We start from the raw sequence: 57,671 nt of genomic DNA on the forward strand, positions 1-57,671 counted from the left end.
AAAAATGGCCTGCGATTTGTAATAGAATGGAGGTAACCGTTACGGGTAGAGGGATACAAACATTCTGTTAAATTTATATACATCGGCCATAGGCAGTCAATATTTATTTGGAGAATAATAAAACTTGTTTTAATCTTGTATTTATAATCTGTCTGATTAAGTTCCAATTTACCACCTTCATCAGCAGTCCTTAACTCAAAGTGATCCCTATCAATTTAATGATCAAAGCTTTATTATTGACTCAAAACAATTATTTATTAATTGGTGTATGTTGGTATGCAGTGGTACCCACCTTACGACACTTCTAAAATTTGACAAACGCAGATGATGTACGACATCTTACAACTGAACGACATGCTCGTTCCTGAACTGCTTGATATTGCAGAAAAGCTGGAAATTTCGAATCCAAAGAAACTTGACAAGCAATCACTGATCTACAAAATACTCGATAAACAGGCGATAATAGCATCAGAAGAGCAGCAGGGAGGCGACGAAAAGAAAACACGAAAACGAAAACCGGCGGCAAAAAAAGAAGAGAGCACAACCCCAGCCGCAAAAGAAGAACAACCAGCATCCGAAGAAAAACCTGCCGCAAAAAAAGGACGCAAACCCGCCACCAGCAAAACATCCAAGCAAGAAGAAGAAGAAAAAGAAAAACCGAAGCCAGCACCGGCAGCCGCTGCAGCTCCGCAGAAACGCAAGCTGGATATTGACCTGGACATTCCTTCACTGACCTTTGACGATGACGACGATATTGTATTACCGGCATTATCCGATGAAGAAGAAGAAGAGGAAGCTGCATTGCCGGAAGAAGAGCTGGCGGAAGAGGATGATTTTGTGACCGTGCAGGAACCTGTGCCGGCGCCCGCAAAACAACAGCAGGGCGGGCATAAATACCCGAAAAAAGAACCCGTGTTCAATATAGAGTTCGATGGTGTGATCCTCAGCGAAGGCGTACTGGAAATGATGCCGGACGGCTATGGCTTCCTCCGCTCTTCCGATTACAACTATCTCAGCTCTCCCGATGATATTTATGTATCTCCTTCACAGATCAAGCTGTTCGGCCTGAAAACCGGCGATACCGTGCGCGGTTCCGTGCGCCCGCCGAAAGAAGGGGAAAAATATTTTGCGCTGCTGAAAGTGGAAACCATCAACGGCAAGTCCCCCGAAGAAGTGCGCGACCGCGTACCTTTCGATTACCTGACGCCGCTGTTCCCTTTCGAAAAGCTGACGCTGACCACTACTTCCAACAACTACTCCACCCGCATCATGGACATGTTCACCCCGATCGGTAAAGGCCAGCGTGGCCTGATCGTGGCGCAGCCTAAAGTGGGTAAAACGATGTTGCTGAAAGAAGTAGCCAACGCTATCGCCACCAACCACCCGGAGATCTACCTGATGGTGGTGCTGATCGACGAGCGCCCGGAAGAGGTGACCGATATGGAACGCAGCGTAAAAGCGGAAGTGATCGCTTCCACGTTTGACGAGCCCGCGGAAAAACACGTGAAGGTGTCCGCCATCGCGCTGCAAAAGGCCAAACGCCTGGTGGAATGCGGACATGACGTGGTGATCCTGCTGGATTCCATTACCCGTCTCGCACGCGCCCACAACACCGTAGCACCCGCTTCCGGCAAGGTATTGAGCGGTGGTGTGGAAGCCAACGCCATGCAAAAACCCAAACAGTTCTTCGGCGCCGCCCGTAAAATAGAAAACGGCGGCTCACTCACCATCCTCGCTACCGCACTGATAGACACCGGTTCTAAAATGGACGAGGTGATCTTCGAAGAATTCAAGGGTACCGGTAACATGGAACTGGCGTTGGACCGCAGGCTGGCCAACCGCCGCATCTTCCCCGCGATCGACGTTACCGCGTCCTCTACCCGCCGCGACGATCTGCTACTGGAAAAAGAAATGCTGCAACGCATCTACATCCTGCGCAATCACCTGGCGGACATGAATACGGAAGAAACCATGAACTTCATGTTACAGCACATGAGAGGCACACGCAACAACGAAGAATTCCTGATCACGATGAACAGGTAGTTTATATAGTATTAATAAGAACGGCCCCGGCATTGAATTGCCGGGGCCGTTTTGTTTTCAGCTGATGCCGCTCGAGGTTATTGAAGGATATTTTTTCAACCCGCTATCATGAAAGAAGCCCCGGTCAATGACCGGGGCTTCTTTACTTCACATGGCTAAAAAATGCACCTCTACCTTCAATCTTTATTTATGTGGGTATGCTATGGTCATTTCAGTGATGGTCTGCTGTTGTTCCATGGCATTCGGTCCGTGTGGCGGACGCGGAGGCTTGGGTGGTTTCGGAGGCCGCGGCGGCAGTCGTGGCGCGGCGCAGCTGGCGCCGATGATCAACATGGCACTAACGATGGCAGATGCGCTCCAGATCCTTTTCATACACAAATCTTTTAATGATGTTTCTTTTGCTGGCCCGGCGCAAATGGCTTGGCGGATTTGGTGCCGTATATTTTCTTCGCCTGGCCCGGAGGTATCCGGTTGCCCTGCGAATCATGGTAAACGGTGCAACTGCCAAGCAAAACAGCTGTCGCCAGCAAACACGATAATATAATCCTGTTGTTTTTCATCGATAGGTTGTTTTACAGGGATAGTATTGCCAAAACTCTGCCAAAGTCAACAAAAACAAAAAAAGCATTGCCGCTCATGCAGCAATGCTTTTGAAAAAAATCTAATAGTTAGATTAGAACAGGAAGCTTACGCCTAACGTAAACTGATCTGTAAAGGACAGACCGAATTCGCTTGTTTTGAATTTGGCACCTGAAGGCTCTGCTTTATTAACGGTGTTTGCATACATAATACCGCCAAAGGTACCTTCCAGAACGAAGCTTTTTGTCACGAAATACGCGATCCCCGGTAATACGTTAGCATTAATAGTATTGAAGGAACTGGTCTTTGTGCCGTCTGTTTTTTGCTGGCCAAATTCGTAAGAAACATTCGCCTCACCAAAGAATGCAAATTTGGAGCTGCCCAGGTTGTGGTAATTCCGAACAAAGATACCGGGAGCAATAGAGGTAGTTTGATCTTTAGTTTCTACTCCGGCAACTTCTTCTTTGTGAGTACCGAAAGACGTGGTCGCAAAAACACCTACCATCCATTTGTCGCTAATTGCATAACCAACTTTGGGGCTGATGCCAAATGCAGTAGTTGTTTCTTTGTCATCAGAGCCGTCCGGCTTGTCGGTTCTGTTATAAACACCAACGTTACCACCCACCAAAAAATCACCCTTAGCAACCTGTGCTTTTGCAAACTGAGTTCCAAACAGGCCCATTACGGCCAAAACGATCATTTTTTTCATCTGTCGTACAATTTAATTTTTGTGATTATTTCAATAATTGATTCTGCTGTTTATGTTTCTACATACAAGCAAAGCAAATTGGGGAAGAAGAAATTGGCTGAATGATGGTTTACCGTAAGCCGTTAAAAAATATGGTCAGTACCATTCTTTCACGGTTCATAAATTCTTTTATATTTTCTGTATGATGAAGTTCAAAACCTGTAGCCTGCCATTTGCACCAGATCACCCACAAACCAAACAACACATGCACCAGCATCTCGGCCGTCTTTTCCGGATCATGCTTCGCTGCTATCTCCCCGTTCGCAATCCCCTTGCGTATCCAGGCAGATAAAAAACAGATCTCCGCACGCTGTACCAGCTCTCCCACCTGACGCATCAGGTTCCCCGGCTTTTCCCGCACCCATTCGTGAATGCCGAAGAGAAAATGATAATCCTGCAGGATCTTTTCCTTCAGCGCCAGGTACCGGTCCATCACCTGCTGCACCGTTACCGGCCCTTCCAGGTAGTCGCTGACATCCGCAAAACACTGTGCAACGATCTTTTCGATCACCGCCACATAAATGCGGTCCTTATCCGGAAAATAGTAATACAAAGAGCCCTTCGACAAGTCAAGGTCCTTCGCGATCTCCCCCATGGTGGTCTTGGCAAGACCATAGCGCGAAAAACGTTTCAGCGCAACCTCCAGTATCACTTCCCTTTTTTGATCCTGTTCAGCCATGAAGAACTATAAAAAATGCTTTGACTTTTTGACTTTGCGGGTCAAATGTACGAAGTGTTTTGAAACTGCCAAAAGAAATTATAGCGGAATTTGAAAGAACTTAAAAATATGACATGCATAATCTTACTGAAAAGCAAATATAAACAAATATTTTAATTACCAATATATAATTTGGCAAAGAATTGTTAAAACAGGCATGGGAGAATGTTTGGGGTTGATTAAAGGGGTTGTAATGTTTACAAGTCAAAAAAAGAAGCTGGCCGGAGCCAGCTTCCGGAAATGAATTACCAGCCCAGCAGGTAAGCGAAGATCAGCGGCGCAACAATGGTTGCATCTGACTCTACGATGAACTTGGGCGTATTGATGTCCAGCTTGCCCCAGGTGATCTTCTCATTGGGAACAGCGCCGGAATAGGAACCGTAAGAGGTGGTGGAATCGGAGATCTGGCAGAAGTAGCTCCAGAAAGGAACATCATGCCATTCCAGGTCCTGGTACATCATGGGCACCACGCAAATGGGGAAATCACCGGCAATACCGCCGCCGATCTGGAAAAAGCCCACGCCCTTGCCGGAAGAATTCTTCCGGTACCAGTCGCTCAGCTCCACCATGTATTCGATGCCGCTCTTCATGGTAGCGGCCTTCAGCTCGCCCTTGATGCAGTAGGAAGCAAAGATGTTACCCATGGTGCTGTCTTCCCAGCCTGGTACTACAATGGGAATATTCCTTTCCGCCGCGGCGATCATCCAGCTGTTCTTCGGATCGATCTCGTAATGCTCTTTCATCACGCCGCTCAGCAGCAGCTTGTACATATATTCATGCGGGAAGTAGCGTTCGCCCTTGCTCTCCGCATCTTTCCATATCTTGAAAATATGCTGCTGTATGCGGCGGAAAGCTTCTTCCTCGGGGATGCAGGTATCTGTTACACGGTTAAAGCCGCCTTCCAGCAGTTCCCATTCGTCCTGGGGGCTCAGATCGCGGTAGTGCGGCACGCGCTTGTAATGCGTATGCGCCACCAGGTTCATGATGTCTTCCTCCAGGTTGGCGCCGGTGCAGGAGATGATGTCCACTTTCCCCTGACGGATCATTTCCGCGAAGGAAATACCCAGCTCAGCCGTACTCATGGCCCCCGCGAGCGTAACCATCATTTTACCGCCTTCCAGCAGGTGCGTTTCATACCCCTTTGCAGCATCCACCAGGGCGGCCGCGTTAAAGTGACGGTAATGGTGCTGGATAAACTGTGAGATCGGTCCTTTATTCATAACAGTACAATATTTTGCTTGCGTTTAAGCCGCAAAGGTAAGATAAAGACATAAAAAAACCGTTCCGTGATAAACGGAACGGTTATGACTGATTAAACTAAAACTAAAACCGATTTGGGTGACTGTGAGCTACGCTTTTTGCAATTTCTTGAGGGTGGTAACATAACCGGAGGGTTGTGCTTTCAGCACGGTCCAGTGTGTTTCACTTTCCAGGGTGATCACGTAAGTGGTATTATCGTTTGCATCGTATTCCACTACGTTATGGATCTTCTGGTCAGGGAACTTCTTCATTAACTTGGTGATCACGCTCAGCGGCAGTTCGCTGTCTGTGATATAACGGGAAGTTGCGAGCAGGTTTCCTTCACCATCGAAGTGAGCGGTTACCTTGGATGCCTTTATGGTAAACTTGGCAACATATTTATCCTTGGTGCTGTACCAGGATACGTCTTCTGCTCCTGCAAATTCCTTGTTAAATGCGTCCATCACTTTTTTGTTGCTGACAGACTTGTCTCTGGCGAAAGCGGCGCTGCTGGCAAATACAGCAACGAGGGTAAGAATGGCGATAATTTTTTTCATGGCGGAAAAGTTTTATCTGGTTTTGTGTTTAAAAAAATTGTTTGTGATTACGATGTAAAAGTACTCCGGTGCGGAACGGTTGACAAGCGAATCTTTAAGAGTGGTCTGGCAAGATTAATTCAATGTTATGCATGTTATCACGTATATATAACAATGCATTTCGCGCACCCCTGAAATGCCGTACAGCAAAGGAGTTGAGCGGAAAGAGCAAATGTTGCACGAGCGAAGGTTAAGACTTTGTTAAAGTGGAATGCTGGTGACAACTGGTAGGATGAAAAACACGTTTTTCAAAAGCGGACACTTATTCCCAATAGCGGACATCATCGCAGATAAGTCTTATCTTGGAGAAGCTGAAAGCCCCTGTTTATCGGGTTTTTACCATTCATAACCTGTCTTTTACCGTTCAACAGCCGATGAATTACCTCGCACACGCTTATTTATCTTTTCATGATCCTGCTATAACAGTCGGACAAATGATCGCGGATTTCGTGAAAGGAAAACAGATATATAGTTATGATGAAAGGATACAGCAAGGTATCCGTTTGCACCGGGCGCTGGATGAGTTTACGGACGGACATCCGGCCACACGCCAGGCTAAAGCCGTATTTCAGCCGGACTGCGGGCCTTACGGGCCCGTGTTTATGGACGTGGTGTACGACCATTTCCTGGCCAACGACCCCGAACACTTCTCCCTGCCATCCCTTGCCTCCTTTTCCGCATCTACCTATAATATATTAGCCGCGCATCAGGAACAGCTGCCGCCGGATTTTCAGCGGTTCTTCGCCTACATGCGCAGCGAGAACTGGCTATACAATTACCACAAGCGGGACGCCATCTTCCAGTCCTTTTCCGGCATTGTGCGCCGGGCGAAATATTTTTCCAAACCGGCAACGGTACCGTTCGGGGTGTTCGAAACGCATTATGAAACGCTGGCGCTGTGCTACCGGCAGTTCTTCCCCGATGCGCTGGATTATATGAAAAGCCGGTATGAAGGGGATCTTCCGTAAAAGCGTCTTATCTGCAAGTGCTTCGAAAGCGCGCTTTTGAGGATTTTCTGAAAATCGCCTAGTTTTGGACATAAATTGATAATAACACAAAGAATACGCAGGTTATGAGCAAGATCAAAACATTACTGGCCATTGTATGCCTGGCCACGTTGCAACCGGCTTTTGCGCAGGAAAAGAAAATGCCCCCCGTAGACCCCAGCCCGATGGACATGGCTTACTTTCCCGTCATGTACCCTTATGTATGCAAGGTAAAAGGAGAACCGGGCTCGCTGGTGGCCCGCGTGGTATTCAGCCGCCCGCAGAAAAAAGGCCGTCCCATTTTCGGCAACCTGGTGGAATATGGCAAAGTATGGCGCCTGGGAGCCAATGAAGCCACGGAAGTGGAGTTCTACCGCCCGGTGGTGATCGGTGGCAGGCAGGTACCCAAAGGCCGCTACACCCTTTACGCCATCCCGTCTGAAAACAAATGGACCGTCATCGTCAATAAACAAACCGATATCTGGGGCGCTTATAAATATGAACAAAGCCTTGATCTCGTGCGTACAGACGTGCCTGTGAGTACATCAGACGAAGAGCTGGAAGCCTTCAGCATGGTGTTCGAAAAAGCATCTTACGGCGCTAACCTGCTGATGGGCTGGGACAAAACACAGGTAAGCCTCCCCATCCGCTGGAGCGACGCTACCGCATCCACCGGCAAGAAAAGGAAATAAAATACTGGTATTCAACAGTTATAATAAAAGGCAGCGAAACCCGCTGCCTTTATTCATATATAGGTATAGAGAAAAAGAGGAATAAAAAAAGCGGTAAGAATACCGCCTTCAGAAATTTTTAACCATATCCTATGAAAAACCTGCCGTAAAAGTATACGATAAACGGATAAGGTAAAAACCGTTTCTGGTGAACGCATCAAAATTCCTCGTGACCGTCATATATCACAAGGTATGCATAGGTCTTTACCGGCATACATACGGGAAATTCACGTGAAAGTGCGTAGTAATAAGCATTTCACAGCTTGCGTAATACTACGTAAGTGTTATAGTATAACTACGTATATCCGTTATATATTCTGTTTTGAAGCGCCTGAAAGTCCCCATTCCCAAAATCCTTACCTTTGGAGTTCTCATAAAATATAGCAAACCATGAAGTTAGGTACCAGGCTTATTCACGCAGGCGTAGAGCCGGACCCCTCCACAGGGGCCATTATGACGCCCATCTTCCAGACTTCCACCTATGTGCAGAACGCTCCGGGTGATCACAAGGGCTATGAATACGCCCGTACCCAGAACCCCACGCGCCACGCCCTACAGAACGCGCTGGCTGCCATAGAGAACGGAAAACATGGTCTTTGCTTCAGCAGCGGCATGGCCGCCACCGACGCAGTGATGAAGCTGCTTTCTCCCGGTGATGAAGTGATCGCCTCCAGCGACCTTTACGGCGGCAGCTACCGCATCTTCACAAAGGTCTACGCCCGCTACGGCGTTAAATTCCATTTCGTGAACATGCACGACGCGCAGCAGATCGCGCCTTTCATCAACGCACAAACGAAAATGATCTGGATCGAAACGCCGACCAATCCCTTGCTGAATATCATCGACATAGCCGCCTGCGCGGCCATTGCCCAGGAACATAAAGTGCTGCTGGCGGTGGACAATACTTTTGCCTCGCCCTACCTGCAGAACCCGCTTGATCTTGGTGCGGATATTGTAGTACATTCCGCCACAAAATACCTTGGTGGCCACAGCGATGTGGTGCATGGCGCGGTGATCGTGAAAGACGATGCGCTCGCGGAGCAGCTGGCCTTCGTTCAGAACAGCTGCGGAGCCGTACCGGGGCCGCAGGACTGCTTCCTGATACTGCGCGGATTGAAAACCCTGCACGTACGCATGCAAAGGCATTGCGAGAACGGAGAGGCCGTTGCGCGCTTCCTGCGGGAACATCCGAAAGTTGGAAAAGTATTGTGGTGCGGATTTGAAGATCATCCCAATCATGCGATCGCTAAAAAACAGATGCGCGGCTTCGGCGGCATGATCTCCTTCACGCTGAAAGATGACAGCCAGCCGGCGGCGCTCAAGGTATTGAGCGGTACAAAACTCTTCTCCCTGGCCGAATCACTCGGCGGCGTGGAGTCGCTCATCGGGCATCCCGCCACGATGACGCATGCGTCCATCCCGAGAGAAGAAAGAATAAAGAACGGGCTGACGGACTCGCTGATGCGGCTGAGTGTAGGCATCGAAGACGCCGCCGACCTGGTGGAAGACCTGAAACAGGCGATAGGCTAGTTTCAGCGCCGGATTAGAAAAACCGGGAGAAACACCTTACTTTTAGCCGATACACCTACGTCCCCGCTGCATTGCAGCGGGAGTCCATATACCATAACCATATGAAGTCCCAACAACTGAGAGATTTTTTAGACGCCAAAGCGGCATATTACAATCAGCCGGCGTTTGTAGCCGGGGACCCGATCAGCATCCCCCACCGCTACAGCCTGCTGCAGGACATCGAGATAGCCGGACTATTTGCCGCCATACTGGCCTGGGGCAACCGTACTACTATTATCAACAAGTGTACGGAGCTGATGGAGCTCTTTGATAACGCACCTTACGATTTCATCCTGAACCACCAGGCGCAGGACCGGATGCGCCTTATGGGCTTCAAACACCGGACCTTCAACGGGCTGGACCTGATGTATTTCGTAGAGTTCCTCCAGCACTATTATTCCAATGTGACCTCCCTGGAATTCGCTTTCAGCGGGCACATGGACGATACGGACAAAGACACGGAGAAAGCGCTCACCGGCTTTCACAACATGTTCTTTACCCTGGAGCACCCGGAACGCACGCGCAAGCATGTTTCCAGCCCCGAAGGCAATTCCGCCTGCAAACGGCTCAACATGTTCCTGCGCTGGATGGTGCGGAGCGATGAAAATGGCGTGGATTTTGGTTTATGGAAATATATTTCGCCTTCGCAGCTCGTATGCCCGATGGACGTTCACGTCAGCCGCGTGGCGGCAAGGCTCGGGCTCATTGAAAAAGCGGAAGCCAACTGGAAAACAGCACAGGAGCTGACAGCCATGCTCCGGACGCTCGATCCCGAAGATCCGGTCAAATATGATTTTGCGCTGTTTGGCCTGGGGGTGATAGAAAAATATGTTTAAGATAAAAAGTTACGAATGAAACCGAAAGGTTCCATGAGGCCAATAAAAAGACAAACAATTACGAATGAAAAAGATTACCGGATTGGCAGCACTGCTCTGCAGCTTTGCTATTTCGCTCTCCGCGCAGGAATATGTGGAGCTTGATTACAAATTTAAAACGGGGGATGAGTTTGCATTGCAGCAGGAAAGCCGCAGTGAAACCTACATGACGGTAAGTGAAGTGGTGCAGCGCACTACCCGCGACTACAATACCCAGATGACCATCAAGGTTACCGAATCAGGCCCCGGCCGCGTACTGCTGGCCTGGATGTACACCGACCTGAAGTTTAACTTCAACGCCAAGAACGTTAATATATTCGTAGACGCGAAAACCACCAGCGAAGAACCCCTGCAGGGCGCGCTCAAACTGATGCTGGACCAGCCTTTCACCGTAGAGATACAAACCAACGGCATCATCAACAAGGTAGATGGCCTGGATGCGCTGATGGACAAAGCTTCCGCCGCCTTCTCCTCACTCAAGTCAGATGAACAGGAAGCCTATAAAAAGCTCCTGAAAGATCAGTTCGGCACCGACGCTTTCCGCTCCTGGCTGGAACAATTGCTGGTAATATACCCGGTGCACGGCATCAAGAACGGCACCCAGTGGGAAGAAACCGTTCCGCTGAGAACAGGGCTCAAAGGCAGGGTAGACCTTTACTGGAACCTGCTTTACTGGGACAGCAACTCGGCCAAGATCAACGGCACCGGCAACGTGAAAACTGATAAAACAGAAACTTTCACCGTGGAAGACGGCATACAGGCCACCGCTTCCATCCAGGGCACACAGACCAGCAATTACGTGATCAACCGCGAAAGCGGCTTCCCGAGCCTTTGCGTGCAGCATACCGAGATGAACGGCGAATACGTTTATCTTGCCAACCGCAAAAAACAGCTGAGAAAAGACCTGACCGTGCCCGTGCGCATTACCACCAACGCATCTTACAAGATCAAGCAAATGAAATAATGTCCGGACGTTACCTACAGGAAACCGGCGAATGGCTGCAGGAAAATGCGGGCATTCGTGTACCCGCCGCCGTAAGCATGGAAGACCTGCGGAAACGGCTGGCAGAAAGGCTTGAAGTATTGGTGGAGCGGGACTTCCAGCAGTTCGTGCTGCTGCTCTACCAGGTAGATGTATCGGAGCGGAAGGTAAAAGAGATCCTGGCGGCCGAAAGCTACCCGGACGTATTCAATTCTCTCGCGCAGCTGATCATCGACCGGCAAATGGAAAAGATCCGGAGCCGGGAGATATACCGCCAGCCTCCGGAAAGTCTTACAGACGACGAAGAAAAATGGTAGAAAAGATCACTTCTTCTCGAACATCAGCGCCTTCACTTTCTCCTTGTCTTCCCGCTCTTTTTCCAGATCAAAGAAGGTACCGAACACGTGGTCCCAGAAAGCGGTGCTCACGCCAAATCCCTTGTCATCATTCTTATAATGATGCAGGTGATGATTGCGCCACAGCGGTTTCAGGAACTTGAACGGCGGGTTCCAGGCGTGGATGGCATAGTGCATGCTTCCATACAGCAGGTAGCCGAGTATAAAACCCGGGAAGAACATGAACGCCGCCTTGCCTATTAACAGGTATTGTATGGAGAACAATATCGACGAGATGATGATGCTCGGCACCGGCGGCATGAACAAGCGCTGTTTGTCACGCGGATATTCATGATGGTTGCCGTGCAGTACGTAAACGAACCGCCTCATCCGGGGATTTTCCGTTGCGAAATGGAAAAGGAAACGGTGCATGACGTATTCAAACAACGTCCATACAGCCAAACCGCTGACAAATACCGCGGCGATCCGTCCAATACCGAACCCTAACGACGCATTGCTGTAGTAAAGCATATAGCCGATAATAGGCAGATACATACCCCAGATGATCAGGGGATGTGTTTTAGTGAGTACTTCCAGATATTGACTCTCGAATAATCTTGCCTGTCCTTTGTTCTTAATTTTGTCAAACTTCATGACTCCTAAATTTTAAAAATCAAATTAATTTGCCTTTTCGGTAACAGGAGTAGGGAAACAATCTTTTCAAGTTACAGCCGGGGGACTTCCGCTACATCTCAAAGGTCTTCCGACAGCAACCGGGGTATGGTAACCAATTCATATTGATTACGCTGCAAATATCGTATCAATTTATCCAATTGAAAATAAAATTTATCTATACGCCGTGGGTCTGTACCAATATGCAGCAGCAGGATAAACCCGTTAAGCCCCGCTGGCCGCTGATTTTCAAAGTGTAAGATAGATTGGAGGATGGTCTCGCTGTCCCGGTAACTTTTCCCCATTTCAGGGTAAGTGTAGTCCGCCGTGCTGCGCGTTCCGGGGCTGAAATTCACCAGTTGCAGGCCCAGACCGGAAGTCCACTGCACAATGGAATCATTGTACCATTCATACGGCGGCAGGAAATAGTGCGGCGCCGGAAGGCCGTGCTTTTCCATGGCCCGGTAGTTCAGCGCCAGATCGTCCTCAAACTGCCGGCGGGTCACCAGCAGGCTGTCCCGCTTCGCCCAGTCGCAATACAGCAAATGCCGCCCGGAATGCGGCCCCAGGTAGTGCCCGTCTTTCTTCAGCCGCCGGATCAGGGGGGCGAAAGCTTCCGTTTCATAAAAGGTGCCTGTCAGAAAGAACGAGGCCGGCGCCTTGCGTTTCTTCAGCACGTCCGCAATATGCCGCCCGCCATCCGCGAATTCATGCCCGGTAAATACGATGGCTATACGCTTTTTGGTGGTATCGCCCCGTGTGATGGCGGCGGGTGGCTGCCCCAGTCCGGCCGTAGCCTCTTCAAAAAGTGAAAGGTCCGGTTCGTGCGGGCGGTTGCGTTGCAGCTCGTGCTGATAGATGATGTCCCCTACTTCTTTAAAAAAAGGATACCCGATTTCCTCGTATTCGTATTTGTTATCGTTCAGCACGCCGTCCCGGTTCACATAGATATTCCCGCTGATCATGAACTCCACTTTGTTTTTGAAGTCCGCGAAATAAGCCACATCCGTCAGGAAGCCGTAAGACCAGCCGGTCTTATTGAACACCCGGATGTAAGGTGGTATTTTGCCTTTGCCGGCCTTGAACCGGAAAAACTTCGTGTAGCTGTCAAAAAATTCCGTGGTGTCGTAAGCGGGATGGCGGGATTCAAAAGGCAGGGCCGCCATGTACCGGTATAAAAAACGGTAATCGTCCGCCGCCAGGTTGAACCGTTTTGACGCCGGCACCGAAGCGGGGAACAACACGGATTGCAGCTGCTGCTGAAGGTCTTCCAGCGGGGCATTGTTGTGCCGCGTGAAATCCATCGGCGTGTTTACAAGCTGCTCGTTTCGGTCGTAGTGCGCTTTCCCGATGAATACCGGTTTGCTGAAATCATACGTCAGGGTGCTGACGGCGGCGGGCTGATCGTATATGAGCTTCCCGTCCCGCTCAAAGCGCACGGGGTTCGTATGCCGGTTCTCTTCTTCATTCATCGATACAAAACGGCGTACGATACGCATCCGCGGATATCCTTTCGCCCACAGCTTTTCATGGATCGTTTGCTGCCCGATGAATTCATACAAGCGGTTGTACGCATCGTTGTCGCTGACGAGGAACACTTTTTTGATGTATTGCGCAATGGACGGCAGGCCGTTTTCCGTCGAAGTGTCCCGGTATACGCGCGACTGCCCGCTGAAAGCGCTGTCCGTGAACATCGGCGTGTATTTGTCAAGCCCCTGCATGTTCAGCTCGTTCAGTTTTTCCAGCGCGAGAAAGGCCAGTGGCATTTTTACGGTGGATGCGGGATTGAAATACTGATTTGCGTCCAGATGATAATAGTAATGCCTGAATACCGGCCTGTTCTTCGCATCGCGGTTAATTTGGGTGTAGATGAGCTGGCAGTGAAAGGAATCGGGATGCTGCAGTACATGCCGCAGCGCGGGCGAAGCATGTTTGAGCAGCAGCTCCTCCAGGAACCGGTCCGTTTTCGGCTGGGCCATGGCAGTGAGGGCGCAAAGCAGCAGGATGATGGTTGACGATAAGCGAGGCATACCTTAAAGCTATAAAAATTTCGTTCTCCAAAAGGGCTATATTTGAAGCCGTAAAAACACCAAAACGCAACGGACAGGCCTGGGAGAAGACAGATGGAGCGTGGCTGCCGCATTATCCACCTGACATGCTTCCGGGCCTGACACAGACCATTAAAAAATCAAACCAGACCAATGAAACCGAGCATGGTACATTTATCGCACAAGGCTATGTTAATGCGAGGTTCCATCTGGCCAGTAAAAAATCAATTTTAACAGATGAAACTTGTTACGTATTTAAGAGAGGAAGTAGATCAGCTGGCGATGCTGGTGAACGGGCAACTGTACAACCTGCAGGAGCTGCACCCGGACCTGCCCACCACCATGCACATGTTCCTGCAGATGTGGGAAGAAGTGATCGACCTCGCCAAAAGCATCGATGCGCAGCTCAAGGCCGGCAAAATGCCAAGGGCCAACACCTGGGGCGTGCCGTATGACAACGCTACCCTGCTGGCGCCGGTGCCTTTCCCCACTTCCTGCCGTGATGGCTATGCTTTCCGCCAGCATGTGGCGGCGGCGCGCCGTAACCGCAAAGTGGACATGATCCCCGAATTCGATCAATACCCGATCTTCTATTTCACCAATCATAACGCCATCCAGGGCCCCGGCGACATTTACTGCATGCCGGACCACTTCAGGAACCTGGACTTCGAGCTGGAAGCCGCCATCGTGATCTGCAAGCGCGGCCGCAATATCACTGCGGAAGAAGCGGATGAATACATCGGCGGATATATGATCATGAACGATATGAGCGCGCGCCTGCTGCAAATGGAAGAGATGAAGCTGAACCTCGGCCCCGCCAAGGGGAAGGACTTCTCCACCGTTATCGGCCCGATGCTCGTAACAGCGGATGAGCTGGAACCTTACCGCATCCCCGCGAAAGAAGGGCATACCGGCAACGCCTTCAATCTCTCCATGCGCTGCTGGGTAAACGGCCAGCAGGTGAGCGAAGGCAATATGGGCGATATGGACTGGACCTTTGCGGAGATCGTGGAGCGCTGCGCTTATGGCGCGGACATCCTGCCCGGCGATGTGATCGGCAGCGGAACAGTGGGCACCGGTTGCTTTCTTGAACTGAACGGCACCGGCAAGCTCAATGACCCTAACTACACGCCGCAATGGCTGCAACCCGGCGATGTGGTGGAAATGGAGATCGAAGGGCTTGGCAGGCTGAAGAATACCATCGTTGCGGAAGACTCGGAATTTTCCATACTGGCCCGGAAAAAGAACGTACAATGAAAATAATTCCCGGAGAGATCAAGACCAACCAGCTGCACGCCTACCTGCTGGGCGCCGTAGCGCCCCGCCCCATCTGCTTTGCCAGCACGGTAGACGCGGAGGGCCAGCCTAACCTGTCGCCTTTCAGCTTCTTCAATATTTTCGGTTCCAATCCGCCCACGCTCATTTTTTCCCCTTCCCGCAGAGTGCGAGATAATACGGTAAAGCATACACTGGAAAATATTCTGGCTACCCGCGAAGTGGTGATCAATGTAGTCACGCATGCGATGGTACAACAGGCGTCTTTGTCCAGCTGCGAATACCCGAAAGGCATCAGTGAATTTGAAAAGGCCGGCTTTACGCCGCTGGCGTCTGACCGCGTGAAACCCTTCCGGGTAAAGGAAAGCCCGGTGCAGATGGAATGCGTGGTGCGGCAGGTGGTGGAAACCGGCACAGAAGGCGGCGCGGGCAACCTCGTGATCTGCGAGCCGGTGTTGCTGCACATAGATGAAGACATACTGGACGCAAATGGCCGGATCGATCCGCAGAAGATCGACCTCGTAGCGCGCATGGGTGGCGATTATTATTGCCGTGCGTCGGGGAATGCGGTGTTTGAAGTGGCGAAGCCCAACCTGCAACTGGGCATCGGCGTGGATGCATTGCCCTGGGGCATCCGCAACAGCAGCATCCTTACCGGCAACAATCTCGGGCAACTCGGCAATGTGCATGAGCTGCCGGTGATAGACGCCGCTTTCCATGACGAGCATCTAAAGAACATCATTCAATATTACAGCGTGAACCCCGATGAAATGGAAAAGGAGCTGCATACCTACGCGAAGCAGCTGCTTGCGGAAAACAAGGTGCCGGAAGCCTGGCAGGTGCTGCTGGCGGGGAGTTGACGGAAGCTTAGCTATTGCCCCCGAAAACTTTCTTTAGCAACTCGGAGGTCCTGGCCGCGGGGTTTTCACGGATAGACAGCTCTTCTTTCGCGATCTGGTCGAACAGCGCTTTCACCGCTTTTTCCGTTACATATCCTTTCAGGTCAGGATTGAGCTTGTTGAAAGTGGTAGGCAGGCTGTTGTATTTTGTGACGATATCACCGTAGTATTTCGTGGCGCTGGTCGTGTTCAGCGCACTGTCGATCACCGGTGAAAATGCCGCCGTCAGCTGCGCGGTCGTCTTGTTCTGGAAGAAATCCGTTGCGGAACGTTTGTTGCCGCTGGTGAGCAGTGCAAGCGCATCGTTGATGGTCATTTGTTTGATGGCATTTACAAAGATCGGTTTGGCAAAACCCACGGCCTCTTCCGCCGCGCGGTTGATCTGCAGGATGGCTTTATCCACCTGGCTGCCGAGGCCGATGCTGCGCAGGGCTCTCTCGGCCTTCAGCGCGTCCGGCGGTAATAACACCTTGTAGAGTTCATTCCCGAAAAAGCCATTCTCTTTGTTGAGCAATGAAATGCCGGCGCTGACGCCTTTTTCCAGCGCTTCTTTGATACCCATTCCCGCTTCATTCTCGGAAACATTCGCGGTGGAACCGCCTGTAGAGGCGGATTTCAGAATACCGGAAGCTTTTTTCAGTATCTGCGCTTCGGTAACAGTGTGCAGGCATAATACACCCGCCATCAGTAAAACAGTTCTTTTTAGCATAGTTCTCATCACAGGGATTTTATTCATGAATAGATAGTAACGGGATGTGTGTATTGAAAGCGATCCTCGAAGTGGTGCTGCGTTTGAAAATGCTGTCGAACAGCCCGTGTTTTTTCGGGATGATGAGCAGCAGGTCGGCAGCCTCCTTTTCGGCAAACGCTGTAATGCCTTCCACCGTATTCGGATGGTCTACAAAATGATATTGCGGATTGTAGTTGTGCAGCATGTTGTCCAGCTCCTGGTTTTCTTCCGGGTGGATGTGCTCGCGGCCTTCCTTCTGGATGTTCAGTACATGCAGCTCCGGTTTGAAGATATCGAGCACCATATGCAGCACGTCTTTGCGGGTGGTCTTGGCCACTTTGCGGAGATCGCAGGCGAATACTACTTTCCGGATTGGCCGGAAGCTTGCCTGGGTGGGCACTACGATCACCGGGAAATTGGAGTTCTTCACCACGTCCACCGTATTGGAGCCTACCAGTATCTCTTCCAGCTGGCTGCCGCCGGTGATGCCCATAATGATCAGGTCCGCCTGTTCGTCTTTGCAGACCTGGTCGATATTGGCGGCCAGCAGATGGTTGTCCGCCCGGAAATCCAGCGTTACGCTTGCCGGAAGGGCCGGGGAAAGAAGCGATTTCATTTTCTCCAGACCTTCAATGCTGGCGGCCTTCAGGTCGTCCATATTCACCATGGGCACGGCGGTAGGGAGGTCTGGTATAGGCACGATCAGCTCATACGCATGGTAAAGTATGATGCGGGAAGCGCCCGTCTGCTCCGCGAGGCCAATGGCATAGCGGGCAGCGTTATAGGCTGTTTCCGAGAAATCTGTTGGGACAATGATGGTTTTCATGCCGGGTGGTTTTAACTACAATTTAAGCAATAACCGAACCAATTACAGTGACTAAAGGAACAAAAAAAGTTGATATCCGTCATCTGCCGCAAGGCAATTTGGATATTTTTTAACAGGATGGTCATGCTGAAATAGCATGTTTCCATGCAGGGAAAACCACTGAAATCAACTATTTTTGCACTCCGTTGCACGGCCCTGGCGCCGCATGACGGTCAAAACCAGTATTACAAACAAAAATGAGCGTAACTACCCAACAACAGCTATCTGAGCAGGAGATCATCCGCCGTGAGAAGCTCCAGGAGCTTACAAACCTGGGCATCGACCCGTACCCGGCGCCCGAATATCCCGTGAATGCATATTCCGTGGATGTCAAGGCCGGCTACTCCGAAGAAACCAAAGATCAATACCAGGACCTCTGCCTCGCGGGCCGCATCATGAGCACCCGCGACATGGGCAAGGCGAACTTTGCGGTGCTCCAGGACAGCAAGGGACGCATCCAGCTATATATAAAACGGGACGAGATCTGTCCCGGTGAAGATAAAACCCTGTACGACCAGGTATGGAAAAAGCTGACGGACATCGGTGATTTCATCGGCGTGAAAGGTTATGCTTTTGTGACCAAAACCGGCGAAACTTCCATTCACGTCAAGGAACTGACCGTTCTCGCCAAATCGCTCCGTCCTTTACCCGTCGTGAAGGAAAAAGAAGGAGAGACCTTTGATGCGGTGACCGATCCGGAATTCAAATACCGTCAGCGGTATGCGGACCTCGTGATCAATCCGCAGCTCCGGGAAACCTTCATCAAGCGCACCCGCCTGATGCAAACGATCCGGGATTTTTATAACGGGCTGGGATACCTCGAGGTAGAAACGCCCATCCTGCAAGCGATCCCCGGCGGAGCGGCTGCCCGCCCTTTTATCACGCATCACAATGCGCTGGACATGCCGCTGTACCTCCGCATTGCCAACGAACTGTACCTGAAAAGGCTGATCGTAGGCGGCTTTGAAGGGGTGTACGAGTTTGCGAAAGACTTCCGGAATGAAGGGATGGACCGTACCCACAACCCCGAGTTCACCGTGATGGAAATGTACGCCGCGTACAAAGACTATGAGTGGATGATGCGCACTACGGAAACATTGCTCGAAAAAGTGGCCGTAAATGTGAACGGCGACTCCAAAGTGCAGGTGGGCGATAAAGTGATCGACTTCAAAGCACCGTACCGCCGCGTAAGCATGTACGACGCTATTAAGGAACATACCGGCATCGATATTACGGGCATGGACGAAGCGCAGCTGCGCGATGTCTGCAAGCAGCTGGACATCCACGTGGAAGCCAGTTCCGGTAAAGGCAAGCTCATCGACGAGATCTTCGGGGAAAAATGCGAGCATCACTATGTGCAGCCCACATTCATCATCGATTATCCCGTGGAAATGAGCCCGCTGACCAAGAAGCACCGCAGCAAGGAAGGCGTGGTGGAACGCTTCGAGCTGATCTGCAACGGCAAGGAAATTGCCAACGCCTATTCCGAGCTGAACGATCCCATCGACCAGCGTCAGCGCTTTGAAGAGCAGGTGTTGCTGATGGAAAGGGGGGATGATGAAGCGATGTATATCGATTATGATTTCCTGCGCGCGCTGGAGTACGGCATGCCGCCGACCTCGGGTATCGGCATCGGTATTGACAGGCTGACCATGCTGATGACCAACCAGCCGTCTATCCAGGATGTGCTGTTCTTCCCGCAAATGCGGCCGGAGAATGCCTGATGGAAAAAATATTTGAACTTTTTACAAGAGGATGTATCAACGCGATACATCCTTTTTTTATCCCTGAGCAGCCTTCGTTTGTGTTCCTGTCAACACAACGGCCACACGGCCGGCCGGCCCGGCCACTAGAACGTCGCCATCAGGGAAAACAGCCCCCTCATTGAACCCCAACCCCGCTTTTGGGGTTATTACCTAAACTTCTACCCATGAAAATTCTCATTCCCACTAAATTCGCCATCGTGCTGTACGCACTCGTATTCCTGTACTTCGGTTTCAATCACCTCGCGCACGGGCAGGAAATGGCGCCGCGTGTGCCCGTTCCCGGTGGCGCTTTCTGGATATATTTCACCGGCGTGGCCATGATAGCGGCCGGCGTGGCGATCATTTTCGGGAAACCGGCACGCATTGCAGGATACTTGCTGGCCTTGCTGCTGCTGACATACATCATTTCCATCCATTTACCGGGACTTATCCAGGGAAAACTGGAAGCTCCCGGGAACCTGCTGAAAGACTTCGGCCTCATGGCCGGCGCCATTATCATCGCCAACATTGCACCAGAAAAGAAAAACAGGGCGGTAAACTGAATTACTGCCCTGCTTTTTTTGACCATATCCTATAAAAAACTATTTGAATATACTGTGGTTTGTATATAATATATAACGCCACTTACTGCTTTACGTGCCTGGCTTCATAACCGGTTGTTTTATGACGATGGCCGGTTACCATTGATATATTTCCTTTCCATATATTCGCTTTTCATCTTTATTTTCGTCGGATAGCGGCGAAAAGCACCGCAATTTCAACCTGTTTAAAATTATGAGAAGTACATCCAAATCCTTCCCGGCATGGCTGGCCGGTCTATCCCTGCTTGCAGTATTACCAGCCGCTGCCCAGGAGAAAAAAGAACTGACCTTCGACCAGATCTTCACCCATCCCGTGAGCATCACGGAGCCGCTGCCGCAGATCCGCGGGTGGGCGGACAAAAGCCATTACATTGAAACGCGCAACGGGCAATCGCTTTCGGTGGATGCCAGGACCGGGAAAACGTCGCCATACACCGCACCGGCGGAAACCGGCAGCACCGTATCCGTGAAGGACAACGATATTTTCCTGCGAACGCCCTCCGGCGAAGAGATCCGGCTAACACAGGATTCCGCGGTGGAAAAGAACCCCACCCTTTCCCCCGACGAAAAATATGTGGCCTTTACCCGTAATAACGACCTGTATGCGGTGGAAGTGGCCTCCAAAAAAGAAACACGGTATACCACCGACGGCTCTGATGTGGTATACAATGGATGGGCATCCTGGGTGTACTATGAAGAAATTCTCGGCCGCGCTTCCCGCTACCGTGCCTTCTGGTGGAGCCCGGACAGCCGCCGGATCGCATTCATGCGCTTCGACGATACGCAGGTACCGATGTTCCCCATCTATAGCGAAGTAGGCCAGCATGGCTTCCTCGAAAGAACACGCTATCCCAAGGCGGGTGATACCAATCCCGAAACGAAACTGGGCGTTGTGCCCGTCACCGGCGGAAACATCACCTGGGCGGATTTCAATTCCAAAGACGACCAGTATTTCGGTCAGCCCTTCTGGACACCCGATGGCAGCGCGCTCTGGGCGCAATGGATGAACCGCGGGCAGGACAATCTCATTATCTATGCCATCGATCCGCAAACCGGCGCCAAAAAGCCGGTGTACGACGAAAAGCAGGCTACGTGGATCGACTGGTTCACCGATATTCACTACCTCTCCGGCAACAAAGGCTTTATCCTGAAAAGCGACAAATCCGGCTGGGACCACATCTACCTGTTCAATATGGACGGCAGCCTGAAGGAACAGCTCACGAAAGGCGACTGGCGCGTGCGGCAGATATTACAGATCGATGAAAAAAAACAGGTGATCTATTTTACGGCGCGCAAAGAAGCCAGCACCCGTTTTGATCTTTACAAAGTAAGCCTTCGCGGCGGTGAGCCCCAACGCCTGACCTTCGGTGATTTCTCCCACGACGTAAAACTGGCGCCGGGCGGGGATTACTTCCTCACCGTTTACAGCAACATGCGCACACCGCCCAGGATGGCGCTGCTGAACGACAAAGGCAAGGTGATCCGCGAGCTGGGCAACGCCAGAGGCGAGGCATTCGACAACTATGTGCTGGCCCTGCCGGAGCTGCGGACCTACAAGACCCGCGACGGCCTCGAATTGCCGATGACCATCATCTGGCCGAACAAAATGGAAAGCGGTAAAAAATACCCGGTGCTGATCAGCATTTACGGCGGTCCGGATGCCGGCACCATCTACGATACCTGGCGCCCCAACCCGGCCACCCAATGGTACGCCAAAGAAGGGCTCATCCAGGTGGTGATGGATAACCGCGCCGCCGGCCATCTCGGCAAGAAAGGCATGAACGCCATCCACCGCCAGCTGGGCAAACACGAGATCGAGGATTATATGGACGGCGCCAAATGGCTGATCACCCAACCCAACGTGGACGCCTCGAAGATCTGTATCACCGGCGGCAGCTTCGGCGGATATATGACCTGCATGGCGCTGACCTACGGCGCGGAGGTATTCACCCACGGCGTCGCCAACTTCTCGGTGACGGACTGGCAACTGTATGACAGCCATTACACAGAACGTTATATGGACACGCCGGCGGAAAACCCCGAAGGCTACCGCATCACTTCGGCGATCACCCACGCCGCGAAATACAAGGGCCTCCTGCGCATCATACACGGCACAATGGACGATAACGTGCACCTGCAGAACACTATTCAGCTGGTGAACCGCTTCCAGGACCTCGGCAAACACTTTGAGCTGATGCTCTACCCCGGCGAACGCCATGGATGGGGCGGGCCCAAAGGCACCCATTCGAAGAACGAGATGTACCGTTTCGTGTATGCAAACCTGTTGGAGAGACCCCTGCCGGAAGGGTTTAAAGGGAATTGATAGAAATCCCGCGGAAGATAAGGCAGTTGACGGCGCCCGGCAATGGAAAAACTGCTGACAGTACGGGCTGCTTCTCCAGATCAGCAAACCACAAACAACAAGGGCCGCTTCTTTTCGGAAGCGGCCCTTGTTGTTTATTCAATGCGGTAGGGGCAAAAAAACAGGGCTGCAAGAATACAGCCCCGAAAAATTTTAACCATATCTTTATTGAAAAACCTGTTACGAATTTCCATAATTTAGAAGTAACTCTAATCCTCAAACTAGCGAATGCTATAATATTTCTGGTAAACGTGCCGAAAATCCCCTTAAACGATTTGGTGCAAGGCTGTAAAAATCGCCGAAAATGGCCTTCAAGATAAGTTTATGCGAAGCGTCAGGAAATGAAAAAAGGCGGTAAGAATACCGCCTTTGTAATAATTTTAACCATATCCTATGAAAAACCTGAGTCAAAGATATAGCGGTTCTGATCCTTCGCAACCCCATTTCCGTGAACGCCATAAAATTGTTGGTAAAGGTCAAAAATCGGCTAGGCAGCATACGGATTAAATAAAAATTTAAATTAAAAATAATACCGTTATGCTATCCTGTGCCCGTTCTTGACAGGGCGGTCCGGCTGCAACAGCACTATTTCCTTCTCTTCACCTACCACGCCCAGCACCAGGCATTCTGAAAAGAAATTGGCGATCTGCTTGACCGGGAAATTGATCACAGCAATGACCTGCCGGCCTATTAAACTTTCAGGCTTATACAACTTTGTGATCTGCGCGGAGGAGCGTTTGACCCCTATTTCCGGGCCGAAATCCACTTCCAGCTGATAGGCGGGGTTCCTGGCCTGGGGGAATACCTTTGCGGTCAGCACCGTTCCCACATGCATGCGTACTTTCTCGAAATCGTTCCAGCTAATGGTTTCCATGACATAAATATTTAATACCCGGAATTTAGCAAAAGAGAAGGAAAAAACGGGAAGGCGGGGCAAAAAAATAGGGCGTTAAGAATAACGCCCTCAAGTATTTTTAACCATATCCTATGAAAAACCAAGACAAAGATAGACACACCTTGCTTTTTGTCAATCTGGATTTGGTAAGTGAAACGATTTAGCTCGTAAACGTGTTGAAAATCCTACTGTTAACATCGATTTAACCAACGCCATTCACCCTTAATGGGTAGGTGCGTGCGGCGCCGTTTGCATAATGCCGTCTATCTCCTGCATCACCGCATCTGTAAGGCTGCCAACCACTTCCACGGCTTTGAGGTTTTCGGTCAATTGCGCTTCTTTGGTGGCGCCGAGGATAGCAGTGGTCACATTCGGGTTTCTGATGCACCAGGCGACCGATAAAGTGGCAAGGCTGGTGTTCAGCCGGTCCGCCACCTCCTGCAGTTTGACTACCTTCTGAATATTGCCTTCCAGCAGGTTCCTGTTTTTCAGCCATTCATACCCTTCAAGGCCCAGGCGGGAGCCTTCCGGAATGCCCTTGTTGTATTTGCCCGTGAGCAGGCCGGATGCCAGCGGGCTGAAGATGGTGGTGCCAAGCCCTACTGTCCGGAAAACAGGCAGGTACTCCATTTCCATTTTTTCCCGGCGGAACAGGTTGTATTCCGGTTGTTCCATCACCGGCCCGATCAGGTTGTATTGCCGCGCGATCATATGCGCTTCCATGATCTCGGCGGCCGTCCACTCGGAGGTACCCCAGTAGAGTATCTTTCCTTGCTGGATGAGGATGTTCATGGTCCATACCACCTCTTCCACCGGTGTATTCCTGTCCGGCCGGTGGCAAAAATACAGGTCGAGATAATCCACCTGCAGGCGCTGCAGCGCTTCGTGGCAGGCTTCTACCAGGTGTTTACGGCTGAGGCCGGTCTGGTTCGGCTTGTTGTCAGCGCCGCGCCAGCCAAAATAAGCTTTGCTGGATACCGTGTAGGAGGTACGGTCCCAGTTCTTTTTCTTCAGCACCCTTCCCATCATTTTTTCCGATTCTCCCAATGCGTATATCTCCGCGTTGTCAAAGAAATTCACGCCATTGTCGTAAGCGATGCCCATCAGCCTGTCAGATAGTGAATCGTCTACCTGGCCATGAAAGGTTACCCAGCTGCCGAAGGACAAAACGCTCAGCTGCAGTCCTGATTTACCCAGTCTTCTGTATTCCATTTGTTAAAGATTGAAGTTGTGATGATCAAAAATAAAAATTCAGGCTTCTATTCGGAAGTATTGAAAAATAATACTTTGGCATGGTTGTTGGGCCAAATAGACAAGAAATTTAGGTTAAAAAATAGGTTAAAGCGCAAAAACCCGGTCAATTGACCGGGTTTTTGCGTAATGATATTCAACTAATCGAAATTGACCATGCTATCCGGCGGCAGGAAGCTGCCGTAGGCGTTGATGAACTGCCACCAGGAGAAGTCCTGGTTCGCTTCCAGGCCCTGGCCGTACAGGGTATCACCGGGACGGGCCACGCGGCAAAAGGTATTGGATACGAACAGCTTTCTTTTATCGTCCCATTTCAGTTCCTTGCAATCCAGCCGCTCTTTCGGGATCATGCCTTTGAAGTAGCTGATGAACACCACGCTGTCCCGCAGCAGGATGTTATTGTTTTTCTCCTCCATCCGGCCATAATTGGCGGTGAGGATGCTGGTCTGAATGAGGGAATCGTTATAGAATACTACCCGGAGGCTCCTGGGGAATTCGGTGTAGGCGGGCTGTTCAACGTGCCGTTCCATATAGGGAGCGGTGAGCACTCCTTTCACATGGGCTGTCTGGCTCATGATGGTTTCCACGTTGAAAGCCTCTTCTACTCCTGCTTTGTCTTTATCCAATGCCCGCACGGCATTCATATCGTTTTCGCAGCTGCAGCAGATTAAAGCAAGAGCGAGGTATAAAAGGTGTTTCATCTGTACATTTTGATGATCAGGCGGCAGATGGAACGTCAGGATTAATCGTATTTGGTTTTGATGAACCAGCGGTCACTCAGGGTGAAGCCTATCGTCAGCTTGTAGAAAGTTTCCTTTGCGATGTTCACGTCCCCGCGGGTGCCTACTTCAAATGCGGCATTGATCTGCGAGAACTGGTAGCTGAACGGCATTCTTCTGACCGGCAGGCCGAGGCCAACGGTAAAGCCCATAGCGGTCATGTCTTTATCCGCGAGCTTTACGAAATCCTTTCCGTAGTATCCACCGAGCCTGTAAGTTACTTTATTCCAGTAACCTGTCAATGCCCCGGCATTGGGAACAAACTGGCCGCCAACGCTCAGCTTCCAGCTGTTCTGCGTGGAATCCGGCTCTCCGTAATTACGGAAGTTGCTCCATTGGGCGGTGGTATAGTCCACGCCGATCATGAACTTGTCTACCTTGTTCAGCATAATACCGCCGCCGAATTGCTGCGGGTAAAGGATCTCGCCGCGCGCACCTTTTTCGTAGAGCACAGTGTCCTGCGTATCATATTCGTCGGAAGAGGCGTCGTAATAAAGTGTTTCACGCATGCGTTCCCTGCGGGCCTTGAGCTTCTGCTCGAGGCTGCCGGTGGCGCCGATGGTCAGTTCCATATCTTTACTCAGGTCGATCGTCTGCTGGATACCAACGTTGTAGAAGAAGCTGCCGTAGTCGTTGCGGCGGCTGTGCCTGGAGGGGAGGATGGTGGAGGTGACCGGGTACAGTTCTTTGGTGCTGTTCACCACGTTCCCGAAAACATATCCAACATTCACGCCTATACTGAAATTGCCGAGGCCCACGCCTGTACCGGCAAATACCTGGTACAAGCCGCCACTGCCTTCATACTGGTGCACAACCGGCACTTTCAGGGTATCGAAGAATGTTCTTTCCTCGTTTTCCGCAATGTTATAGGATACCCGGCTTACCGGCCGAAGGCCGAAGGCCAGGCCCCATTTTTTGGAAAGGGGGATGCCGAGCTGAAGGTAACTGAGCGTGCCGAAGCCGGCGCGGGAGTTCACTTCATTGTTGGTCAGCCTGCGTACGCCGCCATTCAGCGCCACGTCAAAAGTGGTGAGCTGCAGGTTGGAATAACTGGCAGGGTTGAGAAAGTTTACGGACTGGGCGGAATAGAACGCCTGTGAAACGCCCCCCATACCCAGGTTGACAGCGTTTTCGGAGCGGGAAAGCTCTCCCAGGCCGAAACGCGAGTAAGGTGAATTATCCTGGGCGGCAGCATTTTTTGCCGAAAGCACAGAAAAGCCTAACAGGCAAAAGAAGCTAGCTTTTGTCCAATACATTGCGTTCTACGATTGAATTTAAACCTTTATACAATAAATACGGGCTTGCAAATATCTTATTTTTAAGGCGGGAAGCAAAAAAATCCAAATTACCCCCTGTTAAAAGGACGTTAAAGTTCCCATATCTGCGGCCATAGGCCGCGATCATCCCTTCCACCTCCGCCAGCGCCCCTTCCTGAACGCCGCTGAGAATGCTTTGCCGCGTATTGTAGCCGATAAAGGAATATTGCGTGTCCGGCTTCACGAGGGGCAGTTTGTCCGTGAACGTATGCAGGGCGCGGAAACGCATATCAATACCGGGACTGATCCCTCCGCCCAGGAAGGCGCCGGTCTTGTGCAGAAAATTATAGGTGATGGCGGAGCCGGCACCGATAATGAGGCTGTGCTGCCCGGGAAACTGGCTCCAGGCGCCGGCGGCCAGTGCAATGCGGTCTACGCCGAGCGTTTCGGGCTTGTCATATGCCAGCTGAATGGGCAATGGAATGGAGTGCTGCAGCCGGATGAACGTGGTATGCGCCGCCAGCAGGGTTTCCAGCTCCTGCGGATGGTCTATTACGGAAGAAAGGATGCTTGCGCGGGGCTTGAACGTATCCAGTGCGCGGCGCACCGCGCCGGCCAGGTCGTCTTCCGGGAAAAAAAGTTCCTGCTGTAATTCCCCCTGCTGCATCACGCCGCATTTCAGGCGGGTATTACCCAGGTCCAGGCAAAAGATCATGGCGCCAAGTTAAAAATTATCCACTGATAAATTCCGGAAGTGCCCGTTGAGCTTCACGCGGTCTTTCAGCCGCTCCATCTCTGTGAGCATCGGGATCACCTTGTGCAGGTGGCGTTTGAGGTATTCCAGCCGCTGCAGCTCGTGGAAAAGATGCAGCAGCTCATATTCTTCCTGCAGGGAAAGCCCCGCATGGTGCGCGATATCATAGGAACGAAGCGCATCGTCCGGCCGCACGAAAGTTTTGCTGACCTGCAGGATATGATGCAGCTCGCGCACGGCCTTCAGCACTTCCCGCTGCAACTTCTGATGGCCGCGGTGATGATTGTCCGGGTAGTTTACAATAGCGCCGGAATACAATTTCTCCGGCACCTCGCGGATCACTTCGAGGATACGGAATACTTTCAGTCCGCGCGTGGATACGTCCATTTCTCCGTTCTCATATTCCTTCACCACCTTTTCAACTTCCACCAGCGTACCATATTCATTCGCTTTTTTGTCGATCACCACGGGAATCCCGAAAGGTTTTCCGTCCCTGATGCATTCACCGATCAGTTGCTTGTAACGGGGCTCGAAGATGTGCAGGTTCAGCTGTTCATCCGGATAAACAACAATGCCCAAAGGAAATATGGGAATGAAATTCGTCATGATCTAAAATTAACAAAACTCCCCTGTTTTATCAGATGCCGAAATAGGAAAAAATATACGGGGCGGGTTTCAGATTCAGCCATGACGCGCGATTGGCTGCGAGATCATCATACGTAAGCGCCTGTATCTGTTCTTTGGTAAAATTCAGCTGCTGTTGCGGCGGGCGTTTGGCAACAACACCCAATCCCATGTCCGTATCCAGCACAAAAACATCAATATCATTGCGCAGGCTCCTGAGATGAAGAATGGCTTTCCACACATCCCCGTTCCAGTCCCAGGCGAAATTCCCTGCTTTCCATTGCTCAAAGGTGCATCCTGCCTGTGCTGACGCCGGATTGCAATCATGCATGATGATCACGCCGTCCTGCTGCAGATATTCCAGCGCATGCTCCACATCGCGCAATGCATATTCGTATTCATGCATGCCGTCTACCAGGCAAACATCCAGCGAGCTTTTCTGTATCAGGCCGGGAGCAACGTTCTGGAAGAATGAATCGCTCGTCTGCTCAAAATATTCCGCCTTCAGATTTGTGGCGTTGCGGAAGAGCCAGCCCAGCCGGCGTGACAGCTTTATTCTGAATGCAGGGTCTACACCTATTTTCCTTTCCGCCCGGATCGGCAAAAAGTTTTTCCCTTTGAACACCCCGATTTCAAGGTATGTCCTGAATGCTTTGCTGTCAATTAATTGCTGGATGATCTGCCCTCTGGTCAGTTTCATTTGGGATGCTGCTTGCATTTTGTGCTTTTTTCGACTATTTTGCCGCTAAATGTAAGGTAAAAGTCCAGTGTTTCAAAACAAGTTTGCCACGGCCGCCTTCTACTTTTAAACACACACCTTTATGCTGCCTGCCTACGACGTTGCCATCATTCTTTTAAATTACAATTCATCCTCCTTCACTGTCAATTGCGTTGAATCTATATGGGAGCAGACCGACCGTTCCCTGCAATGGCAGATCATCATTGTAGACAATAATTCCGCCCCGGAAGATTATCAGCTCCTACAATCCGCCTTGCAGGGAAAACCGCACCTCACGCTGATCCGCAGCATTCTTAACCTGGGGTTCACGGGCGGCAACATGCTGGGCATACAGCATTGCAATGCGCGTTACATCTACTTCCTGAACAACGATACGCTGCTGCAGAAAAACACGCTGAACAGCCTGCACCGTTTCATGGAAACGCATCCGGATGCGGGTATCTGCTCCGGCCAGATGCTCAATGATAAACTGCAACCGATCAATACCTTCAACTATTTCCCGACGATTTCGATGAAGATCCTGGGGCCGGGATTGCTGCGCCTGTTCCGCCCGGAAGACTATCCGAAAAGGAATGCCACTTACGCCGACCCGTTGCGGGTGCCGCTTGTTTCCGGCGCCTCCATGTTCGTTCGCTACAGCATGCTGGCGGACGTTGGCGGAATGGACCCTAATTATTTTTTCTATTGCGAAGAAGAAGACCTCGCTTATACTTTCCGTAAAAAAGGATGGCATTGTTACCTGGTGCCGCAAGCCGGCTTCGTGCATTTCGTAAGCACCAGCACCACCGTGAAAATGGATTTTCTGCAGGAATACTATTATTCACTCCTGTATTTCTTCTCAAAACATCATTCCACGGCAGCATACATTTGTTTAAAGTGGTGGTATTTTTTCAAGCTGCTGAAGAAAACCTATAAAGACGCAGGCTACGCGAGAATTGCATGGATGATCGCAAAAGGCGCGCCGCCCTGTTATTCATTACGCTTTAAACAAAAAATGCAACTTCATCAATAATTTATAATTTAGGCTTCATGCATATGATCGGACTGGATTTTGAAAAACTGAAGTACCCTAACAACGGCCTGTATACCTTCTGCTACCAGTTGGGGGCGCTGCTTCCGGCATGCCTGAACGATGATGAACTATTGTATTACTACATGCCGGAGCATTTCCGTCATTTTAAAAACAACGCCTACCGCCCGATCCCTTACAGATGGTATGACCGCTATTCTTTCCGTCCGCCCCATACGCATGTATGGCATGCCATTCATCAGAACCCGAACGTCTGGCCCCGCAAGCAGGCCCGCAGGATTGTGATGACGCTGCATGATCTCAACTTCCTGTTTACGGACAAAACCAATCACCGCGCGTTGCTCCGGAAAATACAATCGCAGGTGGATGATGCGGATAAAGTAGTCGCCATTTCCGCATTCACGCTGGAATGCATGAAGGAACATCTCCGGTTGCCGGAGGAAAAAACGGCCGTTATCTATAACGGCGCCAGCGTAAATGAATTTCCCTTGTTTGACGCGCCGCGTTACCGCCCGGCGGCGAAATTTCTTTTTACCATCGGCATGCTCACGTCGAAGAAGAATTTTCATGTGCTTCCCGCGCTGCTGAAGGGTAATGACTATGAGCTGCTGATCGCGGGCAGTCCGCAGGGAAATTATGTAGATGCGATCAAAGCGGAAGCGGCCCGTCATGGAGTGAGCGAGCGGGTGAAACTGCTTGGGGCCATCAGCGAAAAAGAAAAATACTGGTATTACAAAAACTGTTCGGCGTTTCTTTTTCCCTCACTGGCGGAGGGCTTCGGCATACCTGTGATAGAAGCCATGCGCTTTGGCAAACCGGCGTTCATTTCGGACAAGACCAGCCTGCCGGAAGTAGGAGGCGATGTAGCTTATTATTTCAGGGATTTTGATGAAGAGCATATGCGGAAAACGCTGGAAGCGGGACTGGCCCATTATGCCGTTACGCAACCGGAAGAGAACATCAAATCACACGCGGCGCAATTCAGCTGGAAGAAGACGGTGGCCGCTTACCTGGACATCTACCGCAGCCTATATTAGCTTGTAATTCCGGTAATCGAACAGCCGCACGCCAAAACGTTTCTCAACCCAGTACAGCAGCTTTCGCTTCACGCCTTTGAAATTCTTGCGGCTGATATCATACTCAAACTGCCAGTTCTTCTTCTCGATCCTTCCCCACATGACCACCGGATGTTTGCCGGTAAATCTTTGCAGCGAATCAATCCCGCTATAATCAAAATCGTTCGCGGGCACATCGCTGCCGTTGTAGATCTTCGCGGCGTTCTGCAGCTTCAGCGCCTGTTCGGCGGGGTTTTTCACCCATCCGTAATGATGAATATGTGCCTGCACCGGCTTCACCCGCAGCTTGCGGCCGTCCAGGCGGAAGCCCTGTGCATCGCGGTAGGAGTGAATGCGCGGGTCTTTCCGGATGATGCGGATCTCCCGGTTGTACCAGGTGCGTGAATCGCCTACATAATCATAGCTGCCGTAAAAATGCCGGTAATTGAATAACAGGCCCTCCACGTTCGCATCATCCTTATATCGCTCCATGGCGGCGCGGATAGCGGGATAATCATCTTCATGCACCACTTCGTCCGCCTGGATGTAAAAAGCCCAGGTGGTATCTTCACTCACATGGGCATACGCTTTGTCCGTTTCAACGGCCAGCACGCGGCCCCCTGTTTTCAGCGAATCGTCCCAGGTAGTATGAAAAATGCGGATCTTGTCCGAGCCGATCGACTGTATCAGCTCCAGCGTGCCGTCATCCGAATTGCCAACGCTGACCACCACTTCATCGCAAAGCGGCAGAATGGAACGGATGGCTTCCGCAACGGGATAGTCGAATTTAACGGCATTTCGTACAAAGGTAAATCCGGTGACTTTCATGGATGCAAAGATGTGGAAAATCATCGATACATTTGTTTCATGTATGCGCATTTACTCAGCCGTTTGCAACAGGGAGATATCCGGGCATTAGCCCGCTGTATTTCTCTTGTGGAGAATGAAGCGGAGGGCTATATGCAGCTGCTGGAAGCCCTGCCGCCGGAGGGAAAGACCCGTGTTGTAGGTATTACCGGCCCTCCCGGCGCCGGCAAAAGCACGCTGGTGAACGCCCTCATCACCGCACTCCTCCGCCGTCAGCAACGTGTGGCCATCATCGCGGTTGACCCTTCATCGCCCTTCAACTTCGGCGCATTGCTCGGCGACCGCATCCGCATGAGCGACCATTTCTCCGACCCCAACGTATTCATCCGCTCGATGGCCAGCCGCGGCGCACTCGGGGGCCTCAGCCCCAAGATCCTCGAAGTGAGCGACATCATCAAAGCCGCCGGCTTCGATTACCTGTTTATAGAAACAGTGGGCGTGGGGCAAAGCGAAGTGGAGATCGCCGGCATCGCGGACACCACGGTGGTAGTAGTAGTGCCGGAAGCAGGAGACGAGATACAGACCATGAAAGCGGGACTGATGGAGATCGCCAATATTTTTGTGGTGAACAAAGCGGACCGGCCGCAGGCGGACGAGTTCGTGAAAAATCTGCGGCTCCTCGCGCACATCAGGGAAACGCCCGTCATCAAAACCATCGCTACGCAGGAGCAGGGCATTGAAGCGCTGATCACCGCGCTGGACGCACACCGCGAGCAGATACACGGCAACCTGCAACGCAAGGCTTTTCTACTTACGGAGAAAGCCTGGCAGCTGATACGCCATCGCAGGATGCGCGATATGGATAAACAGGTATTGTTACGTACGATCAGCGAGCAGATGGAAGACCCGCAATTCTCCGTTTACCGCATCGTGCAGCAATATGCTCATCCCGTCTGATTTCCTTATATTTGCACCGTTATGTTCACACACCGCAGAGTATTCCGTCTTTTCTTCACTTATGCTGTATTCAATTACGGCCTCTGATACGGTGCGCACATCCCTGACCCCTCCTTTTACTTTTATTTATTTCTAAATATCATTTTATTATGGCCTGGTTATTTTTAATTATCGGCGGGCTTTTTGAAATCGGTTTTACCATTTCATTGAAGTATTCTGAAAACTTCAGCAAGTTGTGGCCTTCGCTTAGCTTTGTAATATGCATCACCGCCAGTTTCTTTTTCCTGAATAAAGCGATCAATAACGGCTTGCCTATCGGTACCGCTTATGCGGTGTGGACCGGCATCGGCGCCGCCGGTACGGCCATCGCGGGCATGCTGTTCTTTAAGGAACCGGCCGCGGCCTGGCGGATATTTTTCCTGGTGATGCTCATCGGCTCTATCGTAGGCTTGAAGTTCGTATCTGAAGGGCATTGATTCTCACTGCGATAGGAGCGCAGCGGATATAAATTGTTCTTCGCGGGACAAACTATTTTGTGTCATCCTGACGTTAATCTAAACACCATGAATGTGTTATTCGGCAGGCTTAAAAAGTTTTGTACATTGGGCGCCATTCCATGAAGCCTGGCAAGAGCAACGAAGACACATATCCATTATCAAACCGATACAGCGACTATCCAACATGGCAAAGGAATCTACTTTTAACCCTGAATACCAGGCGTCTAATACCTCCAGCAAGGTGGTTGCGGCACTGGAGCGATTGTCCGAGGCATTTCGTGTTCTGCTATGGCAGGAGGCGAAGCAGCACGGCATCAGTCCCATTCAGGTACAGATATTGACGTTCCTCTTGCACTACCCGGAAAAGGTCCGTACGGTCACTTATCTTGCCGCCTACTTCAACATGACCAAGGCCACCGTCAGCGATGCCATCAAAACGCTGGAATCCAAAAACCTGCTGAGCCGCAAAGAAGACAAAAACGATAACCGCAGCCATACCCTGCATCTTACCCGCGAAGGGCGTGTGCTGGGGAAGAAAGTGGAGCGCTTTGCCAACCCCATGCTGGAGCCGGTGAAGAACATGCCGCCGGAAAAACAGGCGGACCTGCTGGAAAATTTATTGGGACTGATAAAAGACCTGAACGACCAGCTGATCATCACGCCGCAGCGGATGTGCTTCAACTGCCGGTTCTACGAAAAGAAAGGCAAGGGGCATTACTGCAATCTCGTGCAGTCCCCGCTCCGGTCTGCCGACCTGCGGGTGGAATGCCCTGAATTTGATCCCGGAAAATAATTATGATTGGGAGGGCCGCTGGCTTCTCCACCAACGGTAGCCCAGGAAGGCCATCAATGCGAGCGGCGTGAACGCCAGCATGAGAATGCCATTGTTCAATCCTTTGGCAGGACCTTCGCCCAGCTGCTGCGCCGTTTTTGTGCAGAGCGAGCATTGCGCACTGGCGGATAACGACAGCGCAAAGACCATTATGAGCAGGAATAACTTTTTCACACCACGAATTTAAAGGATTTGACCGGTTCAGACACTGATCTCCGTCAGTTTTACCCGTAGTACGGCTGTATCATGATATATACCACTACACCCGTGATCGCCACATAGAACCAGATAGGCCAGGTGAAGCGGGCGATCCTGCGGTGACGGGGATTGTCGTACTGGAAAGCGCGCAGCAGCGTGAACAGCACCAGCGGAACGATCACGATCGCCAGCAGGATGTGCGTCAGCAGCAGGAAATAATACAGGTACCGGATGCCTCCCACAGCGGCTTTTTCAGCAGCGTCCACCAGTCCGTCGTGATTGATGTCGCCGAACTTCGTGCTTTCCGTGAGGAAGTGATAGGTGACGTAAGACAGGAGGAAGATGCCGGAAAGGACCACGGCGGAAAGGTTCGCCCATTTGTGCGCTTTCTGCTGCCCGTTCTTGATAAAGTACAGGCTCGCTAGCAGCAGCACGGCGGTGGCGGAATTGAGGATGGCATGGAAGAAAGGCATGATCCTTACATCAAAGCCGGCCTGGATATCGGGCTTGGGCAATATGAACAGCACGGCCACTACAAGCGGGATGAGGATGGAAATGATCGCTATCGGCAGGTTCAGGTTTCTGTTCTTCAGTTCCATGTGCTAGTTTTTTGAAAATAAGCGCTTCAGCAAACCGGGCTTCTTTTTGTCTTTCGCGATGTGCAGCACGGCGATGTCGTTGACCATGCGGCGAACATCGTTTGTGTCCAGCCCGTTATAGTATCCGCGGATGTAGCGGTCCTTATCGATCACCACAAATTTTTCGGTGTGGATGAAATCATCCGGCCCGCCGTCGCCCTGCACGGCATTCACGAAAAATTCATAGCGGGCAAGATCATAGATCTCTTTTTTATCGCCGGTGAGCAGCCACCAGTTTTTCGGATCGATGTTGTTTTTGTCCGCATACGCCTTCAGCTTTTGCACGGTATCCCTTTCCGGGTCAACGCTCAGGGAAAGTATCTGCACGAGCGTATCGTGCTTGTTAAAGGCTTCCTGCACCATCTTGAGATGGCTGGTGAGGGTGGGACAGATAGTGGGACAGCTGGTGAAGAAGAAATCCACCACCAGTATCCTGTTCCTGTAATCGTCCAGGTTGATCTTTTTCCCGAGCTGGTTGGTGAGCGAGAAGTTCTTCACCTGGTGATAGATGGTATCGTAAGTGGTCTTGCCATCCTTCACGATGGTATCCACACGTTCCGCGATAAGGTAAGGCGGTACGTGCACTACATTTTTGCCATAGTGATCAACGATCAGGTAACCGGCGAGCGGTACGAGTATGGCCAATGCAACCCCTAGTAATGCTTTTTTAGAAATGACCGGTCAGTTTTAGCGGTGATATAAAAAGCAAAAAATGTAAAAGTGAACTCACCTTTACATTTTTGGCTGATAAATTATCGTTACGATATTGTTTTAATGATGAGCAGGCTGTTGCGCGGGCGCTTCCTTCGCCGCGGGCGTGCCGGGGGCGAGGTCTCTGCGCATGTTCTTCCAGGAATCACCGTCCGCGAGGAATGCGATGATGAACCATACGAAGAGCGTCAGCGGGAACAGGATGGTCATGATCAGGTTCTTCACTTCATGACGGAGGTGCATGAATTCCGCTACAATGTAGAAGGCTTTGAAGAACGTCAGCAGGATGAATAATGCATTCAGCCACAGCTTGTCAGGCCAGTGCGTATACAAATGCAGGAATGCCATGCCTACTTCCACGACGGTAATGCCTAACAGGATCCAGAAGGTCCTCCATATCGCTTTTACAGCAGAATTGTCTTTCTCGCCTGTTGCAGAATGTGAATGCGCCATGTTCAATTAGTTCTTTTCTCGTTTATATTAATGATTTCAAATTACAGCAAGTAGAAGCAGGTGAATACGAATACCCATACCAGGTCTACAAAGTGCCAGTACAGGCCTACTTTCTCTACCATTTCGTAGTGGCCGCGCTGCTCATAGGTACCTTTGAGTACGTTGATGAGCACGATGATGTTCAGTACCACGCCGGAAGTAACGTGTACGCCGTGGAAGCCTGTGATGGTAAAGAAGAAGTCTGTAAAGTTAGTGGAAATAGCTGCAGAACCGTCCGCGTTGTTGAACGGATTGCGGCCCCACCATGCGCCGATCTCGTGCAGGTGCGTCCATTCCCAGGCCTGGCAGCCAAGGAACATGGCGCCGCCGATGATGGTCAGTATCAGCCACTTCACCACTCCCTTCCTGTCATGATTGTGACCGGCATGTACGGCCAGTACCATGGTTACGGAACTCATGATCAGGATGAAGGTCATCAAGCTCACGAATACCAGCGGGAGGTCCATATGCCCCATGAACGGGAAGGCATGGAAAACCACGTTGGGATCAGGCCAGGCTTCAGCCATGAAACGTTGTGTGCCGTAAGAGATCAGCAATGCACCGAATGTGAAGGCATCGGAGATCAGGAAATACCACATCATCAACTTACCATAGCTCACGCTGAAAGGCGAATGCCCTCCGCCCCACCATTTTTTCTTCGCTGTTACTGCGTTATCCATTTGTACGAATTATAATTTTATGAGTTGATTGTCTTTTTAATCGCGTTTTACCGCGCCAGGCTGAAAAATACCAACAGGTAAATCCAGAGCCCGTCTACAAAATGCCAGTACGTTGCCGCCACTTCAATGGGCACCGCGCTGTAAGTTCTTACCCTGATGCGGTACGCCCTGAAGAACAGGATCAGCAGCACTACCACGCCTCCCAGCACGTGCAGGATATGCACGCCCACGATCACGTAGATGAAGGATGCCGATACCGTACTGTCCAGCGCCAGCCCGTGATTCTTCATGTCCGAGAAGCCGATCACCTGGCAAACCGCAAACGCCACGCCAAGCAGGGCGGTCAGCGTGATGAGCGACTTGTAGCTGCCCATGCTGCGCGCCTTGAACTGGCGCAATGCCAGGTGTATCGTAAGGCTGCTCAAAAGAATGAGGCCTGTAGACACCCAGAAGATGGCCGGCAGCTCAAAGCTCAACCAGTTTGCCTGTGAACGTTTCACAACGTATGCGCTCGTGAAACCTACGAACATCATCGTGATGCTGGCCATAGCGATCCACATGGAATACTTGTGCGGATGTATCTTGTTTCTTTGTGCGTTCATTGTTATCATTCTCCTCACAGTTTTACTTTATCAAACAACAATCCCAATAATATCACTGCCAGGTAAATGTATGATCCAAACATGAGCTTGCGGGCCGAGGGCACATCACATTTCCGGTACAGCATCACGGCCCTGTACAGGTAAAACCCGCCGATCAGTATAGCCACCAGCGCCGAAAAACGGCCGGTAAGCCCCAACAGGTACGGCGCTACGCCGGCAGGGATCAGCAGCATGGCATACATGGCGGACTGCAGCGCAATCATTTTACCGGGACCTTTATCCGAGGGCATCAGCTTGAAACCTGCTCTTGTATAGTCCGTATGCGCTACCCAGGCAATGGCCCAGAAGTGCGGGAACTGCCACAGGAACTGGATCGCGAACAATGACCATCCTCCTTCGGAGAGATCATTGGCGCCCGCAGCCCACCCGATGAGGGGAGGCAATGCGCCGGGCACCGCGCCTACCAGCACCGCCAGCGAGTTCCATTTTTTCCAGGGCGTGTACACGAAGCCGTACAGCACCAGGGAAACAAGGCTCACGCCCGCGCTCAGCCAGTTGAACCCCAAACCGAGGATCGCCAGGCCGGCCGCGCCGGTCACCAGCGCTACCACGCTCGCTTCGGAAACAGACAAACGCCCGGAGGGCAGCGGTCTTACCGCCGTACGCGCCATGAGCTTGTCCGTATCCTTTTCGAGGATCTGGTTAATGGTATTGGCGGAACCGGATACCAGGATGCCGCCTGTAAATAATAAAAGAACTTTTATAAGATCAAATTCCACTCCCGGTACCAGCAGGTACGCTACCACGCAGGAGAACACCACCAGGAACGTAAGGGTGAACTTCATCATCATGAAGTAATCTTTCACCCTGCTTGCAATGGCGTATGATAAAGACAACTTTATGGAATTTTCTTGCAACATAATTCTGATTCACAATTCCTTTTACTCTCCCATCAGCCTTAGTGGCCGGACTCCTCGGGCGATACCGGGACGGTCTGCGGAATGAAGTCCTTGCCATCCTTGCTGTAATCGTAAGCCCAGCGGTGTACTTCCGGGATCTCGCCGGGCCAGTTACCGTGACCGGGATGGATCGGCGTAGTCCACTCAAGTGTCGTAGCTTCCCACGGATTCGGTGAGGTGAGCTTGCGGCCTTTGAATATGCTGTAGAAGAAGTTGAAAACGAACAACAGTTGTGTAGCGAATACGATGATCACCACAAAGCTGATGAACTGGTTCAGTCCACCGAACTGGTTGAATGAAGCCCAGGTAGAGTAATCGAAGTAACGGCGGGGCATACCGGCCATACCTTCGTAGTGCATCGGCCAGAAGATAAGGTAGGCGCCAACGAGCGTGATCCAGAAGTGGATGAAGCCGAGCGTCTGGTTCATAAAGCGGCCGTACATTTTCGGGAACCAGTGGTAGATACCGGCGAACATACCGAAGAATGCGGACACACCCATTACGATGTGGAAGTGCGCAATTACAAAGTAGGTATCATGCAGGTGGATGTCGATAGCGGAGTTACCCAGCCAGATACCGGTCAGACCACCGGAGATGAACGTGCTCACGAAACCGATAGAGAAGAGCGAGGCCGGTGTGAACCGGATGTTCCCGCGCCAGATGGTGGTGAGCCAGTTAAATACCTTGATGGCCGAGGGCACCGCGATCAGCAGCGTCAGCAACACGAAGAATGCGCCGAGGAACGGATTGAGCCCTGTTACGAACATATGGTGCGCCCATACGAGGAACGCCAGTACAGTGATAGCAAAGAGAGAACCCACCATCGCGAGATAACCGAAGATCGGCTTGCGGGAATTCACCGCCAGTATCTCGGATACCATACCCATCGCGGGGAGGATGATGATATACACCTCAGGGTGACCCAGGAACCAGAACAAGTGCTGGTAGAGGATCGCGGAGCCGCCTTCGTTCGGCAGCACCTTGCCCTGTACGAACAGCTCGCTCAGGTAGAAGCTGGTACCGCCGTGACGGTCGAACAGCAGCAGGATGAAACCACTCAGCAGAACAGGGAAAGACAATACGCCGAGCACCGCGGTGAAGAAGAACGCCCAGATGGTGAGCGGCATCTTCGTCATGCTCATGCCTTTTGTACGCATGTTCAGGATGGTGGAAATATAGTTCAGGGAACCGAGGAGGGAAGACACAACGAATATCGCCATGCTGATCAACCAGAGGTCCATACCAATTTTAGAACCGATAGAAGCGTCACCCAGCGCGCTCAGCGGAGGATAGGAAGTCCAGCCGCCGGAAGCGGGACCGGTTTGCACGAACAGGGAGCTCATCATAATAACGCTGGCCAGGAAGAAGAACCAGTAGCTCAGCATGTTCATGAAAGGAGAAGCCATGTCGCGGGCGCCTACCTGTAAGGGAATGAGCAGGTTGGAGAAGGTGCCGCTCAGGCCGGCGGTCAGTACAAAGAACACCAGGATGGTACCGTGCATGGTAACCAGCGCATAATATGCTTCCGCGGTGATCCGGCCACCTTCAGCCCAGTGACCCAGGATGCTTTCCAGCCAGGGGAAAGTAGCATCGGGATAACCCAGTTGCAAACGGAACAGTACAGAGAAGAACGCACCAATGATGGCCCAGATGATACCCGTAATGAGGAATTGCTTGGCAATCATCTTATGGTCCATGCTGAAAACATACTTCGAAATGAAGGTCTCCTCATGATGATGGTCGTGACCATCATGGCCATTACCATGCCCATGCTCCACGTGGCCGTGATGCAATAAATCTTGACTGTGCAATGTTGCTTCGTTACTCATAATAAGTTCTGTTTATGATAAGCCGTCAAACGGGGCAGGCTCTCCGGCTATTTCTTTAAATTTTTACGCTTTCACAAATTTACTTCATTGTCAACGCAGTGGCGGTTGAATCGGAGGCCGCGGGCTTCTCTGCCGGAGCGGCGGCCGGATGCGCCTGTGCATACTGTGTCGGCTGTGCTGCTACCCATGCGTCGTACTCTTCCTGTGTTTCCACAATGATGTTCGCTTTCATGGAGTAGTGGCCTACGCCGCACATCTGGTCGCAGGACAGTTCATATACAAAGTCCGGGTTGCCGGTGCGTTTCTTCATTTCAGCGGTCGTAAACTTCGGCGTGAACCACAGGGTAGTGGGGATGCCGGGTACGGCGTCCATTTTCAGGCGGAAGTGCGGCAGGCCAACGTCGTGTACCACGTCGCGGGAACCGATCACCAGCTTCACGTTCTTGCCAACCACCACATGCAGTTCGGGAGATACAAAGTCGTCATGATTCAGTGAATCCGCCCAATCCTGCCCAACAGGATTGCTCGCGGCCTCGTTGATCAGCTTATAGTTCTTGCGGCCAAGCTGTCCGTCTTTACCCGGGTAGCGTACCATCCACTTGAACTGCGCGCCGGTCACTTCCACTATCATGGCATCTTTCGGCGCCTCGGATGTGATGCGGAGCCAGTGGCGTATGCCAAAGGCAACCAGGATCGTCAATGCAATGGCCGGGATAACGGTCCAGATCACCTCCAGTTTATTGTTATGCGGGAAGTAGAATGCGGAACGGCCTTCTTTTTCCTGATATCTGAAAGAGAACCAGAACAACAGTATCTGTGTGATGATAAACACGACCAGGGTCATGATAAAGGTCACCTTGATCAGCTGATCTACACCCTCCCCCTGAACGGAAGCGGATTCCCCGAGCATTCTGTCTTCCAGGAGATCATGGCACCACCACACTCCTATCAATCCCAACACCAGGAATACCACCATCAGGAAACCGTTGATGCGGTTGGATTGCTCACGCGATTTCTTTTCACCTTTCAGAATGGACACATACTCGCTGGCCTTCGCAATCTGGAAGATCACGACGAATATGAGAACAACAACTAAAACTGCTAAAAATCCTGACATTGCTATGAAAAATAATTAAGTTATCTAATGCTTTACGTTGTTTCTGTGCTGTACGCCACGCATCAGGTGTGGTGTATAATACTTTCTTTCATGTACGGATGGTTCTTCGGCGCCAGCGGGGCTTTTGCCAGCTGGTTGCCGGTGATCAGGATGATCAGGCCAACGAACCCGAGGCCAATGCCGAGTTCATACCAGGGGAAATGCAGGCCGCCAACGGTGCCGGGCATTACCATCTGGTAAAAATCCAGCCAGTGACCAAAGATCACGATAGCGGCTGTGAAGGTTACCACCGTATAATTGCGTTTTGTAGAGCGCTTCATGAATATCAGCAGCGGAAATACGAAGTTGATGATCAGGTTCAGGAAGAATACTGATCTCCAGGCTCCCCATACGCGCGGCTGGAAGTAAACTGTTTCCTCGGGCATGTTGGCATACCAGATCAGCATGTACTGGGAGAACCAGAGGTATGCCCAGAAGATGCTGAACGCGAATATAAACTTGCCGAGGTCATGTATATGTTCGTCATTTACCCATGTCAGATATCCCTGTCCTTTCAGATAGATCACAAACAGTACGATCAGTGACAGGCCGGATACCCATGTGCTGGCGAATGTGTACCAGCTGTACATGGTAGAGAACCAGTGCGCGTCGATGCTCATGAGCCAGATCCAGGGCGTGGTGGAGCCGATGGACAGCGCGTATACCACGATGAACACAGCACACCAAACGGAGTTTCTCCAGAGAAGGCTTTTGCCCAGGTTCGGGGTCATCGTCCAGCTATCTTCTTCAATCGACATCTTGCGGATCTTCATAGTGAGCGCGATCCAGGCGCCGATGGTGATAACGGAAGCGATGGAAACGAAAGAGGGGTTCAGGAAAGGCGCTTTGCCTTCCAGTATCCTGTCTCCTTCCGGGTGTATCCAGTGAAATACGTGCCCTTTGTTACCGAAGATCAGGAAACCCAGGAGCACCAGCAGTATCACGCCGAGGGCGGGAACAGCCATGGCGATTGCCTCAGGCACCCTGCGGAAGCCGATCTGCCATCCGCCATGAGCCAGGGTGGTGGCAGCAATGAAGAAGGTACTGGCCAACACCACCATCAGGAAGAAGGTGCTGTTCTGCAGCAGGCCCGCCCAGAAACGTGTAGCGCCATGCTCGCCAGAGAATGCAAATAATCCGATCAATAAAGTCAGCAAGCCAATACCCAAAAGCACGTAGCTGGTCGTTTTTAATCTTGCTGGTACTACAAATTGGTCCTTCATTACTGTTGTATATTAAAATACGAAGTTGAAATGCGTTTAAAACAAATTACTTGGCAGCCACTACAGCAGCGGATGCAGCCGGCGCCGCGGTGGAATCCGTTGCCGCGGGTGCTGCAGGCGCTTTACCGCCGTTCTGCATATTCTTGATATAGGCTACTACTTTCCAGCGTTGCTCGATATCGAGCTGGCTGGCATAGCTGCCCATCACGTTATAACCATAAGTGATCACGTGGAAGATGCGCCCTTCACTGTAACCCATCAGCTTGCCCGCCAGGAAAGCAGGGGGTGCCGCGGGATAGGGGCCATCGCCACCTTTATAGAGCGGACCGTTGCCATCCAGCTTGGTGCCGTGGCATACGCCGCAGTATATATCAAACAGGCGCTTGCCTTCCTTGATACCGGCTTCGTCTACTGTTACCGGGCTCTTCACCAGGTTGGCCTGTGCCGTATCTTCCGCTTTCAGGTGATAGGGCAGCAAAGCTCCTCTTTTAACCGTGCCTTCCACCGGCTTCATGCTCGCGAGGCGCCCGCTGTAGAACTCGTATGCACGGGATTCATACATGTCAGGCATATAGATCTTGCCGGGCTTTCTATTATGTGCTCCCCTGTTACAGGCGGAGAGCAATGCTCCACCAGCCAAAGCAGCTACAATCAGTATGTTGGAAGTCCTTTTCATCCAGAAACTATTTATCTCGTTGTTTTTCGACTTTTTTTAATGTCTCGATGAATCTCCAAAGTCGATTTATCTCGTTGTTTTTCGACTTTTTCAATTATGCATTCACAGGCTCCGCAGGCTTGCTGAAGAGCTTGTCTTCCCGGTCCCAGCGGCCCAGCCACCATCCGGTCTCTGCCGTCTGTTCGTTGATCTCTTTCGCTCCAACGCTATCGAGGAAAGCTTTCACTTCTTCGGCGCGGGTCTTTTCGGTCAGCTCGATGGCCATCACGAACAGGTCGTCTGTCTGGCGCGGATGGAAGATATGTTTCTTTACAAAGGGCGCCATCTGGCAGAGGTACATGAATGTCATCACCATGCCCACCGCAGAGAACAGCACCGTCAGCTCGAAAGTAATCGGAATGAATGCGGGCAGCGGAAAGTGTGGTTTACCACCGATGTTCAGCGGCCAATCTGTTGTAAATATCCAGCTCATGAAAGACAACGCAGTGGTTGTACCAGTGATGCCGTAGATGAAGCCTGCGGTATGCAGACTGGTTTCTCTCAGGCCCAGTGCGTGATCCAGACCATGCACGGGGAAAGGCGTATACACGTCGTGAATCCTGTAACCGGCTGCGCGTACTTTCTTTACCGCCGGGAACAAAACCGCCTCGTCATCAAAACTGCCTACAACAAATTTTTTAACAGCCATATGGATAAGTGTTCAATAATCCGTTAATCAAATTCAATTCTTAGTGATGTGCCTGATCGTGGGCAAATTTCTCCAGGTCTTCCTCTTCGTGTTTCACCATTTTCTCTTTAAAGTTCTGCCCGGAAGTTTTCAGGATCGACTTGATCTCCGCAACTGCGATCACCGGGAAATATTTGGCAAAGAAGAAATAACAGGTGAAGAACAGGCCGAAGGTTCCCAGATAGAAACCAACTTCGGGCCAGGACGGACGGTAGTAGCTCCAGCTGGACGGCAGGTAGTCGCGGTACAGTGAAGAGCAGATGATCACGAAACGTTCAAACCACATACCGATGTTCACGATGATGGACATGATGAAAGTGACCATGATATTCCTTCTCAGCTTGCGGAACCAGAATATCTGCGGCGACACCACGTTACAGGTCATCATGATATAGTAGCTCCATCCCATGGGACCGGCGGCGCGGAACTTGTAGAAAGCGTCGAACTCATACTGTACGCCGGAGTACCATGCCATGAACAGCTCTGTCAGATATGCCACACCCACAATGGAACCGGTCAGTACGATCACCCTGTTCATCGCGTCGATGTGACCGATGGTGATGTATTCTTCCAGTCCGAGTATCTTACGGGTAATGATCAGCAGCGTCTGTACCATCGCAAACCCGGAGAAGATCGCACCCGCAACGAAGTAAGGCGGGAAGATGGTGGTGTGCCATCCGGGGATCACCGAGGTAGCGAAGTCGAACGATACAATGGTGTGCACGGAGAGTACCAGGGGGGTAGACAGACCAGCGAGCACCAGTGATAAAGATTCGTGGCGTTGCCAGTGTTTGGTGGAACCTGTCCAGCCGAACGCCGCGATGCCATATAATAATTTGCGCAATTTTGTTTTAGCCCTGTCACGCACGGTGGCGAAGTCCGGCAGCAGACCGGAGTACCAGAACAGCAGGGAAACGGTGAAGTACGTGGAGATCGCGAACACGTCCCACAGCAGCGGGGAGTTGAAGTTCACCCAGAGAGGACCGCGGGTATTGGGATAAGGCAGTACAAAGAAGGCCATCCATACACGGCCCATGTGCCAGATCGGGAACTGGCCCGCGCACATTACCGCAAAGATGGTCATCGCTTCCGCCGCGCGGTTCACCCCTGTACGCCATCCCTGGCGGAACAGCAGGAGGATCGCGGAGATCAGCGTACCGGCGTGACCGATACCTACCCACCATACGAAGTTGGTGATGTCCCATCCCCAACCTACCGTCTTGTTCAGGTTCCACACCCCGGTACCGAAATAAACTTCCCAGAACACGGAGAAAGCCCCAAACAACAGCAAGCTTATGGAGATAATTAATCCAATGTACCACAGCTTTCCTGGCTTGGCTTCAATGGGGCCGATAATATCCTCCGTTACCTGGTGATAATCTTTAACCCCATCTACTAAAGGTTCTCTCAGTGTGGATTCGTACTTCAAATGCATAGTATTTCGAGCTTTGCTCGTTCCGCCTTTCAGCAGGAACTACGTTGTTTCAAAACTTAAAACTGGTTCTTTACTTGTTCAATCTTTTTCTTCCGCCTTCGCGGAAGATCACTTCCTAGTGATGAGCTTTCTCTTCACCATGCGCGCCCGCTGCCACCGGCGCCGCATCCTTGTTACGGATCTTGGCGAGGTAGTTAATAGAAGGCAGTGTATGGGTTTCTTCCAGCACATAGAACAGGCGGTCCTGCTGTTCTTCGTTACGTACTTTATAAATACGGCTATCCTTGTCGTTGATGTTACCGAATACGATCGCATCCGCGGCGCAGGCCTGCTGGCAGGCGGTACGCGCTTCTCCGTCTTTCATCGGGCGGCCTGCTTTCTTGGCGGCCAGCTTCGCGTCCTGCAGACGCTGTACGCAGAAGGAGCATTTCTCCATCGTACCACGGCTACGCACCACCACGTCAGGGTTCAGCACCATGCGGGTCAGCGCATCGTTCATATCGCCGGTATCGTGCAGGTTGCCTTCAAAGCTGTCCGCACCGTTCCAGTCGCGCCAGTTGAAGCGGCGAACTTTATACGGACAGTTGTTTGCGCAATAACGGGTACCGATACAACGGTTATATGCCATCTGGTTGATGCCTTCAGAGCTGTGGTTGGTGGCGGCAACGGGACAAACGTTCTCACACGGAGCATTGTCGCAGTGCTGGCAGAGCATCGGCTGGAACACCACTTCCGGGTTGTTCTCATCACCGCTGAAGTAACGGTCGATGCGCAGCCAGTGCATTTCGTGCGCCAGTACCACCTGTTCCTTCCCTACCACGCCAACGTTGTTCTCTGCGGAGCAGGCCACTACACAGGCGGCGCAGCCGAAGCAGGTGTTCAGGTCGATGGACATGCCCCATTTGATGCCGGGGTACGGGTGGTTGGGATACAGGGTGGCGTCTTTACGGAAATCTTCTCCGTAGTGCGCCAGGTGTTCCCGGTCGTGGTTCACCTCTTTCGGGTTCTTGATAAACTCTTCGAGGGTAGTTTCCTTGATGATCGGGCGGCCTTCGTAGCTGTTATGCGTTTGCGTAAGGCCCACCGGGTATTGTCTGCCGGTTTTCTCGGCGGTTGCTTCTGTTACAAAGTAATCGAACGTCTGGCCGTTGAAGGAAACGAACGGATAAGCGTTCGCGCCTACTTCACCGGCAGCTTTACCGATGAATGCCTTTTTGCCGCGGCCGTAACCTACTGCAATGGCGATCACATCGGGATGAATACCGGGAACGATCAGCAGGGGCAGTTCTACGGTCACACCTTTTGCGGTGATCTTCAGCACTTGCTTCTCTGCGTGGATCTCGTAGTCGTCGCCCAGCTCGGTCCTGAAGGTTTTCGCTACTGTATTGGATACACAGGCGTAGTTGTCCCATGTAGCGCGGGTGATCGGGTCGGGGGTTTCCTGCAACCAGGGGTTGTTGGCTTCCTTACCGTTACCGATCGCAACTTTTTCATACAGCACCAGTTCCATTTTGCCGCCTTTCTTCGCGCTGCTGATCTTTGCAGCCGCGCCGGCAACGTCACCTGCGAATGCAGCGCCTGTGAGGGCTGCACCGGCCTGCGGTTCGATCACGCCATCCTGCAGTGTTTTGTCCCACGCTTCCTGGGAACCCAGCTTCGCGATCCATTCATTCTTAAGATAATCTTCCCAGGCTGTGGTGTTTCCGCTCCAGCTCAGGAGAGAGGACTGGAATGCGCGGGTTTTGAACAGGGGAGCGATCGTCGGCTGGATGAAAGCGTAGTAGCCGGTACGTCCTTCCGCATCACCCCAGCTTTCGAGGAAGTGATGGTCGGGAACGATGTATTTGCAGAGTTGTGTGGTTTCGTCGTAGCGGTCGTTGAAAGAAATGGACGTGCCTACTTTTTTGATACCGTCCGCGAACTTCTTCGCATCGAAGTAATCGTAAGCGGGGTTGGCGCCGTACACGAGCAGTGCGCCAACGGAGCCGGCGTTCATGTCGTTCACCAGCTGCGCCATATCACTGTCGATACCCTGGCGGTAGTTGGAGGTCACTGCCCAGTCGATGGTAGTGCCGTTTGCGCCGGCAAGGTTGTTGATGGCGTTCACGATGATCTGTACGTTCACGTCGTTGGAGCCGGATACCACCAGTGTTTTGCCGTTGTTGGCCTGGATGGCTTTGGCGGCTTTGGCGATACCTTCTTTCAGACGGGCGTCCGCGATCACGGGAGCGGTTACGCCGCCACCGAGTGCTGCCAGCAGCGCGAGGGCTACGGCGCCGGTCTCAGACGGGCGGTGTGTGTATCTTTCGTCAGCGTTGGCGCCGGTGAGGCTCATCATGCTTTCGAAGTGGAAATGCTTGCTCATTTCCGGGTTCTTTGCATTGATCTTGCGGTTGGCGCCGTACTGGCGGGAATATTCTGCGGGGTTCAGCCAGGTACCGAGGAAGTCGGCGCCGAGGCTTACCACTACTTTTGCATTTTCAAAATGATAGGAAGGCAGGGCCCTTTTCCCGTAGGAGGCTTCATTCGCCAGCAGCATACCGGAATAGGAAACCGCATCGTAGGTAACGTGACGGGAGCCGGGGTATTTCGCCAGGAACTCGCCGATCAGTTTTTTGGTAGTAGGGCTGATGATGGTGGAGGACAGCAGCACCACAGGCTTGCCGGCGATAGCAGCGGCTACCTGTTTGTCCAGCTCCGCAAAAGTCAGTTCCTGCACACGGTCTTCCAGCTTGTCGCCTTTGTCCGCTCCCTTGTTGATACCGGGATAACGGAGACGGGCTACATCGTAGAGGCCCAGCACAGTTGCCTGTACCCTTGCCGTGGTGGCGCCGCCGGTAACGGCAGACATTTCGTTTCCTTCTATCTTGATGGGACGGCCCTCGCGGGTTTTCACCACCAGGGGAACGTATTCACCATCTACAGCATAGGCAGAAGCATAATAGTTGGGTACGCCGGGTGTAATGTCCTGCGGCTTATTCACGTAAGGGATGGCCTTCTTCACCGGGATGTCACAGCTTGCGGCAATGGTTGCCGCCGCGGTGGTGAACCCGAGGTATTTCAAGAAATCTCGGCGGGGGGTTGTAGCATTCAGCAGGCTTTCACTCTCTTCAAACGGCAGGTCTTCCCTGAATTCGTTTTTCACAGCTTCTTTATGCGCAGCCGTATTGTGCAACTCCTCCAAGCCTTTCCAATACTTTTTTTGCTCCATGTGATTATATCGAGTTACGATTTAAAAATGTTGAGTCTAGCTCCTTATCCTTATATATTAATAGTGGCATTTCTGACATTCGGTACCACCCACCATTTCAACCGTCACATCCTTGATCTTACCGTCCTTGATGTCATTATGCAGTTTCTCGAAGATGCTGTAGTAGTTGTTCTCAGCGAATTGTACATTGGTTGTACGGTGGCAGTTGATACACCAGCCCATAGAGAGGTCAGCGAACTGATGCACCTCGTCCATGTTCTGGATCTCGCCGTGGCAGGTCTGGCATTGTACCTTGCCGGCTGCTACGTGCTGGGAGTGGTTGAAGTAAACGTGGTCAGGCAGACTGTGGATCTTTACCCACTCGATCGGCTGGCCGGGTTTGGTGTAACGCTGTGCGTTAGGATCCCATCCAACATGATCGAACAGCTTCTGGATTTCCGCAGTACCGTTCACTTTCTTGCCTTCAGCGGTAAACAGGTCTGGACCGGTATACTCTGTGATGGCTTTGTGACAGTTCATGCAGACGTTCTCGGAAGGGATCATGGCATGCTTGCTTTTCTCCGCGGAGGAATGGCAATACAGACAGTTGATCTGGTTAATACCGGCGTGCACCTTGTGCGAGTAGAAGATGGGTTGCTCCGGCATGTAGTCCTGCTGGCGGCCCAGGCCGATGGCGCCCTGGATAGTGAAGTATCCGCCTACAACGAACAATAATATGATACAGATAGCGATATACGCCTTATTCTTATAGAACGGAACGGGTTCGGCATGTTCATGCCCTTCTTTTTCGGCGGCCAGCTTGTTAAGGTTGCTGTTGATCTGCATCAGGATCACCGCTACGATAGCGAGGATCAGCGTGATAATACCGAAAAGCAGGCTGTTACCGCCTGAATCCTGCGCGCCTGCGCCGGCTTCAGCACCAGCAGCGGCTCCCTGAGCGGCGCCCCCTGCGGGCTTGGATTGCTCCTGCGCAACATAGGCCAGGATATTATCTATATCCTCGTCCTTCAGGCCCGGGAAGGCCGTCATCGGCAGCTTGTTATACTGATTGAAGAGATCGTTGGCGTATTTATCGCCAGTAGCCAGAACAGCCGCAGAATTGCGGATCCATTGATGAAGAAGCTTCTTATCAGGCCATCTGTCCTCTACTCCCGCCAGGGCAGGTCCGGTCAGCTTTTTATGAACATTGTGACAGGAAGCACAGTTCTGCTGAAATAGCGTCTTACCCGCACCAGGATCTGCTGCCCGAGCCACGGAAATAGAACTAACCAGTCCCGCGCATAGGATAAGAACACTCACAAATTGCTTACGCAAACGAATGGAAACACGACGATACACAGCCTATTTAGTTTAGATTTGACCTAAGGTTTCTTTAAAAGTGCCAGCAAAAATAAGACAGAATGTTGACAATTTACCAACAATTAAAAAAAAGTTACCCTTGCTTTGATAGCACTTTTTATATACTATCCACACAAAAACGATCTCTTGAAATGCTTTACTATAGCCGGTTTTGACGATGTAATCCTGCCCTGCGACGCTCTGGTCCGTATAAATTCCTGATAAAAATCATATTTCCCGAAAGAAGAAAACCGGGCTTCTGAATGATATTATTTTTGCCTGCCCTGAAATAGCAGTTATATATTTAAAGAATTTTTATTGTGTTCAAATTACACAAAATCTACTTTTCCTTAACAAGATACTTTCACAATAGTTTATCATACCCTACCCTTAAATTTATGAAAAAAGACCGACCCATAAAGTCTTATCTGCCTATTTTTGCTCCTCATAAAACAACAGGCTTGAAGAATATCGCCATTTTCGCATCGGGCACAGGCAGCAACGCCCAAAAGATCATCGACCATTTCAGGAATTCCGGCCTTGCCAGGGTAACGCTCATCCTTTCCAATAAAGCCGGCGCCGGCATCTTCAACATTGCGGAGAAGGAACAGATCCCGGCCGTGCTGATCGACAAGGAGGAGTTTTTCCGGGGAGACCGCTATGTGAAGCTGTTACAGGAAAAGGAGATCGACCTGGTGGTGCTGGCGGGTTTCCTTTGGAAAGTGCCTTCCAACCTCGTTACCGCATTTTCAGGACGTATTATTAATATACATCCGGCGCTTTTGCCTAAATTCGGGGGGAAAGGCATGTACGGCCATTTTGTGCATGAGGCGGTGCTCGCCGCCGGTGAAAAGGAAAGCGGCATCACCATTCATTATGTAAACGAAAAGTACGACGACGGCGGGGTGATCCTGCAGGAGCGTTGCGCCATCTCGCCCGAAGATACGCCCGAGACGCTGGCGCGCAAGGTACAGGTGCTGGAGCATCAGTGGTTTCCCCTAATTGTGGAACGATTATTGACATCAGAATAACAATCCTGCACTGATATTCAACTGTAAGCTGCTATGAAACGAAGTTCCATCTGGCTGCTGAAAAAACACTTTGTACAGATGAAAAGATCACTACCCTTTTTGCTGCTATTCTCGCTTGCCAGCCTATGTTCCAATGCCCAGGAAAAATTCCGCAAGCACACTTATCTGAAAGTCAACCCCACCACTATCATCAGCGCGCTGGATATTTACCTGGAACAGGACCTCACCGAGAAGCTCAGCCTCGAACTTGGCATCAGCGGTATTTATACAGACTATCCGGATTATGTTTTCCTGCGGCGGGTAGACATCGGGCAGAAGAAACCCGGCCTCAGCACCGAGCAGCTGGTGGAAGGCCGCGGCCTTGGCTTTCGGGCCGGCATGAAATGGTACATCTTCCGCCCGCAGGCTGCTACCAATGCCCGCGGCACTTACTTTGAACCGGTGTTGTTCTTTAAAAAGATATTTTACCCCAAAGAAGATGTTGCCCTGAACGGCCAGACCTACCAGAACTCCGGGGACAAAAATGTATATGGCATTCAGTTACTGCTGGGGCGCCAGATCAAAAAAGAGAAGTTCGTGATCGATCCCTACCTCGGCGTTGGCGTACGCAGCAAGGTGTACCGTTACACAAACTTCTCTGCAAATGGCGGTGGCGTGAACGAAGATCACAGCGAGCTGGTCAACGTACTGCCAAGCGTCCATCTGGGTATCAAGATTGGATTAAGCCTTTAACTATTATTGACGGGTGAACCGTACGCCAAGGAACCCGCGTATCCCCTGGTTCGGCGCAAACACATAACTCGGATCGAACGTGAGCGCATACGGATTTTCCGCGGTCTGCATCACGGAGCCGTCCGGATTGTATTCCACCAGCTTGTCGAACGGATCATGCGAGCGCGCGATGGAGTTCTTCGGCGGCGTAAAATTCAGCAGGTTCTTCACGCCTCCATACACTTCCCATCCTTTTGCAAATTTTTTCGTGAGCTGGATATTCTGAATGCTCCATACCGGCGATTCCCCGGGCCGCGGGTCATGCTCGCCGAGCAGCGGCAACAGCATCGGGCCGTATAGGTTCCCGGTGTAATCCACGCTGATGCCCGGTTTCGTGAAAGTATAGGAAACAGACCATGTGCCGGAGAACCTTTCAGAGAGCATGGGCCGCGTTTTAATGCCGTTCTCCTTTTCATATACATCCACATACGTTACCCCGGCAATGAGCTTCAGCGGGAAGTTGAACATCAGGTCCACATTCAGGCTGGCGCCTTTCGAGATGGCGTGGCCATTGAGGTTCTCATAGCTGATGGTATCCGGGCGGCTGTAGTCCGGGAAGATCTTGTTGGAAAAATACGTGTAGAAAGCGGTAGCGTCCAGCCCGAGGAAGGCATTATTCAACGGTATCTTCTTCGTGAAGTTGAGGTTCATGTTCCAGCTGCGTTCCGGTTTCAGCTCTCCGTTCACCACCACTTCGCGCGCGCCGGTCAATGCAGCGTGATCTTCCGTGAAGATGGACACCACGCGGTAGCCGGTGCCCGCATTCAGCCGCAGTACGTTGCGGTAGTTGGGCGCCCATTTGTAGGCGAAGCGTGGCGTGAGGATGTTGCCGTGCACCGAATTATGATCGTACCGCATGCCCATCAGCAGGGTATGCCCCGGCGCAAATTTGAACTCGTCCTGGAAGAATACGCCGGGCAGGAAAGTGCGTTTCGGCGGGTTCTGGTCTTTACTGGCGGTGGCGGCGGTGTTGTCGTCATAATAAGTATACCGGAAAGGAAGGCCCGCCAGCAGGTTGTGCCGCCCCACCTCCTTGTCCCATGTAAGCTGGGCAAAGGCGATGGACTGCTGCGCGAGGAACCAGGTGGTGCCGTACACCGAATTCTGGTCGTGATAATTGAAAGACCCGTTCAGCATGAAGTGCTCTTTTGTGGGCAGCTGGTATTGACCGATCACCTCCACACGGCTGGTGTAAATGCTTTCGCCGTACACGCTGTCCGTTCCCCGCCATTGTTTGCCCCAGTTCATTTCGCCGCCCCAGCGGTCTTCATAGAAATATCTCGCAGCGATAGACGCCACCCGGTCGTGTTTGCGGATAAAGCTCCATTTGTTAAACACGGAGATGCGGTGCTGGAGGGTCACGTCCGTAAAGCCATCGCCGTTTTTATCTTCCGGTTGCTGGTAATTATAATAGTTCAGCCCCAGCAATCCCTGCGCCTTTTTGCCCGCATTCATCCGCAGGCCGAGGTCCACATTATACTCCTGCCAGCTGGTGGCCATTACGTCCGCCGTCATCAAAGGCGCGGAGGAAGGTGTTTTAGTGATGATGTTGATGAGGCCCGCCACCGCTTCCGATCCGTACAGCGTGGAAGCAGGCCCTTTTACGATCTCCACTCTTTCGACGAGGCTGTTGGGGATGCCGGACAAGCCGTAAACGGTAGAGAGGGCGCTGACGATGGGCATTCCGTCGATCATCACCATGGTATACGGTCCTTCGAGGCCGTTGATATGAATGTCGCCGGTGTTGCACACGTTGCAGTTCAGCTGCGGCCGCACGCCGTTCACGTTCTGCAACGCATCGAAGATGCTTGGCGTGGGATTCTTTTTGAAGAACACCGGCGAATAAACCTCCACGGGCACGGGGCTTTCCATTTTGGTAACAGGCCGCAGCGTGCCGCTGACCACGACTTCATTCAGGCTGGAAGCGGTAGCCTGTAGCCGTACAGCCGTTTCTGTTATACCGGAGCTTTTTATGTGGATGGATTGCAGGTATGGTACATATCCCACGGCGCTTACCTGCAGCTGATGCCGGCCGGGGGGAACGTTCTTCAGATCAAATTCGCCTGTTTCGCTGGTGACGATGCCGGTTTTCAAGTCTTTAAAGCCAACGCTGGCAAAAGGCACGGGCTTGCCGTCCGAGGTAACGGTACCTTTCAGCCGGCCTTGCGCAAGCAATTCCGTTGTATGCGTTATCAATAATATAATACAGCCGATGCGTATAATTCCAGTGATCATTTTTCCATTTTATAAGGCAAATTTAAAAACAGAATTGATATTCATCTAAATTTATTTTTAGATTAATCTAAATTATAGATCGGGAAACGGATCGTCGAACGTACCTCCGCTGGCCCAGTGGCTGATCTCCGGATCGTTGCACAGGCAGGCGTTCAAATCACGGGTGACGGCTTCCTTATCAAGATCCTGACCGATAATGACGATCTCATTGTAGCGGTCGGCAAAAACGGGATGCCAGCGCTCGCGGATCAGCGCTGTGGTAGCGGCGTCCGTCTGCCAGCGTTCAGGCGGGATGGAACACCACCACTGCCCGGCTTTATCGGCCATCAGGGAAGCGCCGGCCTGGCTCCAGTTGATGGCGGTATCCGGACGGGAAGCGATCCAGCAAAGACCTTTGCTGCGGATCACGCCGGAAGGCCAGCGCTCGCTGATAAAACGCCAGAAACGCCGGGGATGGAAGGGTTCGCGGCTGCGGTAAACAAAAGAGCTGATGCCATATTCTTCCGTTTCCGGCACGTGCTCCCGTTCCAGTTCCGCGATCCATCCGGCGCTTTGGGAGGTTTTGTCAAAATCGAACAGGCCGGTGTTGAGTACTTCGCGCAGCGGCACTTTCCCCTGTTCCGCTTCAATGATCCTGGCGTCCGCATTGAACTTGCGCATCACGGCTTTCAGCGCGTTTTTCTGGTCTGTTGAAACAAGATCGCATTTGTTGAGGATGATCACGTTGGCGAATTCGATCTGTTCGGTGAGGAGGTTCACGATGCCGCGGTCACTGCCGTCGTCCAGCATTTCGCGGCCGGCATAATCCCGGTGGAAATTATATGCATCCACAACGGTGACCAGCGTATCCAGCTGGCTGAAAGCACCCAGGTCGATCCCGAGCGTTTCGTCGCGGTAAGTGAATGTTTGCGCTACAGGTAGTGGCTCCGAAATACCGCTGGATTCTATCAGCAGGTAGTCAAAACGTCCTTCGGCGGCGAGGCGCTGCACCTCGTGCAGCAGGTCTTCCCGCAGCGTGCAGCAGATACAGCCGTTGCTCATCTCCACCAGCTTTTCTTCCGTATGATGCAATACGTTCTCGTTGCGCACCAGCTGCGCATCGATGTTCACTTCGCTCATGTCGTTCACGATAACGGCTACACGAAGGTTTTCTTTGTTATGAAGGATGTGATTGAGCAGCGTGGTTTTGCCGGCGCCGAGGAAGCCGCTCAGAACGGTGACGGGAAGTTTTTGCGGAGTGTTTCGCAGCATGGCGGGTGTGAGTTGGAAAGTGGTCATAATAATAGATGGAGGATGTGATTGAATGAAGCTGTCAGAAAAATGGAACCTGCCGGTAACCGCAGCGGTCGCTCAAATAACACCGGACTTTAACGTTCGTGGACAAGCGATGCATCACGCATTATCAAAGCTGTTTCATTTGCCAGGGATCAATGCTGATGCGCTTCCGCGGGTTCTTCCGCGCAAACTTTACAGCTCCTGCATTCCTTCAGGTTCAGCAAATGCGCCCAGACGATCAGCCCCGCACCGGCGGAGATCACAAACGGCTCCCAATCCTCCGGCGATAAAAAATGTCCGGCCAGCAGCCCGGCATACCCCAATGTGAACAGCACCAGCGGGCGAATATGACGGTGATGGCGGCGATACCCGCGGAACAATGCGGTATATCCCACCAGGAAAGAAAAGGCGAGCAGCCCGTATTCCAATAATTCGTTTTCCAGCATTTCCAGTCCCAGCAAGGGAAGCGCAGTAATCACCAGCGGCAGCAACACACAATGCACCGCACATACCAGGGAAGCGCCAATGCCCAGCGCATCCAGGTTCCATTTAGAGAAAAGATTCGTCCGCATACAGTTTCAGTTTTTTGAGGCAACAAAACTAGGTGTTTTTTGCATCATTGTTGCATTTTAATATAACTTTAAGAAAAAAATTAAGCAGGGATGGGTATCTTCACCCATCAGCAGCATCAGAATGCAACGGTGTTGCTTTAAAGAAAAGGAATCATGATATACACCAGGAACCTTGCTTACGCATATCCCAACGGGCGGCAGTTGCGGTTTCCGGACATGGAGTGCGCGGAAGGCCGCGTGCTGCTGATAACCGGACAATCAGGCGTGGGAAAAACAACGCTGCTGCACCTTCTGGCCGGGCTGTTGAAGCCTTCCGGCGGGGAGATCAACATCGCCGGAACGGACATCGGGCCGTTCAGCGCAGGAGCGATGGACACCTTCAGGGGCAAACACATCGGCATTATTTACCAGCAATCGCATTTCATCGCATCCCTGACCGTAGGCGAAAACCTCCTGCTGCCAGCAGCGCTCGCCTCGAAAGACCATCCGCGGCAACGGCTGCGAAACATTGCGGAAAGGCTGGGCATTCATGGCCTGCTGCACAAAAAACCGGCGCAGCTCAGCCAGGGCGAGCAGCAACGCGCATCCATCGCCCGCGCGCTGATCTCCTCCCCACAGCTGTTACTGGCGGATGAACCGACCGCCAGCCTGGATGACCAGAACTGCATCGCAGTGGCGGAGCTGCTCGCGGAACAGGCGCAGCAGCAACAGGCGGCGTTGCTGATCGTTACGCACGACAGCCGGTTGAAACAAGTATTTGATCATCACATCCAACTATCATGATCCTTCGCATTGCATTTAAAAATCTTTTACATAAACCGCTGTACGCAACGCTTTGCTGGCTGCTGCTCGCCTGCAGCACGGCCGTGCTCCTGATGCTGATCGCATTGAGCAGACAGGCGAAAGAACAACTGGAAAAACAGATCGAAGGGGTGGACTTAGTGCTGGGCGCCAAAGGCAGCCCGCTTCAGCTCATTCTTTCCAGCGTGTATAACCTGGACGCTCCCACCGGCAATATTTACCTGCAGGAAGCGCAGCGGTTCATGCAGCATCCGATGGTGGAATCCGCCATCCCGCTTTCGCTCGGCGACTCCTACAAGGGATACCGGATACTGGGCACCACGCCGGCTTACCTGGACAGGTTCAAGGTACAGCCCCGCGAAGGGCGTATTTTTTCCGGATCGATGGAAGTGGTGATAGGCGCCACCGTGGCGGAGCGCGCCGGACTGAAGATCGGCAGCCGCTTTGCCGGCACGCATGGGCTGGAAGAAAAAGGGCATGTGCATGAGGAGCATAGCTATGTAGTGGTGGGGGTGCTTCCGGCAACGGGGCTCGCCATCGACCAACTAATCCTTACGCCGCTGGAAAGCGTGTGGACGATCCATGAGCCGGCGAAACATCTTGAAGATGAAGACTCTGAACATGATCATGAAAAGGATAATGCGGTGCAGGAGCACGATCATGGAACGGATGATGATGATGCACACAAACATGATCATGAAAAGGCGGATGATCGTACGAACAGCGCTGCCGGCGAACATCATCATGCAACGGATAGCCATCCGGAGGATGACCATTCGGATGCTGACCGGCAGAATGCGGCTGACGCCCATGATCATGAAGACGATCATCAGGAACCAGCAGATCATGATCAGCACCAAAACGCTGTTCCGGCAAACGGCCACGTAGCCGCTACAGCTGCCAACAAACAGATCACCGCCGTTCTCATCCACTTCAGAAGCCCCCTCGCACAGCTTCAATTCCCCCGCATGATCAATGAAAATACAAATATGCAGGCCGCCGTTCCCGCAATAGAAGTGAACCGTCTTCAGTCCCT

At 51.7% G+C, this 57,671-nt stretch carries 56 protein-coding genes (1 of these 56 only partly in view); 21 read left to right on the plus strand and 35 right to left on the minus strand.

Annotated elements, in window-relative coordinates; genetic code table 11:
* Positions 1–327: 327 nt before the first annotated feature.
* Positions 328–2,043, plus strand: a complete 1,716-nt coding sequence (gene rho / locus CCY01nite_RS05715; protein WP_146860888.1) for a transcription termination factor Rho — start codon at positions 328–330, stop codon at positions 2,041–2,043.
* A gap of 383 nt (positions 2,044–2,426) precedes the next feature.
* On the opposite strand, the gene CCY01nite_RS26570 is transcribed toward rho, so the two are convergent.
* The 5 genes from CCY01nite_RS26570 to CCY01nite_RS05735 form a co-directional block, all read right to left on the minus strand.
* Positions 2,427–2,603, minus strand: a complete 177-nt coding sequence (locus CCY01nite_RS26570; protein ID WP_186830921.1) for a hypothetical protein — start codon at positions 2,601–2,603, stop codon at positions 2,427–2,429.
* A 113-nt stretch (positions 2,604–2,716) separates the two neighbouring features.
* Positions 2,717–3,331, minus strand: coding sequence for an outer membrane beta-barrel protein (locus CCY01nite_RS05720; RefSeq protein ID WP_146858643.1), 615 nt, complete (start codon positions 3,329–3,331; stop codon positions 2,717–2,719).
* A 109-nt stretch (positions 3,332–3,440) separates the two neighbouring features.
* A complete protein-coding gene (locus CCY01nite_RS05725) occupies positions 3,441–4,049 on the minus strand; it encodes a TetR/AcrR family transcriptional regulator (RefSeq protein ID WP_146858645.1) in 609 nt (202 codons plus the stop codon).
* A 284-nt stretch (positions 4,050–4,333) separates the two neighbouring features.
* A complete protein-coding gene (locus CCY01nite_RS05730; RefSeq protein ID WP_146858647.1) occupies positions 4,334–5,308 on the minus strand; it encodes a deoxyhypusine synthase family protein in 975 nt (324 codons plus the stop codon).
* A gap of 129 nt (positions 5,309–5,437) precedes the next feature.
* The gene (locus CCY01nite_RS05735) at positions 5,438–5,884 is read right to left on the minus strand and encodes a PepSY-like domain-containing protein (protein WP_146858648.1); all 447 of its coding nucleotides are present in this window, start codon (positions 5,882–5,884) and stop codon (positions 5,438–5,440) included.
* A gap of 413 nt (positions 5,885–6,297) precedes the next feature.
* Here CCY01nite_RS05735 and CCY01nite_RS05740 point away from each other — a divergent pair, with 413 nt between their 5' ends.
* The 6 genes from CCY01nite_RS05740 to CCY01nite_RS05765 all read left to right on the plus strand — a co-directional run bounded on the left by CCY01nite_RS05740 (position 6,298) and on the right by CCY01nite_RS05765 (position 11,383).
* Positions 6,298–6,891 (plus strand): acyl carrier protein phosphodiesterase, encoded by a 594-nt coding sequence (locus CCY01nite_RS05740; protein ID WP_146858650.1) that lies wholly within the window; start codon positions 6,298–6,300, stop codon positions 6,889–6,891.
* Between the two features lie 104 nt (positions 6,892–6,995).
* Positions 6,996–7,601 (plus strand): DUF2911 domain-containing protein, encoded by a 606-nt coding sequence (locus CCY01nite_RS05745; RefSeq protein WP_146858652.1) that lies wholly within the window; start codon positions 6,996–6,998, stop codon positions 7,599–7,601.
* A gap of 429 nt (positions 7,602–8,030) precedes the next feature.
* Positions 8,031–9,170 (plus strand): cystathionine gamma-synthase, encoded by a 1,140-nt coding sequence (locus tag CCY01nite_RS05750; protein ID WP_146858654.1) that lies wholly within the window; start codon positions 8,031–8,033, stop codon positions 9,168–9,170.
* 101 nt (positions 9,171–9,271) lie between these two features.
* Positions 9,272–10,045 carry a TIGR02757 family protein gene (locus CCY01nite_RS05755; protein WP_146858656.1) on the plus strand — a complete coding sequence of 258 codons (774 nt, stop codon included), beginning with the start codon at positions 9,272–9,274 and terminating at the stop codon, positions 10,043–10,045.
* 64 nt (positions 10,046–10,109) lie between these two features.
* Complete coding sequence (locus tag CCY01nite_RS05760) at positions 10,110–11,048, plus strand: DUF6263 family protein (RefSeq protein ID WP_146858658.1); 939 nt, start codon at positions 10,110–10,112, stop codon at positions 11,046–11,048.
* Positions 11,048–11,383 (plus strand): hypothetical protein, encoded by a 336-nt coding sequence (locus tag CCY01nite_RS05765; RefSeq protein ID WP_146858659.1) that lies wholly within the window; start codon positions 11,048–11,050, stop codon positions 11,381–11,383. Before CCY01nite_RS05760 ends, CCY01nite_RS05765 begins: the two co-directional genes overlap by 1 nt.
* A gap of 6 nt (positions 11,384–11,389) precedes the next feature.
* On the opposite strand, the gene CCY01nite_RS05770 is transcribed toward CCY01nite_RS05765, so the two are convergent.
* Positions 11,390–12,055 carry a sterol desaturase family protein gene (locus CCY01nite_RS05770; RefSeq protein WP_146858661.1) on the minus strand — a complete coding sequence of 222 codons (666 nt, stop codon included), beginning with the start codon at positions 12,053–12,055 and terminating at the stop codon, positions 11,390–11,392.
* A 98-nt stretch (positions 12,056–12,153) separates the two neighbouring features.
* Complete coding sequence (locus tag CCY01nite_RS26740; RefSeq protein ID WP_222614314.1) at positions 12,154–14,103, minus strand: serine hydrolase; 1,950 nt, start codon at positions 14,101–14,103, stop codon at positions 12,154–12,156.
* A 255-nt stretch (positions 14,104–14,358) separates the two neighbouring features.
* Between CCY01nite_RS26740 and CCY01nite_RS05780 the strand changes: the two genes are divergently transcribed.
* Entirely contained in the window at positions 14,359–15,378 is a 1,020-nt protein-coding gene (locus CCY01nite_RS05780; protein ID WP_146858663.1) for a fumarylacetoacetate hydrolase family protein, read from the plus strand.
* Positions 15,375–16,256, plus strand: coding sequence for a flavin reductase family protein (locus CCY01nite_RS05785; protein WP_146858665.1), 882 nt, complete (start codon positions 15,375–15,377; stop codon positions 16,254–16,256). Before CCY01nite_RS05780 ends, CCY01nite_RS05785 begins: the two co-directional genes overlap by 4 nt.
* A 7-nt stretch (positions 16,257–16,263) precedes the next feature.
* Here the strand turns inward: CCY01nite_RS05785 and CCY01nite_RS05790 are convergent, their stop codons facing one another.
* Together CCY01nite_RS05790 and CCY01nite_RS05795 are read right to left on the minus strand one after the other, a co-directional pair.
* Positions 16,264–17,013 (minus strand): DUF4197 domain-containing protein, encoded by a 750-nt coding sequence (locus tag CCY01nite_RS05790; protein ID WP_246129860.1) that lies wholly within the window; start codon positions 17,011–17,013, stop codon positions 16,264–16,266.
* Between the two features lie 10 nt (positions 17,014–17,023).
* A complete protein-coding gene (locus CCY01nite_RS05795; protein ID WP_146858667.1) occupies positions 17,024–17,851 on the minus strand; it encodes a universal stress protein in 828 nt (275 codons plus the stop codon).
* A 236-nt stretch (positions 17,852–18,087) separates the two neighbouring features.
* Between CCY01nite_RS05795 and lysS the strand changes: the two genes are divergently transcribed.
* The 3 genes from lysS (at position 18,088) to CCY01nite_RS05810 (ending at position 22,560) form a co-directional block, all read left to right on the plus strand.
* Complete coding sequence (gene lysS / locus CCY01nite_RS05800; RefSeq protein ID WP_146858669.1) at positions 18,088–19,614, plus strand: lysine--tRNA ligase; 1,527 nt, start codon at positions 18,088–18,090, stop codon at positions 19,612–19,614.
* 206 nt (positions 19,615–19,820) lie between these two features.
* Entirely contained in the window at positions 19,821–20,198 is a 378-nt protein-coding gene (locus CCY01nite_RS05805; RefSeq protein ID WP_146858671.1) for a DoxX family membrane protein, read from the plus strand.
* A gap of 232 nt (positions 20,199–20,430) precedes the next feature.
* Positions 20,431–22,560 (plus strand): S9 family peptidase, encoded by a 2,130-nt coding sequence (locus tag CCY01nite_RS05810; RefSeq protein WP_146858673.1) that lies wholly within the window; start codon positions 20,431–20,433, stop codon positions 22,558–22,560.
* A gap of 574 nt (positions 22,561–23,134) precedes the next feature.
* On the opposite strand, the gene CCY01nite_RS05815 is transcribed toward CCY01nite_RS05810, so the two are convergent.
* The 7 genes from CCY01nite_RS05815 to CCY01nite_RS05845 form a co-directional block, all read right to left on the minus strand.
* Positions 23,135–23,473, minus strand: coding sequence for a tRNA-binding protein (locus CCY01nite_RS05815; protein ID WP_146858674.1), 339 nt, complete (start codon positions 23,471–23,473; stop codon positions 23,135–23,137).
* Positions 23,474–23,716: 243 nt separating this feature from the next.
* Complete coding sequence (locus CCY01nite_RS05820; RefSeq protein WP_146858676.1) at positions 23,717–24,706, minus strand: potassium channel beta subunit family protein; 990 nt, start codon at positions 24,704–24,706, stop codon at positions 23,717–23,719.
* Positions 24,707–24,885: 179 nt separating this feature from the next.
* Positions 24,886–25,446 (minus strand): LPS export ABC transporter periplasmic protein LptC, encoded by a 561-nt coding sequence (lptC, locus tag CCY01nite_RS05825; protein WP_146858678.1) that lies wholly within the window; start codon positions 25,444–25,446, stop codon positions 24,886–24,888.
* Between the two features lie 41 nt (positions 25,447–25,487).
* A complete protein-coding gene (gene bamG / locus CCY01nite_RS05830) occupies positions 25,488–26,780 on the minus strand; it encodes a BamG family beta-barrel-assembly machinery protein (RefSeq protein WP_146858680.1) in 1,293 nt (430 codons plus the stop codon).
* Positions 26,761–27,495: a type III pantothenate kinase gene (locus CCY01nite_RS05835; RefSeq protein ID WP_146858682.1), complete on the minus strand. Its 735-nt coding sequence runs from the start codon at positions 27,493–27,495 to the stop codon at positions 26,761–26,763. Before CCY01nite_RS05835 ends, bamG begins: the two co-directional genes overlap by 20 nt.
* A 9-nt stretch (positions 27,496–27,504) precedes the next feature.
* On the minus strand, positions 27,505–28,140 hold the full coding sequence (locus CCY01nite_RS05840; RefSeq protein WP_146858684.1) for an LON peptidase substrate-binding domain-containing protein: 636 nt from the start codon (positions 28,138–28,140) through the stop codon (positions 27,505–27,507).
* Between the two features lie 31 nt (positions 28,141–28,171).
* A complete protein-coding gene (locus CCY01nite_RS05845; RefSeq protein ID WP_222614315.1) occupies positions 28,172–28,876 on the minus strand; it encodes a class I SAM-dependent methyltransferase in 705 nt (234 codons plus the stop codon).
* A gap of 103 nt (positions 28,877–28,979) precedes the next feature.
* On the opposite strand from CCY01nite_RS05845, the gene CCY01nite_RS05850 reads away from it, so the two are divergent.
* Positions 28,980–29,909 (plus strand): glycosyltransferase family 2 protein, encoded by a 930-nt coding sequence (locus CCY01nite_RS05850; RefSeq protein ID WP_146858686.1) that lies wholly within the window; start codon positions 28,980–28,982, stop codon positions 29,907–29,909.
* 17 nt (positions 29,910–29,926) lie between these two features.
* On the plus strand, positions 29,927–30,964 hold the full coding sequence (locus CCY01nite_RS05855) for a glycosyltransferase family 4 protein (protein WP_146858688.1): 1,038 nt from the start codon (positions 29,927–29,929) through the stop codon (positions 30,962–30,964).
* Here the strand turns inward: CCY01nite_RS05855 and CCY01nite_RS05860 are convergent.
* Positions 30,956–31,810, minus strand: coding sequence for a glycosyltransferase family protein (locus CCY01nite_RS05860; RefSeq protein WP_146858690.1), 855 nt, complete (start codon positions 31,808–31,810; stop codon positions 30,956–30,958). The genes CCY01nite_RS05855 and CCY01nite_RS05860 overlap by 9 nt on opposite strands.
* Positions 31,811–31,849: 39 nt before the next feature.
* Between CCY01nite_RS05860 and meaB the strand changes: the two genes are divergently transcribed.
* From meaB to CCY01nite_RS05875, 3 genes are all read left to right on the plus strand, one after another.
* Positions 31,850–32,746: a methylmalonyl Co-A mutase-associated GTPase MeaB gene (gene meaB, locus CCY01nite_RS05865; protein ID WP_146858692.1), complete on the plus strand. Its 897-nt coding sequence runs from the start codon at positions 31,850–31,852 to the stop codon at positions 32,744–32,746.
* A gap of 149 nt (positions 32,747–32,895) precedes the next feature.
* A complete protein-coding gene (locus tag CCY01nite_RS05870) occupies positions 32,896–33,222 on the plus strand; it encodes a DMT family transporter (protein WP_146858694.1) in 327 nt (108 codons plus the stop codon).
* 205 nt (positions 33,223–33,427) lie between these two features.
* A complete protein-coding gene (locus CCY01nite_RS05875) occupies positions 33,428–34,036 on the plus strand; it encodes a MarR family winged helix-turn-helix transcriptional regulator (protein ID WP_186830922.1) in 609 nt (202 codons plus the stop codon).
* Here the strand turns inward: CCY01nite_RS05875 and CCY01nite_RS05880 are convergent, their stop codons facing one another.
* The 15 genes from CCY01nite_RS05880 to CCY01nite_RS05950 form a co-directional block, all read right to left on the minus strand.
* Complete coding sequence (locus tag CCY01nite_RS05880; protein ID WP_146858698.1) at positions 34,037–34,249, minus strand: CAMCR motif-containing small membrane protein; 213 nt, start codon at positions 34,247–34,249, stop codon at positions 34,037–34,039. It abuts the gene before it with no gap.
* A 50-nt stretch (positions 34,250–34,299) separates the two neighbouring features.
* Complete coding sequence (locus CCY01nite_RS05885; RefSeq protein WP_146858700.1) at positions 34,300–34,872, minus strand: DUF420 domain-containing protein; 573 nt, start codon at positions 34,870–34,872, stop codon at positions 34,300–34,302.
* A gap of 3 nt (positions 34,873–34,875) precedes the next feature.
* On the minus strand, positions 34,876–35,556 hold the full coding sequence (locus CCY01nite_RS05890) for an SCO family protein (protein ID WP_186830923.1): 681 nt from the start codon (positions 35,554–35,556) through the stop codon (positions 34,876–34,878).
* A gap of 126 nt (positions 35,557–35,682) precedes the next feature.
* Positions 35,683–36,075, minus strand: a complete 393-nt coding sequence (locus tag CCY01nite_RS05895; RefSeq protein ID WP_146858704.1) for a cytochrome C oxidase subunit IV family protein — start codon at positions 36,073–36,075, stop codon at positions 35,683–35,685.
* 41 nt (positions 36,076–36,116) lie between these two features.
* The gene (locus tag CCY01nite_RS05900) at positions 36,117–36,794 is read right to left on the minus strand and encodes a cytochrome c oxidase subunit 3 (protein ID WP_146858706.1); all 678 of its coding nucleotides are present in this window, start codon (positions 36,792–36,794) and stop codon (positions 36,117–36,119) included.
* A gap of 47 nt (positions 36,795–36,841) precedes the next feature.
* Positions 36,842–37,396: a cytochrome c oxidase subunit 3 gene (locus tag CCY01nite_RS05905; RefSeq protein ID WP_246129861.1), complete on the minus strand. Its 555-nt coding sequence runs from the start codon at positions 37,394–37,396 to the stop codon at positions 36,842–36,844.
* Between the two features lie 14 nt (positions 37,397–37,410).
* Complete coding sequence (cyoE, locus tag CCY01nite_RS05910) at positions 37,411–38,292, minus strand: heme o synthase (protein ID WP_246129862.1); 882 nt, start codon at positions 38,290–38,292, stop codon at positions 37,411–37,413.
* A gap of 62 nt (positions 38,293–38,354) precedes the next feature.
* Positions 38,355–40,184: a cytochrome c oxidase subunit I gene (locus CCY01nite_RS05915; protein ID WP_146858712.1), complete on the minus strand. Its 1,830-nt coding sequence runs from the start codon at positions 40,182–40,184 to the stop codon at positions 38,355–38,357.
* Between the two features lie 79 nt (positions 40,185–40,263).
* The gene (locus tag CCY01nite_RS05920) at positions 40,264–41,301 is read right to left on the minus strand and encodes a cytochrome c oxidase subunit II (RefSeq protein ID WP_146858714.1); all 1,038 of its coding nucleotides are present in this window, start codon (positions 41,299–41,301) and stop codon (positions 40,264–40,266) included.
* A gap of 62 nt (positions 41,302–41,363) precedes the next feature.
* Complete coding sequence (locus CCY01nite_RS05925) at positions 41,364–42,563, minus strand: quinol:cytochrome C oxidoreductase (RefSeq protein WP_146858716.1); 1,200 nt, start codon at positions 42,561–42,563, stop codon at positions 41,364–41,366.
* 46 nt (positions 42,564–42,609) lie between these two features.
* The gene (locus tag CCY01nite_RS05930) at positions 42,610–43,239 is read right to left on the minus strand and encodes a c-type cytochrome (protein WP_146858718.1); all 630 of its coding nucleotides are present in this window, start codon (positions 43,237–43,239) and stop codon (positions 42,610–42,612) included.
* Between the two features lie 94 nt (positions 43,240–43,333).
* Positions 43,334–43,927 carry a DUF3341 domain-containing protein gene (locus CCY01nite_RS05935; RefSeq protein WP_146858720.1) on the minus strand — a complete coding sequence of 198 codons (594 nt, stop codon included), beginning with the start codon at positions 43,925–43,927 and terminating at the stop codon, positions 43,334–43,336.
* Positions 43,928–43,967: 40 nt separating this feature from the next.
* Entirely contained in the window at positions 43,968–45,401 is a 1,434-nt protein-coding gene (gene nrfD, locus CCY01nite_RS05940; protein ID WP_146858722.1) for an NrfD/PsrC family molybdoenzyme membrane anchor subunit, read from the minus strand.
* Between the two features lie 115 nt (positions 45,402–45,516).
* Complete coding sequence (locus CCY01nite_RS05945) at positions 45,517–48,612, minus strand: TAT-variant-translocated molybdopterin oxidoreductase (protein ID WP_146858724.1); 3,096 nt, start codon at positions 48,610–48,612, stop codon at positions 45,517–45,519.
* Between the two features lie 57 nt (positions 48,613–48,669).
* Positions 48,670–49,911, minus strand: a complete 1,242-nt coding sequence (locus CCY01nite_RS05950; protein ID WP_371863613.1) for a c-type cytochrome — start codon at positions 49,909–49,911, stop codon at positions 48,670–48,672.
* A gap of 500 nt (positions 49,912–50,411) precedes the next feature.
* Between CCY01nite_RS05950 and purN the strand changes: the two genes are divergently transcribed.
* Positions 50,412–50,981 (plus strand): phosphoribosylglycinamide formyltransferase, encoded by a 570-nt coding sequence (gene purN / locus CCY01nite_RS05955; RefSeq protein WP_146858726.1) that lies wholly within the window; start codon positions 50,412–50,414, stop codon positions 50,979–50,981.
* A gap of 78 nt (positions 50,982–51,059) precedes the next feature.
* Positions 51,060–51,713, plus strand: a complete 654-nt coding sequence (locus CCY01nite_RS05960; protein ID WP_146858728.1) for a hypothetical protein — start codon at positions 51,060–51,062, stop codon at positions 51,711–51,713.
* A gap of 3 nt (positions 51,714–51,716) precedes the next feature.
* Here CCY01nite_RS05960 and CCY01nite_RS05965 read toward each other — a convergent pair whose 3' ends face one another.
* From CCY01nite_RS05965 to CCY01nite_RS05975, 3 genes are all read right to left on the minus strand, one after another.
* Positions 51,717–53,987 carry a TonB-dependent receptor gene (locus CCY01nite_RS05965; RefSeq protein ID WP_146858730.1) on the minus strand — a complete coding sequence of 757 codons (2,271 nt, stop codon included), beginning with the start codon at positions 53,985–53,987 and terminating at the stop codon, positions 51,717–51,719.
* Positions 53,988–54,059: 72 nt separating this feature from the next.
* Positions 54,060–55,265 carry a GTP-binding protein gene (locus CCY01nite_RS05970; protein WP_246129864.1) on the minus strand — a complete coding sequence of 402 codons (1,206 nt, stop codon included), beginning with the start codon at positions 55,263–55,265 and terminating at the stop codon, positions 54,060–54,062.
* Between the two features lie 149 nt (positions 55,266–55,414).
* Positions 55,415–55,834, minus strand: coding sequence for a MerC domain-containing protein (locus CCY01nite_RS05975; RefSeq protein ID WP_146858732.1), 420 nt, complete (start codon positions 55,832–55,834; stop codon positions 55,415–55,417).
* Between the two features lie 153 nt (positions 55,835–55,987).
* Here CCY01nite_RS05975 and CCY01nite_RS05980 point away from each other — a divergent pair, with 153 nt between their 5' ends.
* Together CCY01nite_RS05980 and CCY01nite_RS05985 are read left to right on the plus strand one after the other, a co-directional pair.
* On the plus strand, positions 55,988–56,617 hold the full coding sequence (locus tag CCY01nite_RS05980; RefSeq protein ID WP_146858734.1) for an ABC transporter ATP-binding protein: 630 nt from the start codon (positions 55,988–55,990) through the stop codon (positions 56,615–56,617).
* Positions 56,614–57,671, plus strand: the 5' portion of a protein-coding gene (locus tag CCY01nite_RS05985) for an ABC transporter permease (protein ID WP_146858736.1). It continues 415 nt past the right edge of the window; the window shows 1,058 of its 1,473 coding nt (coding positions 1–1,058); its start codon is at positions 56,614–56,616; the stop codon falls past the right edge of the window. Before CCY01nite_RS05980 ends, CCY01nite_RS05985 begins: the two co-directional genes overlap by 4 nt.

It is taken from the genome of Chitinophaga cymbidii, from assembly GCF_007992715.1.
GTDB classification, from domain to species: Bacteria; Bacteroidota; Bacteroidia; order Chitinophagales; family Chitinophagaceae; genus Chitinophaga; species Chitinophaga cymbidii.

Excerpts from the sequence above, each read along its gene's own strand:
- rho (WP_146860888.1), top strand. The coding sequence starts at position 328 with ATGTACGACATCTTACAACTGAACGACATGCTCGTTCCTGAACTGCTT.
- CCY01nite_RS26570 (WP_186830921.1), bottom strand. The coding sequence starts at position 2,603 with ATGAAAAACAACAGGATTATATTATCGTGTTTGCTGGCGACAGCTGTT.
- CCY01nite_RS05720 (WP_146858643.1), bottom strand. The coding sequence starts at position 3,331 with ATGAAAAAAATGATCGTTTTGGCCGTAATGGGCCTGTTTGGAACTCAG.
- CCY01nite_RS05725 (WP_146858645.1), bottom strand. The coding sequence starts at position 4,049 with ATGGCTGAACAGGATCAAAAAAGGGAAGTGATACTGGAGGTTGCGCTG.
- CCY01nite_RS05730 (WP_146858647.1), bottom strand. The coding sequence starts at position 5,308 with ATGAATAAAGGACCGATCTCACAGTTTATCCAGCACCATTACCGTCAC.
- CCY01nite_RS05735 (WP_146858648.1), bottom strand. The coding sequence starts at position 5,884 with ATGAAAAAAATTATCGCCATTCTTACCCTCGTTGCTGTATTTGCCAGC.
- CCY01nite_RS05740 (WP_146858650.1), top strand. The coding sequence starts at position 6,298 with ATGAATTACCTCGCACACGCTTATTTATCTTTTCATGATCCTGCTATA.
- CCY01nite_RS05745 (WP_146858652.1), top strand. The coding sequence starts at position 6,996 with ATGAGCAAGATCAAAACATTACTGGCCATTGTATGCCTGGCCACGTTG.
- CCY01nite_RS05750 (WP_146858654.1), top strand. The coding sequence starts at position 8,031 with ATGAAGTTAGGTACCAGGCTTATTCACGCAGGCGTAGAGCCGGACCCC.
- CCY01nite_RS05755 (WP_146858656.1), top strand. The coding sequence starts at position 9,272 with ATGAAGTCCCAACAACTGAGAGATTTTTTAGACGCCAAAGCGGCATAT.
- CCY01nite_RS05760 (WP_146858658.1), top strand. The coding sequence starts at position 10,110 with ATGAAAAAGATTACCGGATTGGCAGCACTGCTCTGCAGCTTTGCTATT.
- CCY01nite_RS05765 (WP_146858659.1), top strand. The coding sequence starts at position 11,048 with ATGTCCGGACGTTACCTACAGGAAACCGGCGAATGGCTGCAGGAAAAT.
- CCY01nite_RS05770 (WP_146858661.1), bottom strand. The coding sequence starts at position 12,055 with ATGAAGTTTGACAAAATTAAGAACAAAGGACAGGCAAGATTATTCGAG.
- CCY01nite_RS26740 (WP_222614314.1), bottom strand. The coding sequence starts at position 14,103 with ATGCCTCGCTTATCGTCAACCATCATCCTGCTGCTTTGCGCCCTCACT.
- CCY01nite_RS05780 (WP_146858663.1), top strand. The coding sequence starts at position 14,359 with ATGAAACTTGTTACGTATTTAAGAGAGGAAGTAGATCAGCTGGCGATG.
- CCY01nite_RS05785 (WP_146858665.1), top strand. The coding sequence starts at position 15,375 with ATGAAAATAATTCCCGGAGAGATCAAGACCAACCAGCTGCACGCCTAC.
- CCY01nite_RS05790 (WP_246129860.1), bottom strand. The coding sequence starts at position 17,013 with ATGAGAACTATGCTAAAAAGAACTGTTTTACTGATGGCGGGTGTATTA.
- CCY01nite_RS05795 (WP_146858667.1), bottom strand. The coding sequence starts at position 17,851 with ATGAAAACCATCATTGTCCCAACAGATTTCTCGGAAACAGCCTATAAC.
- lysS (WP_146858669.1), top strand. The coding sequence starts at position 18,088 with ATGAGCGTAACTACCCAACAACAGCTATCTGAGCAGGAGATCATCCGC.
- CCY01nite_RS05805 (WP_146858671.1), top strand. The coding sequence starts at position 19,821 with ATGAAAATTCTCATTCCCACTAAATTCGCCATCGTGCTGTACGCACTC.
- CCY01nite_RS05810 (WP_146858673.1), top strand. The coding sequence starts at position 20,431 with ATGAGAAGTACATCCAAATCCTTCCCGGCATGGCTGGCCGGTCTATCC.
- CCY01nite_RS05815 (WP_146858674.1), bottom strand. The coding sequence starts at position 23,473 with ATGGAAACCATTAGCTGGAACGATTTCGAGAAAGTACGCATGCATGTG.
- CCY01nite_RS05820 (WP_146858676.1), bottom strand. The coding sequence starts at position 24,706 with ATGGAATACAGAAGACTGGGTAAATCAGGACTGCAGCTGAGCGTTTTG.
- lptC (WP_146858678.1), bottom strand. The coding sequence starts at position 25,446 with ATGAAACACCTTTTATACCTCGCTCTTGCTTTAATCTGCTGCAGCTGC.
- bamG (WP_146858680.1), bottom strand. The coding sequence starts at position 26,780 with ATGTATTGGACAAAAGCTAGCTTCTTTTGCCTGTTAGGCTTTTCTGTG.
- CCY01nite_RS05835 (WP_146858682.1), bottom strand. The coding sequence starts at position 27,495 with ATGATCTTTTGCCTGGACCTGGGTAATACCCGCCTGAAATGCGGCGTG.
- CCY01nite_RS05840 (WP_146858684.1), bottom strand. The coding sequence starts at position 28,140 with ATGACGAATTTCATTCCCATATTTCCTTTGGGCATTGTTGTTTATCCG.
- CCY01nite_RS05845 (WP_222614315.1), bottom strand. The coding sequence starts at position 28,876 with ATGCAAGCAGCATCCCAAATGAAACTGACCAGAGGGCAGATCATCCAG.
- CCY01nite_RS05850 (WP_146858686.1), top strand. The coding sequence starts at position 28,980 with ATGCTGCCTGCCTACGACGTTGCCATCATTCTTTTAAATTACAATTCA.
- CCY01nite_RS05855 (WP_146858688.1), top strand. The coding sequence starts at position 29,927 with ATGCATATGATCGGACTGGATTTTGAAAAACTGAAGTACCCTAACAAC.
- CCY01nite_RS05860 (WP_146858690.1), bottom strand. The coding sequence starts at position 31,810 with ATGAAAGTCACCGGATTTACCTTTGTACGAAATGCCGTTAAATTCGAC.
- meaB (WP_146858692.1), top strand. The coding sequence starts at position 31,850 with ATGTATGCGCATTTACTCAGCCGTTTGCAACAGGGAGATATCCGGGCA.
- CCY01nite_RS05870 (WP_146858694.1), top strand. The coding sequence starts at position 32,896 with ATGGCCTGGTTATTTTTAATTATCGGCGGGCTTTTTGAAATCGGTTTT.
- CCY01nite_RS05875 (WP_186830922.1), top strand. The coding sequence starts at position 33,428 with ATGGCAAAGGAATCTACTTTTAACCCTGAATACCAGGCGTCTAATACC.
- CCY01nite_RS05885 (WP_146858700.1), bottom strand. The coding sequence starts at position 34,872 with ATGGAACTGAAGAACAGAAACCTGAACCTGCCGATAGCGATCATTTCC.
- CCY01nite_RS05895 (WP_146858704.1), bottom strand. The coding sequence starts at position 36,075 with ATGGCGCATTCACATTCTGCAACAGGCGAGAAAGACAATTCTGCTGTA.
- CCY01nite_RS05900 (WP_146858706.1), bottom strand. The coding sequence starts at position 36,794 with ATGGATAACGCAGTAACAGCGAAGAAAAAATGGTGGGGCGGAGGGCAT.
- CCY01nite_RS05905 (WP_246129861.1), bottom strand. The coding sequence starts at position 37,396 with ATGAACGCACAAAGAAACAAGATACATCCGCACAAGTATTCCATGTGG.
- CCY01nite_RS05915 (WP_146858712.1), bottom strand. The coding sequence starts at position 40,184 with ATGAGTAACGAAGCAACATTGCACAGTCAAGATTTATTGCATCACGGC.
- CCY01nite_RS05920 (WP_146858714.1), bottom strand. The coding sequence starts at position 41,301 with ATGTCAGGATTTTTAGCAGTTTTAGTTGTTGTTCTCATATTCGTCGTG.
- CCY01nite_RS05925 (WP_146858716.1), bottom strand. The coding sequence starts at position 42,563 with ATGAAGGACCAATTTGTAGTACCAGCAAGATTAAAAACGACCAGCTAC.
- CCY01nite_RS05930 (WP_146858718.1), bottom strand. The coding sequence starts at position 43,239 with ATGAAAAGGACTTCCAACATACTGATTGTAGCTGCTTTGGCTGGTGGA.
- CCY01nite_RS05935 (WP_146858720.1), bottom strand. The coding sequence starts at position 43,927 with ATGGCTGTTAAAAAATTTGTTGTAGGCAGTTTTGATGACGAGGCGGTT.
- nrfD (WP_146858722.1), bottom strand. The coding sequence starts at position 45,401 with ATGCATTTGAAGTACGAATCCACACTGAGAGAACCTTTAGTAGATGGG.
- CCY01nite_RS05945 (WP_146858724.1), bottom strand. The coding sequence starts at position 48,612 with ATGGAGCAAAAAAAGTATTGGAAAGGCTTGGAGGAGTTGCACAATACG.
- CCY01nite_RS05960 (WP_146858728.1), top strand. The coding sequence starts at position 51,060 with ATGAAAAGATCACTACCCTTTTTGCTGCTATTCTCGCTTGCCAGCCTA.
- CCY01nite_RS05965 (WP_146858730.1), bottom strand. The coding sequence starts at position 53,987 with ATGATCACTGGAATTATACGCATCGGCTGTATTATATTATTGATAACG.
- CCY01nite_RS05970 (WP_246129864.1), bottom strand. The coding sequence starts at position 55,265 with ATGACCACTTTCCAACTCACACCCGCCATGCTGCGAAACACTCCGCAA.
- CCY01nite_RS05975 (WP_146858732.1), bottom strand. The coding sequence starts at position 55,834 with ATGCGGACGAATCTTTTCTCTAAATGGAACCTGGATGCGCTGGGCATT.
- CCY01nite_RS05980 (WP_146858734.1), top strand. The coding sequence starts at position 55,988 with ATGATATACACCAGGAACCTTGCTTACGCATATCCCAACGGGCGGCAG.